This window comes from Ruegeria sp. CH11 (assembly GCF_056537105.1).
Genome location: NZ_JBQFQX010000005.1, coordinates 230,687 through 288,357, shown reverse-complemented (window position 1 = coordinate 288,357; position 57,671 = coordinate 230,687). Strand labels below are relative to the sequence as shown.

General features: G+C 58.3%; 47 protein-coding genes (2 of these 47 running past the window's edge). 20 read left to right on the top strand and 27 right to left on the bottom strand.

Annotated features, from left to right (window positions below; translation table 11 throughout):
• From ACR0LX_RS10975 to ACR0LX_RS10960, 4 genes are all read left to right on the top strand, one after another.
• Positions 1-664 carry the 3' portion of a M15 family metallopeptidase gene (locus ACR0LX_RS10975; RefSeq protein WP_480783761.1) on the top strand. The gene continues 179 nt to the left of window position 1, outside the view, so only the last 664 of its 843 coding nucleotides appear in the window; the start codon falls outside the window, past its left edge; its stop codon occupies positions 662-664.
• 213 nt (positions 665-877) lie between these two features.
• On the top strand, positions 878-2,590 hold the full coding sequence (locus ACR0LX_RS10970) for a ShlB/FhaC/HecB family hemolysin secretion/activation protein (protein WP_480783760.1): 1,713 nt from the start codon (positions 878-880) through the stop codon (positions 2,588-2,590).
• 10 nt (positions 2,591-2,600) lie between these two features.
• Positions 2,601-6,239 carry a two-partner secretion domain-containing protein gene (locus ACR0LX_RS10965; RefSeq protein ID WP_480783759.1) on the top strand — a complete coding sequence of 1,213 codons (3,639 nt, stop codon included), beginning with the start codon at positions 2,601-2,603 and terminating at the stop codon, positions 6,237-6,239.
• A gap of 28 nt (positions 6,240-6,267) precedes the next feature.
• Positions 6,268-8,193 (top strand): caspase family protein, encoded by a 1,926-nt coding sequence (locus tag ACR0LX_RS10960; RefSeq protein WP_480783776.1) that lies wholly within the window; start codon positions 6,268-6,270, stop codon positions 8,191-8,193.
• A 23-nt stretch (positions 8,194-8,216) separates the two neighbouring features.
• Here the strand turns inward: ACR0LX_RS10960 and ACR0LX_RS10955 are convergent, their stop codons facing one another.
• On the bottom strand, positions 8,217-9,272 hold the full coding sequence (locus ACR0LX_RS10955; RefSeq protein ID WP_480783758.1) for an OmpA family protein: 1,056 nt from the start codon (positions 9,270-9,272) through the stop codon (positions 8,217-8,219).
• A 149-nt stretch (positions 9,273-9,421) separates the two neighbouring features.
• Between ACR0LX_RS10955 and ACR0LX_RS10950 the strand changes: the two genes are divergently transcribed.
• A complete protein-coding gene (locus ACR0LX_RS10950) occupies positions 9,422-10,909 on the top strand; it encodes a caspase family protein (protein WP_480573611.1) in 1,488 nt (495 codons plus the stop codon).
• 7 nt (positions 10,910-10,916) lie between these two features.
• Here ACR0LX_RS10950 and ACR0LX_RS10945 read toward each other — a convergent pair whose 3' ends face one another.
• The 3 genes from ACR0LX_RS10945 to ACR0LX_RS10935 are packed head-to-tail and all read right to left on the bottom strand — an operon-like array spanning position 10,917 to position 13,575.
• On the bottom strand, positions 10,917-11,318 hold the full coding sequence (locus tag ACR0LX_RS10945; protein ID WP_480783757.1) for a hypothetical protein: 402 nt from the start codon (positions 11,316-11,318) through the stop codon (positions 10,917-10,919).
• A 14-nt stretch (positions 11,319-11,332) separates the two neighbouring features.
• Positions 11,333-12,034 carry a hypothetical protein gene (locus ACR0LX_RS10940; protein ID WP_480783756.1) on the bottom strand — a complete coding sequence of 234 codons (702 nt, stop codon included), beginning with the start codon at positions 12,032-12,034 and terminating at the stop codon, positions 11,333-11,335.
• Positions 12,004-13,575 (bottom strand): caspase family protein, encoded by a 1,572-nt coding sequence (locus ACR0LX_RS10935; RefSeq protein ID WP_480783755.1) that lies wholly within the window; start codon positions 13,573-13,575, stop codon positions 12,004-12,006. Before ACR0LX_RS10935 ends, ACR0LX_RS10940 begins: the two co-directional genes overlap by 31 nt.
• A gap of 145 nt (positions 13,576-13,720) precedes the next feature.
• On the opposite strand from ACR0LX_RS10935, the gene ACR0LX_RS10930 reads away from it, so the two are divergent.
• Genes ACR0LX_RS10930 through ACR0LX_RS10915 form a run of 4 tightly spaced genes read left to right on the top strand, consistent with a single transcriptional unit; the run spans position 13,721 to position 19,304 of the window.
• Positions 13,721-15,769 (top strand): S8 family serine peptidase, encoded by a 2,049-nt coding sequence (locus ACR0LX_RS10930; protein ID WP_480783754.1) that lies wholly within the window; start codon positions 13,721-13,723, stop codon positions 15,767-15,769.
• A gap of 14 nt (positions 15,770-15,783) precedes the next feature.
• Positions 15,784-17,052, top strand: a complete 1,269-nt coding sequence (locus tag ACR0LX_RS10925) for a ComEC/Rec2 family competence protein (RefSeq protein ID WP_480783753.1) — start codon at positions 15,784-15,786, stop codon at positions 17,050-17,052.
• A 10-nt stretch (positions 17,053-17,062) separates the two neighbouring features.
• Positions 17,063-18,193, top strand: coding sequence for an SIR2 family protein (locus ACR0LX_RS10920; RefSeq protein WP_480783752.1), 1,131 nt, complete (start codon positions 17,063-17,065; stop codon positions 18,191-18,193).
• Entirely contained in the window at positions 18,186-19,304 is a 1,119-nt protein-coding gene (locus tag ACR0LX_RS10915) for a patatin-like phospholipase family protein (RefSeq protein WP_480783751.1), read from the top strand. The genes ACR0LX_RS10920 and ACR0LX_RS10915 overlap by 8 nt, the downstream gene beginning before the upstream one ends.
• 10 nt (positions 19,305-19,314) lie before the next feature.
• On the opposite strand, the gene ACR0LX_RS10910 is transcribed toward ACR0LX_RS10915, so the two are convergent.
• The 14 genes from ACR0LX_RS10910 to ACR0LX_RS10845 form a co-directional block, all read right to left on the bottom strand.
• Positions 19,315-20,655, bottom strand: coding sequence for a serine hydrolase domain-containing protein (locus ACR0LX_RS10910; RefSeq protein ID WP_480783750.1), 1,341 nt, complete (start codon positions 20,653-20,655; stop codon positions 19,315-19,317).
• Positions 20,656-20,768: 113 nt separating this feature from the next.
• Positions 20,769-21,437, bottom strand: coding sequence for a D-lyxose/D-mannose family sugar isomerase (locus ACR0LX_RS10905; RefSeq protein ID WP_480783749.1), 669 nt, complete (start codon positions 21,435-21,437; stop codon positions 20,769-20,771).
• 15 nt (positions 21,438-21,452) lie between these two features.
• Entirely contained in the window at positions 21,453-22,379 is a 927-nt protein-coding gene (locus ACR0LX_RS10900) for a carbohydrate kinase family protein (protein WP_480783748.1), read from the bottom strand.
• Positions 22,380-22,404: 25 nt separating this feature from the next.
• Complete coding sequence (locus tag ACR0LX_RS10895; protein WP_480783747.1) at positions 22,405-24,318, bottom strand: family 1 glycosylhydrolase; 1,914 nt, start codon at positions 24,316-24,318, stop codon at positions 22,405-22,407.
• An 86-nt stretch (positions 24,319-24,404) separates the two neighbouring features.
• Positions 24,405-26,324: a beta-galactosidase gene (locus ACR0LX_RS10890; RefSeq protein WP_480783746.1), complete on the bottom strand. Its 1,920-nt coding sequence runs from the start codon at positions 26,322-26,324 to the stop codon at positions 24,405-24,407.
• Positions 26,321-27,181, bottom strand: a complete 861-nt coding sequence (locus ACR0LX_RS10885) for an SMP-30/gluconolactonase/LRE family protein (RefSeq protein WP_480783745.1) — start codon at positions 27,179-27,181, stop codon at positions 26,321-26,323. The genes ACR0LX_RS10890 and ACR0LX_RS10885 overlap by 4 nt, the downstream gene beginning before the upstream one ends.
• Positions 27,178-27,783, bottom strand: coding sequence for a 2-dehydro-3-deoxy-6-phosphogalactonate aldolase (locus tag ACR0LX_RS10880; protein WP_480783744.1), 606 nt, complete (start codon positions 27,781-27,783; stop codon positions 27,178-27,180). Before ACR0LX_RS10880 ends, ACR0LX_RS10885 begins: the two co-directional genes overlap by 4 nt.
• On the bottom strand, positions 27,780-28,673 hold the full coding sequence (locus ACR0LX_RS10875) for a 2-dehydro-3-deoxygalactonokinase (RefSeq protein WP_480783743.1): 894 nt from the start codon (positions 28,671-28,673) through the stop codon (positions 27,780-27,782). Before ACR0LX_RS10875 ends, ACR0LX_RS10880 begins: the two co-directional genes overlap by 4 nt.
• 4 nt (positions 28,674-28,677) lie before the next feature.
• A complete protein-coding gene (locus ACR0LX_RS10870) occupies positions 28,678-29,445 on the bottom strand; it encodes an SDR family NAD(P)-dependent oxidoreductase (RefSeq protein ID WP_480783742.1) in 768 nt (255 codons plus the stop codon).
• Positions 29,445-31,151: an IlvD/Edd family dehydratase gene (locus ACR0LX_RS10865; protein WP_480783741.1), complete on the bottom strand. Its 1,707-nt coding sequence runs from the start codon at positions 31,149-31,151 to the stop codon at positions 29,445-29,447. The genes ACR0LX_RS10870 and ACR0LX_RS10865 overlap by 1 nt, the downstream gene beginning before the upstream one ends.
• Before the next feature lie 59 nt (positions 31,152-31,210).
• On the bottom strand, positions 31,211-32,551 hold the full coding sequence (gene melA / locus ACR0LX_RS10860; protein ID WP_480783740.1) for an alpha-galactosidase: 1,341 nt from the start codon (positions 32,549-32,551) through the stop codon (positions 31,211-31,213).
• The gene (locus ACR0LX_RS10855; RefSeq protein ID WP_480783739.1) at positions 32,548-33,396 is read right to left on the bottom strand and encodes a carbohydrate ABC transporter permease; all 849 of its coding nucleotides are present in this window, start codon (positions 33,394-33,396) and stop codon (positions 32,548-32,550) included. Before ACR0LX_RS10855 ends, melA begins: the two co-directional genes overlap by 4 nt.
• A gap of 1 nt (position 33,397) precedes the next feature.
• Entirely contained in the window at positions 33,398-34,324 is a 927-nt protein-coding gene (locus ACR0LX_RS10850; RefSeq protein WP_480783738.1) for a carbohydrate ABC transporter permease, read from the bottom strand.
• Positions 34,325-34,418: 94 nt separating this feature from the next.
• Positions 34,419-35,678: an ABC transporter substrate-binding protein gene (locus ACR0LX_RS10845; protein WP_480573673.1), complete on the bottom strand. Its 1,260-nt coding sequence runs from the start codon at positions 35,676-35,678 to the stop codon at positions 34,419-34,421.
• Positions 35,679-35,825: 147 nt separating this feature from the next.
• On the opposite strand from ACR0LX_RS10845, the gene ACR0LX_RS10840 reads away from it, so the two are divergent.
• The 6 genes from ACR0LX_RS10840 (at position 35,826) to ACR0LX_RS10815 (ending at position 41,420) form a co-directional block, all read left to right on the top strand.
• On the top strand, positions 35,826-36,632 hold the full coding sequence (locus tag ACR0LX_RS10840; protein WP_480783737.1) for an IclR family transcriptional regulator: 807 nt from the start codon (positions 35,826-35,828) through the stop codon (positions 36,630-36,632).
• A complete protein-coding gene (locus tag ACR0LX_RS10835; protein ID WP_480783736.1) occupies positions 36,629-37,687 on the top strand; it encodes an ABC transporter ATP-binding protein in 1,059 nt (352 codons plus the stop codon). Before ACR0LX_RS10840 ends, ACR0LX_RS10835 begins: the two co-directional genes overlap by 4 nt.
• A 141-nt stretch (positions 37,688-37,828) precedes the next feature.
• Positions 37,829-38,788 carry a dihydrodipicolinate synthase family protein gene (locus ACR0LX_RS10830; protein ID WP_480783735.1) on the top strand — a complete coding sequence of 320 codons (960 nt, stop codon included), beginning with the start codon at positions 37,829-37,831 and terminating at the stop codon, positions 38,786-38,788.
• On the top strand, positions 38,779-39,711 hold the full coding sequence (locus ACR0LX_RS10825) for a 4-hydroxyproline epimerase (RefSeq protein ID WP_480783734.1): 933 nt from the start codon (positions 38,779-38,781) through the stop codon (positions 39,709-39,711). The genes ACR0LX_RS10830 and ACR0LX_RS10825 overlap by 10 nt, the downstream gene beginning before the upstream one ends.
• Before the next feature lie 9 nt (positions 39,712-39,720).
• A complete protein-coding gene (locus ACR0LX_RS10820; protein WP_480783733.1) occupies positions 39,721-40,746 on the top strand; it encodes a trans-3-hydroxy-L-proline dehydratase in 1,026 nt (341 codons plus the stop codon).
• Positions 40,743-41,420, top strand: coding sequence for a GntR family transcriptional regulator (locus ACR0LX_RS10815; RefSeq protein ID WP_480783732.1), 678 nt, complete (start codon positions 40,743-40,745; stop codon positions 41,418-41,420). The genes ACR0LX_RS10820 and ACR0LX_RS10815 overlap by 4 nt, the downstream gene beginning before the upstream one ends.
• Here ACR0LX_RS10815 and ACR0LX_RS10810 read toward each other — a convergent pair.
• A complete protein-coding gene (locus tag ACR0LX_RS10810) occupies positions 41,417-41,998 on the bottom strand; it encodes a YceI family protein (RefSeq protein WP_480783731.1) in 582 nt (193 codons plus the stop codon). The genes ACR0LX_RS10815 and ACR0LX_RS10810 overlap by 4 nt on opposite strands.
• 86 nt (positions 41,999-42,084) lie before the next feature.
• Between ACR0LX_RS10810 and ACR0LX_RS10805 the strand changes: the two genes are divergently transcribed.
• From ACR0LX_RS10805 to ACR0LX_RS10795, 3 genes are read left to right on the top strand one after another with little or no spacing between them, the layout of a single operon-like run.
• Entirely contained in the window at positions 42,085-42,621 is a 537-nt protein-coding gene (locus ACR0LX_RS10805) for an RNA polymerase sigma factor (protein WP_480783730.1), read from the top strand.
• On the top strand, positions 42,618-43,364 hold the full coding sequence (locus ACR0LX_RS10800) for an anti-sigma factor (RefSeq protein WP_480783729.1): 747 nt from the start codon (positions 42,618-42,620) through the stop codon (positions 43,362-43,364). The genes ACR0LX_RS10805 and ACR0LX_RS10800 overlap by 4 nt, the downstream gene beginning before the upstream one ends.
• A gap of 60 nt (positions 43,365-43,424) precedes the next feature.
• The gene (locus ACR0LX_RS10795; RefSeq protein ID WP_480783728.1) at positions 43,425-44,504 is read left to right on the top strand and encodes a helix-turn-helix domain-containing protein; all 1,080 of its coding nucleotides are present in this window, start codon (positions 43,425-43,427) and stop codon (positions 44,502-44,504) included.
• Between the two features lie 33 nt (positions 44,505-44,537).
• Here ACR0LX_RS10795 and ACR0LX_RS10790 read toward each other — a convergent pair whose 3' ends face one another.
• The 8 genes from ACR0LX_RS10790 to ACR0LX_RS10755 all read right to left on the bottom strand — a co-directional run bounded on the left by ACR0LX_RS10790 (position 44,538) and on the right by ACR0LX_RS10755 (position 55,310).
• The gene (locus ACR0LX_RS10790) at positions 44,538-45,614 is read right to left on the bottom strand and encodes a DUF2793 domain-containing protein (RefSeq protein ID WP_480783727.1); all 1,077 of its coding nucleotides are present in this window, start codon (positions 45,612-45,614) and stop codon (positions 44,538-44,540) included.
• A gap of 131 nt (positions 45,615-45,745) precedes the next feature.
• Positions 45,746-47,182, bottom strand: a complete 1,437-nt coding sequence (locus tag ACR0LX_RS10785; protein ID WP_480783726.1) for a mannose-1-phosphate guanylyltransferase/mannose-6-phosphate isomerase — start codon at positions 47,180-47,182, stop codon at positions 45,746-45,748.
• 73 nt (positions 47,183-47,255) lie between these two features.
• Positions 47,256-48,149, bottom strand: a complete 894-nt coding sequence (gene galU / locus ACR0LX_RS10780) for a UTP--glucose-1-phosphate uridylyltransferase GalU (RefSeq protein WP_480783725.1) — start codon at positions 48,147-48,149, stop codon at positions 47,256-47,258.
• Positions 48,150-48,343: 194 nt separating this feature from the next.
• On the bottom strand, positions 48,344-50,149 hold the full coding sequence (locus tag ACR0LX_RS10775; protein WP_480783724.1) for an ABC transporter ATP-binding protein: 1,806 nt from the start codon (positions 50,147-50,149) through the stop codon (positions 48,344-48,346).
• Position 50,150: 1 nt separating this feature from the next.
• Positions 50,151-51,080, bottom strand: coding sequence for an ABC transporter permease subunit (locus ACR0LX_RS10770; RefSeq protein ID WP_480573715.1), 930 nt, complete (start codon positions 51,078-51,080; stop codon positions 50,151-50,153).
• A 10-nt stretch (positions 51,081-51,090) separates the two neighbouring features.
• Positions 51,091-52,014, bottom strand: coding sequence for an oligopeptide ABC transporter permease OppB (oppB, locus tag ACR0LX_RS10765; RefSeq protein ID WP_480783723.1), 924 nt, complete (start codon positions 52,012-52,014; stop codon positions 51,091-51,093).
• 67 nt (positions 52,015-52,081) lie between these two features.
• Positions 52,082-53,710, bottom strand: coding sequence for a peptide ABC transporter substrate-binding protein (locus ACR0LX_RS10760; RefSeq protein WP_480783722.1), 1,629 nt, complete (start codon positions 53,708-53,710; stop codon positions 52,082-52,084).
• Positions 53,711-54,074: 364 nt separating this feature from the next.
• Complete coding sequence (locus ACR0LX_RS10755; protein ID WP_480783775.1) at positions 54,075-55,310, bottom strand: lytic murein transglycosylase; 1,236 nt, start codon at positions 55,308-55,310, stop codon at positions 54,075-54,077.
• Positions 55,311-55,436: 126 nt separating this feature from the next.
• Here ACR0LX_RS10755 and ACR0LX_RS10750 point away from each other — a divergent pair, with 126 nt between their 5' ends.
• Entirely contained in the window at positions 55,437-56,399 is a 963-nt protein-coding gene (locus ACR0LX_RS10750) for a cytochrome ubiquinol oxidase subunit II family protein (RefSeq protein WP_480783721.1), read from the top strand.
• Positions 56,396-57,671: the 5' portion of a cbb3-type cytochrome c oxidase subunit I gene (locus ACR0LX_RS10745; protein WP_480783720.1), read on the top strand. It continues 815 nt past the right edge of the window; only the first 1,276 of its 2,091 coding nucleotides appear in the window; the start codon lies at positions 56,396-56,398; its stop codon lies beyond the right edge, outside the window. Before ACR0LX_RS10750 ends, ACR0LX_RS10745 begins: the two co-directional genes overlap by 4 nt.

Sequence of the window (57,671 nt, the reverse complement as noted above, 5' to 3'; positions counted from 1 at the left end):
CGAACAGTTGTCGCTTGAGATTTCACGGTCGCAAAGCGGAGGAGGCTCGGTGCTGCCGCAATCCGGCGATGCTGCGGATGAATATGGTTTTGACGCGACGACGCCGAACGAGATTATCGATGCCTACGCGCAAGTTGTGCTGATTGCCAACCGGAAGAAGGTCAATCAGGGGCTCGAGCTGGCGAATTCTTCGTTCCTGCGAGACACCTTTGGTCTTCCGCGCGAAGACCTGACGGATGACTGCCAGTCGATGACCAACCCGCGTCTTGAGGAAAAGCTGGTTCTGGAAGAGGTTGGCCCCGTGCGCGTACGGATGCTGAAACCGGCGGTCGATTCTCTGCGCACGGTGTTCGAAAACATCCGTCGCACGGATCCGGACCTCTATGCTCGGATCAATACTGCCGGTTCGTTGTGCGTACGTCGGATACGTGGCGCGACCTCTTCGGCCTCAGCGCATGCCTACGGGTTGGCGGTCGACCTGAACATTGATGGCGTTCTTGACACCTTGGGCGATGGCAAAACCCAGCTTGGGTTAACGATCTTGGCAGATTTTTTCCGCGACGAAGGCTGGGTCTGGGGCGCGGCATGGGGGCGCGAGGACTCGATGCATTTCGAGGTCAGTCGCGACAAGATTCAGGAATGGCTGGACGGTGGTCTGCTGTGATCCGGTCCGACCGATAAAAGTTTCTGAAAAAACCAAGTTTTGTGAACTCCGACACAGACAACCCTGACCCGGGGCATGCACATCTGTTGGGCAATTCCAACAGGCGCGGACTAATGTTCAAATCAACCTTGCTTTGGCCCATCGTTTGGGATTTTCTTGAAACCGTTCCATTCAAACGCCCAAGTCGGTTAATGTGCTGAGGTTGCCACAAAAATGATGCATATCCGGCGTTTCGTTCAGCTTGCAGTCCTGATGCTTTGCAGCGGTTTCTTTGTCGGTGCTGTATTGGCGCAAAGCGCATCGAACCTGGCCCCATCCACGTTTCAGCCGCAAAATCAACGCAGTACGGGTCCTGTTACCGTCGCGCGTGATCCCGGCGCGCCTGTTCCGGAAGGGGCCAACCGGCTGATCGTGACCGTCGGCGCGGTTCAGATCGAAGGGGCATTGCCACAGATGGAGGCCGCGAATTCCGGCTTTGTCGAACGTCTAACGGGCAAACGGGTGGCAGTTTCCGAGATTTTTGCAGCCACCAGCCAACTGGAAAACGCCTATACCAACGCCGGATTTGTGCTGTCCCGCGTCGTGCTGCCACAACAGGTGCTGCGCGACGGCGGAACCCTGCGCATCGTCGTGATCGACGGGTTTGTCGAACGGATCGACGCCGGAAAAGTACCAGAACAGGCGCGAGAGCGGGTGGTTGCGATCACCCGACCTTTGATCGGCAAGCGCGGGGTTCGCCTGCAAGAGATCGAACGGGCGTTGCTGCTAGCGGGCGACATATTCGGCATCAGGCTGTCCTCGACGCTATCCGCTGGCGATTCTCGTGGCGGCACCATTCTGACGCTGGATGGGCAATTCAAACAATATACCGGTTCATACGGCTTCGATAATACACTGTCGGATGAGTTGGGACCGGTGAACCTAAGCCTCGGTCTCGAGGTGAATGGCGCGCTCGAGATGGGTGAGACATTCTATTTCCGCGCCGGAGGCTCGCCCACGCGGTTTTTCTCGGATGATGCGAAATACCGCATTCTGGCGGCGGGTACGGTATTTCCGATTGGCTATGATGGCCTGACATTCAACGTCGAGGCCACGTCCAGCAAGGCGCAGCCGGATGCGAACCCGATACCGAACAAAAGCGAATTCGAGCGCCTGTCTTTCCGGCTCTATTATCCTTGGGTTCGGACGAGGCAGTACAACCTGTCGTCGCAATTGATTCTGGACCGGGTCAGCGATTCTCAGGATCTGACAATCGGGTCGACAGACCTGCCGGTTTATGACGATGACCTCAGTGTGTTACGGGCCACTATTGATGCGATTTGGAACTACGATAACGGCACGTTCCTGCGCACCGGAGCGGTCTTGTCGCGCGGTCTGGACGCCTTTGGGGCCAGCACATCAATCGGTCCGGATGACACACCGCTGTCGCGGCAGGGCGCCAGCGCGGAGTTCACCAAACTGGTGCTGTCGGCACAATACCAGCGCCCGCTGAACGCGAACTGGTCGCTGAACGTCAACGCGCGCATTCAAGAGAACTTTGGCGATCCGCTGGTGACCTCGGAACAGTTCAGCATCGCCAGTTCCAGTGAACTGTCGGCATTTGACGCAGGAGAGCTGCGCGGTGACAATGGGTGGGTGCTGCGCACCGAAGTCGGGCGTGCACAACAAGTTGAACTGGCTGGAATGCCATTGATTTTCAAACCGTATTTGTTCGGCGCCTACGGCGTGTTAGGTATAGAACAACCTACTATTGTCGAACAACGCACAACCAAAGCATCTTCGTATGGTTTGGGTTTTGACCTGTTTACGATTGAGGATTCGGCCTATCGGTCCGGGTCGGTACGAGTGGAATATGGGAGAGGTGAACGTGATGACCTGGGGGCAGACGGAAACCGATTCAGTATCGTTGCAAGCCGAAGATTCTGAGCGACTTTCAATGATTTACACAACGTTCTTTGCGGTGGCTTCTGCCACGGCGATGCTTTGGGGCACAACCGCACTTGCGCAGTCTTTGCCAAGCGGTGGCTCGGTCGCGGCTGGTGACGTGTCGATCACACAGCCGAATGGCCAACAGATGACGATCAATCAGGGCTCGGACGCCGCGATCGTCAACTGGAACGATTTCTCGATCGGCAGCGGATCACGCGTCGACATCAACCAACCGGGACGGAACAGCACCATGCTGAACCGCGTGACCGGCAACACGACCAGCCAAATTCACGGGCAACTGAATGCCAACGGACAGGTTCATTTGGTCAACCCCAACGGTATTTTCATTGGACCGTCGGGTCATGTGAATACCGCCGGGTTTGTTGCGTCGACGCTGGATATCACCGATGACGATTTTCTGAACGGGCGGTATCGATATAACGGGAACGGCAATTCCGCAGCGGTTGAGAATGCCGGGACAATCTCGATCGTGCCTGGCGGTTATGCTGCTCTGATCGGGGGGCGTGTATCGAATTCCGGCCTGATACGGGTTCCATTGGGCAAGGTCGGGCTTGGTGCCGGTGAGCAGGTTACGCTGGACATATCCGGCGACGGGTTCTTGCAGGTCGCCGTGCCTTCGGACAGTGACGACGACGCGATGGAAGCGCTGGTCTCGAACTCTGGCCGGATCGAGGCAGATGGGGGCCTTGTGCATCTGGAGGTTGCCAGCGCGCGCGACGCCGCACGGCAGGTCGTCAACATGTCTGGCGTCATCGAAGCACGCTCGGTCGGCGGCGTTTCGGGTGCGGTGGTGCTGGGCGGATCGGGCGGGGCGGTGCAGGTCAGCGGCACGATCGACACATCTGCGCGCAGGACGCTTGTTGCAAGCTCTCCCCGGCCTGTTGTGCGCCCGCAAACCGGAGGCGATATTACAATCACGAGTGAAGCGATTGCACTGGCCGGAGCGACCCTGGATGCCAGCGGCGCGGGTGCCGCTGATGGCGGGTCGATCCGTGTCGGAGGCGATTTGCAGGGGCAGGGCGATTTGCAGCGTGCGCAGACGACAACGGTTGATGCAGACAGCCGCTTGATCGCCGATGGTGGTGCGCAGGGCAATGGCGGTACGATCATCGTCTGGTCTGACTATGCGACTGATTTCTTCGGGTTCAACTCGGCCCGCGGTGGAGATCAGAGCGGTGACGGCGGCTTTGTCGAAGTGTCGGGCAAGATCCAACTCACCTATCAGGGCCTGACGGATACGCGCGCGCCTTATGGGTCCAACGGTTTACTGCTGCTTGACCCGTCGGATATCGAGGTCAATTCAAGTGGAGCCCCCGGAACGGTTTCGCCAACCACAATCGTTACAAACCTGGACCTTGGGGACGTGACAATCACTACTATTGGAGCCGGAGAAATCATAGTGGGTAGCGGCTCCCCGGTTGGCCTCGGTGGTCCGGATGGCGAAGACGGTAATATCACAGTGGAAGAGGCGATTACCTGGTTCAGCGCGAACGAGCTGACTTTGCTTGCGGATAACGACATCGATATCAACGCGGCAATCACGGCGACGGTGGGGGGTTTGACGATTGATGCCGACGGAACAGTTGAGACCGGATCAGGCGGCGCTATCGACGTTGGTTCGTTTACCTTGGCGAGTGGGTCTTGGGAACAGAACGGTAGCTCGATCCCGTCCTTCTCCGCAGGTGATTTTTCGATTGCGGATGGTGCCAGCTTTTTGCGCGCCGTCGGTGGCAGCGGGTCGTCTGCCAGCCCCTACCGGATAACAGATGTCTATGGGCTTCAGGGAATTGGAAGCACCGGACTGGGTGCTTCCAATTTCGAACTGGTCAACGATATCGACGCTTCGGTTACCTCAGGCTGGAGCGGGGGTTTCGATCCGATTGCCGGTCTTACAGGGTCTCTGGACGGCAACAGGTTCTCGATCGACGGGCTGACCATCGATCAAGGCGGCAGCGCAGCGTTCATTGGAACGATCGGACCGACGGGGTCTGTCTCGAACTTGTCGATCACCAATGCGGATATCGACAGCGAAACCGCCGCGATCCTTGCCGTAATCAACAACGGCTTGATCAGCGGCGTTTCGGTCGGCGGCTCGGTTACGGCCGAGAATTCCGGTGGCGGATCTGTTGCGGCCGGGCTGGTTGTGTCAAACTTTGGCACGATCGAAGACAGTTTCAGCACCGCGCGGGTCGAGGCGATTTCGCCGGTAGACGCGTTTGATGATTTCCTCGCGGCTGCTGGCTTGGTTGGTGACAATACCGGAACCATCGAGCGGTCAAACAGTTCCGGTCCCGTCATACTGACTAGTCAGACGGGTATGGGTGATGCGTTTGGGGCCGGTCTGGTTACCTTTAACAGCGGCACAATTCAGGACTCATATTCCACGTCTGACATAACGGCCAACGGCATCGACGATACCGTAACGATCGGCGGGCTGGTGGTCGACAACGACATCAACCTTGATTTTGGTACAGTCGGTCGGATCGAGCGCACATACGCGAATGGCGATATCACCTCAAACGGCTCAGCCTCGACTACGTTCGGCGGTCTGGTTGTTTTCAACACCTCTCCGGCAACAGTCACGAATTCGTTCTGGAACCGGCAGACAACAGGTGTCAGCAGCAGCGCCGGAGGCACCTCACTGACGACATCGCAATTGCAGGACACCGAAAGCTTTTACAACCGCGCCCGGGCACGGGGCTGGGATTTCACCAGCGTCTGGGCCCCTGGCAACGGCAGCACGAACCCGGCGAACTACACAACCTCGCCAGTTCTATTTGCCATTCCGGATGATGTCGCTGTGCCCGCAAGCGAGGTGTCCAGCGCCTCGACAACAGGAACGGTCTATGGGGGGCCATCGGTCTACAGGTTCGGTCCGCCGTCAGATTCGCTCAGCACGTCGCAAATCTTTGGCAACCTGAATTTCGCTGACACGTCGCCCGGCGCGACCACGTTCACCCTTGGCACAAGCTCGGCGACCAGCAGCGGCGGACAGGTCTATTCGGTTAGCGCCTTGCCCGGTGCGGCGGTCATAACCGATGACACGACGATCATTCCAGTTCCGCCAACACCGACCGTTGAAGTCACGCCGACGGTGGATACCACGATCACCGGAGAAGGCGGTGGCGGTACAGCCATTACCACTGTGGCCGAAGCAGAAGCGGCCCTGGGCACCGTAGAGAACGCGTCGCAGGAGTTTGACGGCGAGGTTGCCGCCTGTGCCTCGGAAGGCAATGACGTCAGTCAGTATCTGGCCTGTCTGGCCGAGGCGATGGATGATTATGCATCTGATCTGGATGCAATCGTGAAAGGCTTGCCACCGGGTCTGGAATCTGTCGGCGACATCATTCGCGGCGCCAGCGCCGGTATTCGCGCGGCAGGTGAAGAGGCCAACCGCAAGCTGGCACTGGCCACTACCGCCGAAGAACGCGCTGCCATTCGGCGCGAAGCGGTGCAGGCCGCCCGACGCGAGATCCGTCAGGCCCAGCGTGAAATTCGCAAAGCCATCACATTGATAAGAGCGACGGATCCAGAGCTTGTCTCGATCCAGAACCAACAGGTAGAAACGATTGTGGCCGCGGTTGGTCAGGCCGAAATCGGTCTGACGCGCGCCATTGGCCTGTAAGTCTCCGGAGATCCAGCCTGTGTTCGTAATGCGTTGCTTTGCTGCCATTTTCCTTTCGCTGTTCAGCGCCTGCGCGGCACTGGCAGACAAGCGGGTCGCGCTGGTGATCGGCAATTCCGATTACGCGTCCGTCAGCCCGTTGGACAATCCGATCAACGATGCCTCGGACCTTGCCATCGCTCTGGAAGGGTTGGGCTTTGATGTGTTTCTGGGCACCGACCTGACGCGGGCCGAGATGCTGGCGTTGGCCGAAAGCTATGGCGCGACAGCGGCGGATTCGGATGTATCCCTGCTGTTTTACGCAGGCCATGGTTTTCAGGTTGAGGGGCGGAACTATCTGGTGCCGGTCGACGCGCAGATGTCGAGCGCCGAGGATATTCCGGAACAGACCATCGCCATGGAGGAATTCGTCGGGCGGATGGAGCGATCCGATGGAATTCGGTTGGTGTTTCTGGACGCCTGTCGCGACAACCCATTCGAGGGAACAGGCATAGAGGTCGGGGGTGAGGGTCTGGCTCGTGTCGGCAGCGCTGCGGATTTTCTGTTCGCCTATGCAACCCAGCCGGATAACGTCGCCTATGACGGGACCGGGCGGAACAGTTTCTTCACCGAAGCATTGCTAAGCCACATCTACACTCCCGGTCAGGATATTTCGGATCTGCTGATTTCGGTGCGCAAGGATGTTCTGACCTCGACCGGTGGGCGGCAGATCCCGTGGGACAATTCCTCGCTGACGCGCCAATTCCGGTTCGACAACAGCCCGGTCACGGCATCCGAGGAAACCCTGCTGTGGCAGGTTGCGGCAAATGCGCAGGAACCGTCGCTAATGCAGCTTTATATCGATCGCTATCCGCAAGGTGCGCACGCCGAAGAGGTGACGGCCTTTCTGGATCGGGCAGGGCAGGGTGAGACATTGACCCGTGCGCTGTCGGTCGAAGATGAGGACGAACAGGCCGAGCGTCTTTGGAAGCTTGCCCAGCGCAGCCGGATGCGGCCCTTGCTTGAATTTTACCTGGAACAATACCCCGATGGCAGTCACGCGGATCAGGCGGAATTGCTGATCGCATCGATCCCACGCCCCGAAGACAGCTCTCCCGGTGGCATATGCGAACGGCTTGCCACGCACCCGCGCGACCGGACGGCCAGCGTACCCGGCGTACCTTTCAGCCGCTTGCAGGAAAACGCTTTGACAGCCATACAGGCGTGCAGCGCGGCTGCAGCACAGTCACCCGATCTGCCGCATTACGTGGCCCTTCTGGCGCGGGCAACAATCGCGGCCGGCGATGTCGAGCGGGCGGTGACGCTGTATCAACAGGCTGCGGCCGAGGGTGACTTGCGGGCGATGGTGTCGCTTGCGCAATTGCACGAAAGCGGGACGGGTGTCGCGCAGGACGTGAACAAGGCGCTGGAATTGTATGAACGCGCTGCGCAGGGTGGCAGTGCCGATGCAATGATCAATCTGGCGGTAACCCTGTTCGAAGGTCAGATCGTGCCGAAGGATGACAACCGGGCCATCGCGCTGATGCGCCGTGCCGCATATGGCGGCTCGGCCAAGGCGACCTTCAACCTTGGGGTTCTAGTGCAGGATGGAATTGCCGGAGAGCCCGCGCAGGCGCTTGAATACTTCCAGAAGGCCGCCCGCGATGGTGAATATCAGGGCTATCTTGCTGCAGCGATCCTGCTGGATGAAGGTCGGGGTGTTCCACGAGACCCGGCAGCGGCGGCGCGTATGCTTTTGCGGGGTGCGGCCGAAGATAACGGTGCAATCCTTAACCAGTTGTCGCTGGCGTCCGACCAGTGGTCGCGTGAAACACTGATCGAAGTACAGACGCTGCTGCAAAAGGCTGGCTATTACGACAGCGCGATCGACGGTGTCCCGGGCCCTAACTTTATCGCGGCGCTTCAGCAATGGCGCAGCGGCGGGTTCAATCCAATCATTCTGGCACAGGACTAAAACCGGCGCTGTGCCTTTTTTGGTCAGTTCACCGGCACAAACTCGATTCGGCGGTTGCGGCGTTTGCCATCCGCAGTGTCGTTGGATACGACCGGTCGGCTTTCGCCATAACCCACAGTTATCAGCCGTTCCGGCGAGATCCCCTGTTCGACCAGATAGGTGTTCACCGCCCGCGCACGGCGTTCGCTGAGTGCTCTGTTCGCAGCCTCAGAACCGTCGCTGTCGGTGTGACCACCAATTTCGATCGTCAGTTCGGGGCATCGGTCAACAATGTCGTGCAGGTTGGTCAGCAATGGGATTGAATCGTTTGTAAGGCGCGCGCTGCCCGAGTTGAAATAGATGTTGCCCGTCCGCGACAGGATTTCCATCCGACCCTCGCAGGCGGCCCGATCCAGATTGCCTTTGGTTTCAAGCGCAGCGGCACCCGGCGTTGCGGCAACCAGTTCCAATTGCGGCGGCGTCCCCGCCTGGGCGCGATCAAACACGAAGCCAAAGCTGACAAACCCGAAAGGTAGGATATCGACGCCTGCGGCCTCTTCCAGTTTCGCGCGACCTTCTTCAAGGTTGAAATCCGTCAGGGCAATCGCAATCGGCGTCGTGTTGGCCACGGCAACCCGATCGTTGTCCACTAGCGTGATCGCCACCTGCGCGGTTCCGGTCTTCTCGATGCCGTGCAGCGCCAGTTTGTAGGGCAAATCGATGATCTTGTGGCGCGTCTGATGCAAATCGACAAGATCATCGGCGGGTAATTGGGCGGTTATAATCGCTTCGGGAAAGTTGAATGTTTCAAAAAACAAGAACCGCATACGGACATTTCGCAGGTCGATTTTGGTATCGACACTGTCCATCTGCACGCGGATTTCAGCCGTACCATCCGCCCCGATCACGCCGGATAAGGTTGCAAACCCACTGTTTTCGGCGACCGAGTTCTTTTTCACCGACAGGAATTGCAGTTCCGAGGCTTCGGCGTCCAGTTTCCAACCGTGTTCGAACGGGTCGGCGCTTTGTCCAATTGCGGCGCTTGCCGAAAATACCGCTGCCATGGCAATCAGATTTCGCATAAAGGTTGAACGCCGCATGTGTGAACCTCTTCCTATGCTTGATACTATTTTGGGAATATGACAGGGCGTGGCCACAAGAAAGCCAAAAAAGCGGAATATAGAGATTCAAAGCGGCTTGGTGCCCCCGAGGTCACGGGCAAGGGTCGCAAAAAAACAAGGGGCAAAACGTGCTTCGCATCTATGGGCTATTAATCGCGTTGATTTCGGCAGCCTGGGCCGTGGCCGGGGCGGCTGAGCCGCGCGTGGCGTTGGTGATCGGCAATTCGGAGTATGGCTCGGTTTCGCCCCTGGACAATCCGGTCAACGACGCAAAGCTGATTACCGAGAAATTACAAGGTCTTGGTTTTGAGGTTCGGCACCTGTCCGATAGCAACCAAATCGATATGAAACGCGCGATTGCACAATTTGGGCGCGATCTGCGTAAAGGCGGCGAAGACGCGATTGGCCTGTTCTACTATGCCGGGCACGGCGTTCAGTCATTTGGTTCCAACTATCTTTTGCCGGTCGATATCTCGCTTAGCGACCCGGCGGACCTGGATCTGATGGCGGTCGAGGCGCGCTCGGTGCTGCACCAGATGGCGTCGGCCCGAAACCGGACAAATATCGTGATTCTTGATGCCTGCCGCAACAACCCGTTCGAAGATCTGGCCGATATGGATGACAATGGGCTCGCTGAAATGAAAGCGCCGACAGGCACGTTTTTGGCCTACGCGACCGATCCGGGCGGAGTCGCTCTGGACGGGAACGCTGGCAACAGTCCTTTCACACTGAGCCTTGCCCAACATATCGAAACCCCGGGAATGGCGATCGAGCAATTGTTCAAGAAAGTCCGGGTCGATGTTCTGGGTGAGACCCGTGGCCTGCAAACACCGTGGGATACGTCATCTCTGACTCAGGATTTTGCCTTCGCACCTGAAACCGAAACCAAGATCATCGCGCACAGGACCGAAGAAGAGCAGTGGCAGGAAGTGGTCGAAGGTCGCGACCCGGTGCAGATTATGCTGTTCCTGCGCACCTATCCCGACAGTCTGCATTCGGACGAGGCCAATGAACTATTGCAGACGGTGTTGGCTGAATCATTTGGGACGATTCCATCAACCGATCCCGCGGCCCCTTCGGCAGAGGAAGAAATCGCCGAAGCGACCGAAACCGATCGCCTTATGTATGAGTTGGCACAGGCCGACGACACGATCCATTCCTACGAGGTATACCTGCACAGCTTTCCAAGCGGTGCGTTCTCGGACGCAGCTGTCGAACGCCTCGCTGCCCTGCGGCTAAAGGACGAGACCGTGACCCGCAAGGCCGAGCCCAGCGGCGCTGCGCCCGAAGGGACCAATACAGGTCAGATCAGCGCAACTGATGCGGTCACGCTGCAATCGGTGCTGACTTTCGGAAACAAGCGTGTGCGGGGACAGACAATCAAGGACCTGATCGCCGGTTCTCCGCAATTTCCGCCGATCGAGGGCTTGCCGGAGGAGCTTTGGAAGGAACAAACCTGCTCGAACTGCCATCAATGGACCGCTGAATCGCTCTGCGATCAGGCGCAGACCTATGTGCAGCGGCCTGCGGCGGGCAACGTCACTAAAGAACACCCGTTTGGTGGGGGTCTAAAGGTCAACCTCCGTCGCTGGGCATTGGGCGGGTGCCAGGGCTGACCCGCCGTTAACCCGACAGTTTCGCCAGATCCGCGCTGAGCGCGCGCGCCTCGGAAATGCTGCGCTGTAGCGCTTCGAGCCGCGCCTCGGGCGTCGCACCTTGGGGATTGCTGTTCAGGACACGGTCAATTCTGGCGGCGGTGGCAGCGTCCCCGCCACCGATTGAATCGCGCTGCTGAAGGATTTTCAGTTTCAGTTGGGCAAGCTCGGACTCCGAGGTGCGCAACTGCGCCGCCAAGGCGTCGTTTCGAGCCTGCGCCGCCGCAACATCCCCTTCGGCAGCTTCGACGCGCGCGTCATAAGCCCCGGTTGTAATGCCGGAGACACCGGCAAAAAAGCCGCCTTCTGCCGGGTCCGTTGTCGTTTGACAGGCCATAAGCGCAAAGCAGGGAAGAAGGGCAAAACGCATCACGGTCAACCCGGTCATAACGACGAGGCCAGATCGCTGGCGATACCGCGCATCTGCGTGATCTGGTTTGACAATGCAGCCAGATCACCATCGATGGGCGAGGCGCTCTGGCCCCGGGCAATGGTCAGATTTCGTGCCTCGGCAAATTCAGCCTGCCGCTTCGTCGCGCCGTCGATGGCAAGTTCCATCTGGCTCAGGTTGCCATTTGCCTCGGCCAATTCGCGCTGCAATTCCGCCTGATCGACGGAGCCAGCTGCAGCGCGGGCGTTCAGTGCATCCAACTCGGCCTTCTGCGCCGCCAGGACCTGATTCATGACGTTTAGTGTCGTCTGCATTTCGGCGGCGTTGCTGTCCAGATCGTTTTTGATCTGTCTCAGCCGCGCCTCGCGCCCGGCGTATTTCTTCTGAATAAAGCCGACATATGTTCCAGCCAACGCGCCTGCACCCAGACCGATGGCGATGCCGCTGCCGATGTCATCATCCCCGCCCAGGCCAAATCCGATCGCGCCTCCGGTAACACCTCCGGCAATCGCACCCTGAAGAATGGTCTTTTGCAAAGCGGCTGCCTGTTTGGCCAGATCCGCCTCGGCCTGTGTCGTTCCACCTGCGACGACTTCCGGAGCAGGGGCTTCTTTGGATCCTCCGCAAGCCGAAAGAACAAGTGACGCCGACATCGCGGCAGCGATCAGTCGGGTGGAATGAGATCGGCCAGCCATTGGTAACTCCCTTTTGTGCTGTCTTCGACCTGTGCCACATGGCGCAGGAACAGGGCAGCGTCGTCGGTCAATTGGGCATTTGCATACCCCAAATCGCGCGCATCTGCTGCCCCGCTGATGATTGTTCCGTCAATACCCGGCGGAAAGAACACTGCCGCACGGTTCATGATCTCATCATAATAGCTGCGGCTTTGGTCCAGTCGCCGCAGGATGACCCCACGCGAGCGGTAGATGTCATAGACGTCATTGCGTGCCTGTTGCAGAACGGGCAGGGCATCTGCGTTGGACCGGGCAATTTCTTCGATCTGTTCCAGAGCGCCTTCGGCAATGGCCAGTGTTCGTTCGACGCTCCGCAATGCGACAATATCTGTGCGTAGCCTTTGTAACGTGGTTGCCGCCAGAAACACCGAGACTTGCGCAGCGTCTTCGTACAGGCGCTCGGCCGATGCGGTCTCTTGCGCAGGCAGTCGGCGGCGATAATTGTTCAACGCGGGACCCAGTTCGCGGGTCTGGCTATCGCTCAGATGACCCAAGGCAAGCAACGCTGCTGCGACCTGGTCGGGATTGGCCTGCGACAGCGAAGCGCTGACGGGGGCCAAAGGCGTATCAGCTCCAGCCTGTAGCGTCTCAATTCTTTCGCGCGCGAAGGACGCAAACAGACCGTCTGGATGACTTTTGAGATATGCTTCAAAGTCCTGAGTATCAGAGCTGGATGAAACATTGCGCCAATGCGCCAGATCGGCGGCGGTTTCATCCTCCACCGCTTGAGATGGCAGTCCCGGCGCAAAGCTGTGATCGTCCAGAACCGATTCCTCGACCCACGGGATTTGGCGCCCATCAGTTTCCAATACAACCTGTTGACGTACCCTGCCCAGCATCAGCCTGATGTCGAGATCAGGAGTGGCTATATGATCCAGCAGGCTGGACGTGAACACGCTGTTCTGACCCAAGCCGTCATAGGCAACATTTTCGGGATCGGTAGCGTAGGCAATCAGCAATCCGGCACCGCCTCGTATTCTGACAAGCCCGCGCTGCACCAGCCCGCTGTCGGAAAACGGGTTGTTCCGGCAAGCGTCAAGCAACAAAATGCCGACCTTCGGACCTGCTTTGGCGATGACGTCCCGCACCGTGTCGATCGAGATCGAGCTTCGGCGCAGCGCGTTCAAATCGCTGCCTTGAAAATCGGTGCCGATCAGATGGTTCTCGCCACCAATCTGCACGCCGTGACCCGCGTAGAAGAACACCGCCATATCCGCCCCTTTGGCGGCTGTGCCAAATTCGGTCAGGGCTTGCTGCATCATGCTGGCGTCCTGATCCAGGGCTTCGAGGACATCGAACCCCAGCTCTCGCAACGCGTCGCCCAGCGCCGAGACATCGTTCACCGGATTGCGCAAGGCCATATCTGGCGTGGAATAGTTCGAGTTGCCGATCAACAAGGCGACCCGGTTCGCGGCGAGTGCCGAAACTGCAGTCGATACCACGACAGACATCGCATAGATCAAAATGACCAAGCGTGCGACGAAAGGGTGGATCAGCTTCATGACAACACCCTAGCGTAACTGAACGCGCAAGAACAGCCAGCCGCTATCTCAAAGGCGTCTGGCTGAATCCCGGCAAAGTGCTTCAATCATTTGTTGAAATACCGATCGGGTGTTAGCCTGACAGCAGTTTATGACAGGTGGTTTCATGCAGAACGTCGCAATTGACGCGAAATTGGTTAAGTCCGTTTTGTACAGCGCATCCGGTGGGCAGCGTTTTACCCAGGACTCGCCGGTATTGCCCGAGATCTGGATGCATTTGGCGGCAAATCCTTCGGCGACGCCAGATTGTCTGCTGGTACCGCGTCATGGCCACCAAGCCCATCACGTCGCAGATGAACTGCAGGCGAGGTTCCAATCGTGGGAGCGTCCGCCAAACCAGACCCACCGGAACGCTGTATCTGACATACCTGGTCTGACAACGGCCCGGCTCGATCTGGGCGAGGTGGTAAACGTCGTTATGCCGCTGACTCGCTGGTGGGAAACAGATGGATTGGGGGCTTGGGTAGAGGAACTTCAGGTCGAGCGGATCGCCGTATTGGTGGGTGCAGCCTTTGTCTTTCTGGGCTCTGACGACATTTCCCGCACTGATCGGCTAAGCGAACTTCAGGCAAGTCTAAACAACGATGCCACCCAACCCATTCAGCCCATACCGGATAGCACCCTGCGGATTCTGGTGCTGATCGCCATGCTTGAGGCCGCGCGCAGCCCAAGCGAAGAGTTGATCGCAAAGCTAAGCAACTCGACCGAACCGCAGGATCATGGACGTTTGATCATACGGCGGCTGGACCAGATCAGCGTGGGTGAGATTATGTCATCCATCGGCTCAATCCTTGATCTGCAGCATCTGCGCCGCCGGTCCGAACCCAAAACGCGTTTCTACGCGGATCAGGGTGCAAGTTTCGATCCCAGGATGATTTTCACGCTCAGCCTGAACCGTAAGGCGGATGTCAGCAGCATGGAGTCGGTGACAACGACCAAAGCGGATGCAGCCTATCGGGTGTTCAATATCTCGACCGCCAAAATCACCTGGGCGGTCATCGATTCAGGTATCGACGCCACGCATCCTGCTTTCTACCGCTTTGAAGACGACACTGAGCGAAACGATTTGTTGAAAGGTGATTTCTTTGGCAAAGCCGTTGCGCCCGAACGCTCGCGGGTCAAGGCGAAATACGATCTGACCATCCTCAAGAGGTTTCGTGACAGGGATCTGATCCGGAACGCGAAGGGTCGGAAAGACCTGGTGGAAACGGTTCTGCGCAACCGAACCGGTTCGCAATCGACATCGAGCCCGTTACGCATCCGTGTGAGCGAGCTGGTGGAAACCGCTTTTGACGACCTTTCAAAAGGCAGACCCTTCGATTGGGAACTGGTCGAGGAATTGCTGCGTGTCGATCACTCGGTCGTACCCAGCAATGATCACGGAACGCATGTGGCAGGGACGCTGGGCGGTGCATGGATCGAACATGGCCGCGAAGGACCACGTTGGGTCTATGGCATGTGCCGAGATATCGAGCTGATCGACCTGATGGTCGTCGGCGATCAGCCCGAAACCACCGAATTCGCTGTTATCGCGGCCCAACGATTGGTGCGCTATCTCAACCAGCGGCAGGATTTTCTGTATGTTCACGGCGTCAACATCTCGATGTCGATCCCGCATGACGTGACCAACTATGCCTGCGGACGTACGCCGGTTTGTTCCGAGGCAGAAAATCTGGTGGGAAACCGGGTTGTTGTCGTCGCAGCAGCCGGAAATCGCGGGTATAATCAGTTTCACACTGCCGCGGGTGTGGTTGATCTGCACACGGACACCTCGATCACCGATCCCGGCAACGCGCAGGCCGTTATCACGGTCGGTTCGACGCACAGGCGCGAGCCGCACAACTACGGTGTCAGCTATTTTTCCAGCCGTGGCCCAACCGGGGATGGTCGGATGAAACCTGATCTGGTCGCACCCGGAGAAAAGATCAACGCGCCGGTCTGTAACGGGCAGTTGGGTGTACTCGAAGGGACGTCGATGGCTGCGCCCCATGTCAGCGGTGCGGCGGCGATCCTGATGGCCCGGTTCAAGGAATTGCGAGGCGAGCCGCAGCGGATCAAAGCCATTTTATGCAGCTCGGCCACCGATCTGGGCCGAGAGCGCGCCTTCCAAGGCGCGGGACTGGTCGATGTTCTGCGCGCTCTGCAATCGGTCTGACGGAGGATGAACACGTGCCGGAAGTTCTTTCACTCGAAGCGTTGCCCGCCCGCAAGGGTGATTGCCTGATCCTGTATTTCGGCTCTGCCGCCAACCCCGGGATCTGTGTTGTCGATGGGGGACCTTCGCAAGTCTATGGCCCCTTTTTGCGTCCCAGGCTGGACGACATTCGAAAGCACAAGGGCCTCACCGCCACACAGCCGCTTACCGTCGATATGCTTGTCGTCAGTCATCTGGATGACGATCACATCAACGGCGTGCTTGAACTGGTGCGCAACGAGGCCGAGATCGTCACGGGCGGTGTCGATCCCAGATTTCTGGATATCCATCGGCTTTGGCACAACGTCTTTGACGACATTCTAGGAAACGCCTCAGATGACCTGCCAGTGGTTGTGAACGGCCTGGCGTCGCTGAATTCCAACGAAAGCAGATCCGATTTGATGCGGATACTGGGTGAGGAAAAAGACGAAAGCGACGCTGTTCTGGCAAGCATCCGACAGGGCCGCGACCTGCGCAATGCTCTGGCACCTCTGGTGGCGCAGGGGCTTGCAGTGAACGCGCCGTTCCGACCAGAAGACCTGATACAGATGAGCGAAACCGGCACCGATGTGGTCAACAGTTTCGGGGAAGACCTAAAGATCACCATAATCGGTCCGATGCGGGCCGAGATCGATCGTTTGCAGCGGGACTATGACAAATATCTTGAAAAGAAAGGGCTGGGCATCCCGGCGGCTGACGCGTTTTTGGCGGCGTTCTCGAAAGATACCAGTGTGACCAACCTGTCTTCGATCGTCATGCTGTGCGAAGCAGGCGGTAGATCCGTGCTTTTGACCGGCGATGCCCGCGGCGACAAGGTTCTGACCGGGCTTGAGAAACGCGCGCTGTTGCAACCTGGCGGCAGCTTTCATGTCGACGTTCTAAAAGTGCAGCACCATGGCAGTCCGCGCAGTTCCGAGGCAGAGTTCTTTGAGCGTGTGACAGCGGACCACTACGTGTTCAGCGGGAATGGCGATCATGGCAACCCGCATCCCAAGACGTTGGACATGATCCGACAGGCACGCAACGGCGCGGCCATGACTTTTCATTTTACCTATTCGATTGCCGAGATCGATGCAAAAAGCCTCGATTATGCGACGAGCCGGGGCAAGCCGTGGACGCCACAGAATGACGGGTTGGCCTTCTGGATCAACGCCCACGCGGGCGCAGCGAGCAATCTGGACATTAAGGTGCCAGCAGATCGGCGCGGGGTCAGGATCGACCTGTTGGGGCCCATAGGGTTTTAGGGGGTGCAGCGTGCGTAGCAAAATTCCCAAGGAACACCGTAAGAAGCTGCAAGCGGCCTTTGCTGACCAACGCCTGACACTGTATCTGGGGGCGGGGGTATCAGCCGGAAGCGGTTTGCCAACCTGGGAGAAACTGGTTCTGGCGCTTTATTTCGCAACCGTTTCCGAACAACATCTGCAAGGATGGAGGCCTTACCCAAATTATCTCTTCGCCATCGCGGATTGGTACCTAAACACGCGCCAGGAACCGCTGGAAATCACCGCCCGGAAACTCAAGGCGATGCTGTCGGAAAGTGACACCGGAGAAGACGAGTTCAAGACGGCTCTGCGCAACGCATTGTATGGTTTGCAGACCGAAGAACTGACCCAGCAGGAACCGCCCCCGACGGATCGCAACGCGACGCTGAACGCGGTTCGCGATTTGTGTCTGGCCAAAGCATCGGAGAAATTCGGCGTCCGCTCGGTCATTACCTACAACTATGATGATCTGCTTGAGCGCTCCCTGATGGACATTGGCCAGCGGGGCGTTTCACCTGTGTTCGACAAAACCCCGCCCGAGGCACAGCATCTGCCGGTTTTTCACGTTCACGGCTACCTGCCTTTTGCGCCCGACCCGAACAATCGGGATGGTGGGCTGGTGTTCTCGGAAGAGGAATATAACCAGACCGCAACCGATCCCTATCACTGGTCCAACATCGTCCAACTGCGTGAGATGTCCAACAGTATCGGCGTCATGGTCGGGTTGTCTTTGTCCGACAGGAACATTCGCAGGCTGCTGGATGCGCTGAAACAAGCGCCTGTGCGTCCGGACCTGTATGCGCTGATGCGCAAACCCGGAAAGATCAAAGTCAAGAAAAAGGCCGTTGACGAAATCAACAAGAAGGCGATTGGGCTCTACTATGAATTCGAGAACTCCGGGGTCAAGAATTGGGGGGCGTCCGAGACCGTCGGGTTCTCTCGCGGTCCTGCACAGAAAGGGGCGGCCACGTACGAGCGTGACATTCGCGGGATCACGTCTGCGGTCGACGATGTCGACAAAGCCATGGACGAGGCCGTACTGAAGGAGTTGGGAATTACCCCGATCTGGTACAGCAACCACGATGAAATACCCGAAATTTTGAACGAGGTGTCCGATGTCTGAACCTGCTTCACAACCCAACACGTACAAGTCGCTCAAGGGTCTTGCGTTGTCTGGCGGTGGCTTCCGGGCGGTTCTGTTTCATACCGGTGCGTTGATCCGGATGAACGAGTTAGGGCTGCTGCCACAACTCGACCGCATCACCAGTGTCTCGGGCGGATCAATTGTATCGGGGCGTCTGGCGGTCAAATGGGACGAGCTCAAGTTTGACGCGAATGGTGTTTCCCCCAAGTTTCAGGATCAGATCGTTGCGCCGCTGCGCAAACTTTGCAGTCGGACACTGGATCTGAGAGTCATCATTCTGGGCTTGCTGCCCTTTGGCAAAGGCGTCACTGACCGGTTGATGGATGCCTATGACGAAGCGCTTTATGATGGTTGCACGTTGGATAAACTACCCGCAGCGCCGCATTTCATCTACAAGGCAGCCAACTTGTCGACCGGGCGCCTGGTTCGGTTTTCCGATCGCCGCATTGCTGACTATATGATTGGCGAGGTCAAAGACGTGACGGGCTTCCGTCTGGCAAAGGCTGTGGCGGCCTCCAGCGCCTTTCCACCGGTCCTGTCGCCGGTGGTTTTGCAGTTCAACCCGGACGATTGGAGTTGGATGAACGGTGCCGAACTGTTCGATGACGTTGATCAGAAGCGCGAATTGCAACTGACCGATGGCGGATCCTATGACAACCTGGGTGTCGAGCGTATCGATCACTATGGTACCGTTTTGGTTAGCGACGCAGGTGCGGCGTTCCGCTTGAAACGCGGGTTCGCGCTGTTGTCGCCGAAACAGGTTCTGCGCACGCTGAACATGACGATGGATCAGGTGCGGGGCGTTCGCCTGCGATATCTGTACGACTTGCTGAAATGGCGCGGGAACAAACTTGCCTATTGGGGAATTGGACAAAAGCCAGACAAGATCAAATTGGCGCCCAACCTGACCGTTAGCCCCGAAACCGCTCTGGACCTTTCAAGAACCCGCACAAGGCTGAACCGCTTTTCCGACAAAGAGCAGGAACAGTTGATAAACTGGGGCTATGCCGTCTGTGATGCCGCGACGCGGAGTTTCCAATCCAATACATCGCCACCCCCCGAGTTCCCGTTTCCGGACCGCGAGATGTAGACCGATACCGTCAGTCCCCCACGGCTGCGATCACCGCCTTTGCCAGCGGCACTGGGGAATACCCCAGCCGCGAAGGCGTTAAGCCCAGCCGGACGATCACCAGATCGCGCGACGGAAACACACCAACCGATTGGCCGTCATGGCCTTGCAGCCAGACAGCATCCTCAAAGGGCGGCATGCCACCCGGGGCGTCAATCCACAAATGACCTTTGGCATATTGCCCGTCAGACGCAGCGACCGGTTCGAACATCCAGTCGGTGAACCCTTCGGGCAGTATCTGCTGCCCGTCCCAAAACCCGCCTTGCAACAGAAGCTGCCCGAAACGCGCCCAATCGCGGGCCGTCGCATACATGTAGCTTGAACCGACGTAAGTGTCGTTTGCGTCGGTCTCCAGCACAACAGAGGTCATGCCCAATGGGTCGAACAAGGCGTCACGCGGATAGGACAGGCTGCCATCGCCCACGACATCCTGCCAGAACCGCGACAGCACGGTGGATGTGCCCGAAGAGTAATTGAACGTTTCACCCGGCGCGGTCGACAGCGCGCGATCTGCGGCGAACCCGGCCATGTCGTCATTGAGATAGAGCATTCGGGTTACGTCTGAAACGTCACCATAGTCCTCGTTCCAGATCAGGCCGCTGGACATGGCCAACATATCCTCGACCGTGATCTCAGCCCTGTCGTCCTGCGCCCAGTCCGGATAGCTATTTGTGAGCGTGTCAGCAATGTTGATCTTGCCAGCCTCCACCAACGATCCAATCAGCCCGGCGGTGACCGTTTTGGTCATGGACCAGCCCAACAATGGGGTGTTGGCGTCAAAACCCGGCGCGTAACTTTCGCCAACAATTCGCCCATTCTTGACAACCACAACGGCGCGGTAGCCCGGACCCAGAAGTGCTTCATCGGACATAACGTCCAAAAGGGCAGGGGTCTGTGACAGGGCGACATTGTTGCCCGTGGGCCAAAGCCCGTCAGGGCGCGGGGCCGGGGCTGCCAAGGTCTGCGCGCTCAGGTCCGCGTCATGCAGATTGGCACATCCCAGCCCGGCGCGGTGCTGCGATGTGGCGGGGGCAAAAACGCCGAACAGTCGCGCTGTCACGCTCTGCTGGTCGGGGTCTACCTCGACCGAAACATGACGCAACAGCGGATGGCCCGGTGCCTGAACGTCTTCCGCCAAAACCTGACCGGCGTCGCGCCCCGCGATGAACACGTTGGAACAAACAATCTTGGCAGAATAGTTCGTTCCGACTTTCAGCAAATCCGGCGGAGCGATCAGCAGATACCCAACAGCTGCGACTACACTCAGACCCAAGGCCCCGAGTGTGAATTTGATGATTTTTCCCGCTCTCAACCGCTCGTCCGGTTTACACCGGTCCTCTCGTTTCAATCCTGTTTCGACAGACTGTGTCTCCGAGCACCGCATTTGGCCAGAGTGCCGTCGCGTCGCGCGCGCTTCACTTCGGTTCAGGAATAGTCGGAAACCAGCAGGAAATCGGGCTCAACGTCTTCTTCAATGGTTGCAAACCGCGGGATCGGGTCCTCGAAAACATTGTCCGTGCGATCGTCATTCACGGTCGAGACCTCGCCAATCAGGCAGTCACCCTGTTCGGCCCAGAATGCATGCCAGATGCCGGGCATCAAAGTAACGCTCTGCCCCGGCTTCAGCCGCATCAATTCGCCAGGCTGGATGGTGACCGGACAGCCGTCGCTGGGCACAACAACCGGAGTGTCGCGGTCAATCCCGCCCTGCGCGTCCGAGGCGTAAATCTCCATCACCAGATCGCCGCCGCCGCGGTTGATGATATCTTCGGCCTTGAGGATATGCCGGTGCATCGGTGACAGCTGTTTGTCCCGCGAAATCAGCAGTTTCTCGGCATAAAGCATGCCGCGGCCCTTGCTCAGATCATCGAAGTCCCCGTTGCGCAGGGTGAACAGAAATAGACCAAGTTCGTCAAACCGGCCTTGGCCATAGTCGGTGATGTCCCACCCCAGACCGCGCGAGCGAATGCCCTCTGCCTGTGTACCGCGCATTTGATCGGGGGACCAGTCTGCGAAGGGCGGCAACACCGCGCCGAAGGATTTGATAAAGTCCTGCGCATCGCGCTTGATACGGTTGATATCAGATCGTTTCATGAGGGTCTCTCTGCGTCAAAGCTCGTGCGCCCAGGGCGGGTTGGCCCCGGCGCGGGAAACGGTGATGGCGGCCACTTTTGCGCCCTGTACAAGGGCTGCGCGCAATGTATCGGCGGACAGCGATCGCAAGCCCGGTTTGCTCAGGCATTCGGCAGCATCCAGAGACGCTAGAACACCCGCATTGAACGTATCACCAGCACCGACGGTATCCACAACATTTGCTTTGCCAGAGGGTACAGAGACCTCGGTCCCGTCGGCCAGGTAGCCGGTCGCGCCTGCGCGGCCACGGGTCAGGATCACCAGCACCGGCCCCGCCTGCAACAAAAGCGGGATCTTTTCCGCAAGCGGTTCGGGGCCGGGTATGATCCAGTCAAGATCCTCGTCCGAGACCTTCACGATATCCGCTTGTGCGATCATTCGGTTCAGACGCGTGCGGTACCGGGTCTGATCAGCTATGAAATCGGGCCGGATATTGGGATCCAGCATAGCCGCCTTGTCCGCACCGTGGCGCGCCAGAAGCGCTGCATAGGCATCCGCACAGGGTTCGCAGGCCAAGCTGATACCACCAAGATACAGCGCTGATACACCAGGCAGTTGATCCGGGATGTCAGCGGGTGTCAGCATCCGACCGGCCGTGTTTTCATCCACAAAGCTGTAGGTGGCGTGCCCGTCTTGTAGCTGCACAAAGGCCAATGTGGTGGGTCGGTCGGAAACGATAACATGGCTGGTGTCGACATGACTGATCTGCAAGGCGGCGGTCAGTTGCTGGCCGAACATATCGGTCGAAATGCCAGTCAGCATCCCGACCCGACCGCCCAACCGACCAATGCCGATGGCCGTGTTGAAAACTGCGCCTCCGGAATGGGGTACAAAGCCATGCCCGCCCGAGACCGTGGGTTCGGCGATCATGTCGATCAGGGCTTCGCCGCAGCACAGGATCATGATGGGGTTCCTTTACAGGCAAAGATCATCGTGCAAGCGCATTCTTGCAGAAATTGTTAGCGCCAACAATGCCGAATTCATCCATCTCGGACACGTACAGGTTCATGCTTTGCCGCAAATCGTCGAACCGGCCACCTGCGTTGAATGCAGTCAGGAAATCCTGCCCGAACAGCCATCGATTTTTCTCGGCAACGCCCCCCAGCAGAAAGACGCCGCCGGACGGGATAAGGGCAACGGCAAGGTCCCCCATAATTGCGCCGAGATGTTCGGTAAACATGCGGGCCGCCTTGACGGCGACAGCGTCGTTTCCATCGCGAGCATCTTGCAGGATGTCCTTGGCTGTCCGCGCAGGCGTATCCGGTTGACCTCCGGCCATGCCGATCGCCTGGTAGAGGATCGGCAGTCCAGTTCCACTCAGGAACATTTCGGCCTCGATCGCGAGGCTGTCGGCAAAAAAACATTCGGGGGCAATACGGCGCGCAGCGTCGAACACGTCAACTTCGTCCCGATGGCGCGGAGACAGACCCATATGCCCGCCCTCGCCCGAGGCGGTGTGGTAATGCCCCTCGGAATAAAGCAGCGCTCCGACACCCAGACCGGTGCCGGGGCCTACGACCAACCTGGTTCCCGGCGGCGGGGTTTCCGCGCCCTGCAGAACCGTGACGTCCTTGGCGGTAACGTCAGCCACCGACCATGCCGCAGCGGTGAAGTCGTTGATTACGAATGAACGTTTCGCCCCGGTCGCGCTGGCGAGCGTATCTTCCGACAGCGCCAACGGCGCGTTGGTCAACTGAATGACGCCATCGCGCAGCGGACCTGCCCCTGCTGCCACAACCGCCTGCGGGTCGGTGCCGACCGCCTCGCGTACGCTGTGCAACGCCGCGCGAAAGTCGTCCAGCTTGCCTGTCGGGAATTTGTGCAGCTCGTCCAAGGTTCCGTTTGTCACAACGCCCAGACGCGTATTGGTGCCGCCCACATCCGCAACCATGTTCCAATGCGCATGCAGCGCATTCGATGATGCAACCCATGGGGTGGGCTGTTTTTCTGCCGAAAGCAGTCTTTGAAACGGCGCAGGGGCCGCGCCGGACGCGCACGCAAACAGCCCATTTACCGGAACACCTGTTTTGAGGGCCGATTGGAGGCCATCTATCACGGTGCCGACGCCTTCCTCTGTTTCCACGTCACCAAGAACATACAAAGGAGTTTCCTTGGTGTGGTCTCGCTGCAGGCAAGACAATAGCTCTGAAAATTCGACAATTCCTTGTTGCGAAACATCCAAAAGACACCAGTCGACAGGTTCGCAGATCGTTTCGAAGTCGCTTTGCCATTGGTCCGGTAGGTGCGGCTTGAACGTCGTCAGCAGGTCGTCTTGGTAGCGACCGCAAAAATGAGCGTTGAAAAGGGTGATAGCCGCGGGTCCGTCAAACTGAATATCCAGGCCGAGATCGGCCATGCCGTAACTGCGCATAGCACCAATCGCCGTGCCGGTCGCCAGAAGGTGGTGGTGCAGGCTGCGTACCACGACACGCATGTCCGGGTTATCAGCGGTCGGTTCGCCGGCAGGCCAGAAGCGCGTTCTTGGCGCTGCGCTGAAAAGCCGGTCGCCGATATGTGCGATGACCGTCTCGGCAAAATCCGCGTACCAATGTGCGATATCGCGATTGCGCCAACCGCCCAGGTCCGCCAGTTCGGCAGGCAGGGTCGACGAATCCAGTGCAGCACAGGGTCGCAATCCGTGATCCAGCAGCGTATCGGTCATACGCTTGTAATGATCCAACCCAGCAGAATCCGGCTCGCCGCGACCGTGCGGCAAGACCATTTGCCAGTGAACCGGGAACCGAAACGCATCAAGCCCACCGGTCAGAGACATAGGGCCGGGGTCATCCGCCGAGATGCCAAATATGAACGAATCCGGAAAGTCGGAACGGGTATAAGTCATGTGCGCAACCTGTTGTGGCCAAGACCGGCTGCCCGCCCTCTAGCAGCTTATGTTAGCGGTATCAATTTCTTTGTCAGCTGTCCGATTCAGGCGGGACGAGACGAATCTTGCGCAAGGATCGCGACATCGCAACCGTTTATGACATGCCCGTTCCATTCCACCGCATCGGCGTTGTAGTTGATCAGGAACACGTGGTCCGCAGTTTCGCGCTGCCGCAGACCTTTGGGCATCACATGTAGTGTGACACCCGTTTCACGGGCGGCCATCGCAACGATCCGGTCCCACAAATCGTCATCCGGGAAGCCGGCAAGGTACCAAAGGCCATCACCAGCACGCAGTACTGAGGTGCCGTCCTCAAACGACAGCACATCCGGCGCGCTACCTGATACACGTTCCACCCAATGCTGCGCTGCACCGCCGCCAATCACAGGTCTTTTGATCTGCGGCGGCAGCGTTTCGATCAGATCCACTTCGCAATCCAGACCGGGCAGGCCGGGGCGGCCCTGTTCAGGTATCTGAAAATCCGGCGTGATCGCTCCGGCACGCGGGCCAAATACTGCAAGTCGCGCGCCATTTTTGATCTTGGCAGCGACGTCGTCCCCAAGCGTGGCCAGCCCCGGCGCGAGGATCAGATCGTAGCCGTCTTTCGGAACATCGGTTGCGGACACAAAGTCCACGGATAGCCCGGCACGGCGCAACGCCCGGTAGGCCGAGAACACCAGTCGGAAATAGTCGAAACCTGCCCCCTGCGGCTGGGTGGTCCACGCCCAGTCCGAGGCGTAGTCGAATACAATCGCCACCCGAGCCCGCGTCTGTACCACGTTCCCCAATCCTGCCAGATCATCCGCCGTTTGACGTGCTTCGGTCAGCCCGGGGGCAGCGCGGTTGTCTGGTGTCAGCAACCCTGCATGCATCTGCTCTTGTGCCATTGGCGCTTGCCGCCAGCGGAAATAGCTGACCACCTCGGCGCCGTGGGCTACAGCCTCAAGCGACCAGAGCCTGACCATTCCGGGCAGGGGGGCAGGGTTGTAAGGGGCCCAGTTCACCGGTCCCGGCTGTTGTTCCATCACCCACCAGCGCCCACGACCAACGGCGCGGTACAGGTCATGGTGGAACGCCTGCATGTCTGGGTCGCCCTGTTGCAGATAGGTGGTTTTGTGCGTCTGCTCGGCCTCGATACGGTCCGACAGGAAGCCGATGGGATAGCTGTCCCACGTGGCGATATCCAGATCGGCACCCATCGCGAAATGATCGAACTCCAACACCCGGCCCATGTAATTGTGCAGCAAAGGCGCGTCCGTCAGTCCGCGCAATTCGTCAACCTGCGCCTTGTTGAACGCCACGACCTGATCCGAGCTGAACCGGCGAAACGCAAGCGCGTGCGCGGGGTTGGCTTCGGTCACAGTCTGGTTCGGCAGCTCGATTTGCTCGAAACTGTTGTAGTCCATCGACCAGAACACATTGCCCCAGGCATTGTTCAAGGCCTCGACGGACCCGTATAGTCGCGCGAGCCAAAGCCGGAAGGCATTTAGCGCCGCGGCGCTGTAGCTGATCGTCGTGTCGTGGCAGCCATATTCGTTATCGATCTGCCACGCCGCGACATGCGGGTTCCCGCCATAGCGTTCACCCATGATGCGCGTGATGCGTTGGCATTCCCGGATATATCCGGCATGGCTAAAGCAATAGTGACGCCGCGACCCAAATTTGCGCGGATGTCCTTGCGCATCACGGGCCAGCATGTCCGGATGCTTGTCCAGCATCCAGCGCGGAGGCGTCGCGGTAGGCGTTCCCATGACAATCTTGAGGCCTGCCGCACCCAGAGTTTCGACGGCCCGGTCCAGCCAGTCGAATTGCAAATGACCCGGTTCCGGCTCCATCCGGCTCCAGGCGAATTCAGCGATGCGAACCCAAGTCAGGCCAGTCTCAACCATGCGTGCGGCGTCGTCCGCCCACATCGCCTCGGGCCAATGCTCCGGGTAGTAACAGCAGCCAAGTTCCGGCTTCATAGGATTACTCTGTGTTCCGCCTGACCCTGCCCCGCGTTTGGCGCGGCAAAGGTCATACCGTTGGAAGGGTTTATATTGATCTCGTCGGCACTCAGCCCCTCACGGGCCGTTGTGCAGAACAGAGTGGTCAGGTCTTCGCCGCCAAATCCCGGGCATGATGTATGCTGCGCCGGTATCGAAATCGCGCGCTGAAACTGCCCGGTCGCATTATAGACAGCGACCCGCGCCGCGCCCCATTGAGCGATCCAGATATTGCCATCGGCGTCAACAACTGCTCCATCCGGGTTCAGACCATCGGCCCGAAGATCCAGAAAGACCCGGGCGTCCCCTTCGGGCCAACCGGTCTGAGCATTCAAATCCCAGCGCATGACTTGTTTCGTGGTGGTATCACAGAAATAGGCGCAGGATTTGTCAGGTGCGAAGCAGATCGCGTTCGATATCGTCACGTCCGGCACCAATTGGCGCAATTCGCCACGCCAATAGCGGTAAATCGCACCGGCACCTGGCTCGGCCTGCTTGCCCATCGTGCCGATCCAGAACCCGCCCCAAGGGTCCGCGCGCCCATCGTTTGAGCGGGTGGTGGGATTATCCGCTTCTAGTCCGACAACCCAATCTTTCTGACCAGAGTCCAGCGCAAACCGCCACAACCCGGTCTCAGACGCGATCAGCAGGGTCTCACGATCAACCCATCCGGCGGCCGAGACATGTTCGTCGAAATCCCAGCTTTTGGCTGCCGCGTTTTCACGGGTCATCAACCGTTTGCCGTTGATGTCGAACCAAAAAAGCTGCCGCCGCTCCGGGTGCCACAGCGGCCCCTCTCCCAGAAGGCAGGGGCGGTCATCATAGATCTCGGTCATCCGGTAGCCTGATCATAGGAAGCTACGATTTTCTGCGCGCGGTCAGAGATTTCAGTGATCGTCATGCCCGGTTTGAACAGCGCGGACCCGATGCCGAACCCATCCGCTCCGGCGCTGATCCATTGTCCGAAATTGTCGGGTCCTGCACCGCCCACCGCGTAGACGCGGGTCCCGACGGGCAAAACAGGGCGCAACGCGGCCACTCCGGCCGGGCCGGCCATGACACCTGGGAACAGCTTCAACCCTGTCGCACCAGCGCCTAGGGCTGCAAAGGCCTCGGTTGGGGTGTAGACACCCGGCCAGCTTTCCAGGCCCAAGGCAACCGTGCGCGCGATGACAGCGGTATCGCAGTTTGGTGAAACGATCAGTTTCCCCCCCACGCCCGCGACCGCGTCAACTTGATCCGTGCTCAGCACCGTGCCGGCACCGATCAGGGCTTGTTCACCGAAGGCATTGGTCAGAATTCCGATGCTTTCCAAAGGGTCGGGAGAGTTCAGCGGGACTTCGATTTTTTCGATGCCTGCGTCGATCAGAATACGACCAACGGCCTCGGCTTCTGATGGATGCAGACCGCGCAGAATTGCAATGATGGGACGGCTCATGCGGTTTCTCTTGTCAGGTTCCGGGCTTGCAACAGACCAGATAGGGTCGATTGGGCGGCGTCTGCGGTTTCGACAAACGCCCCCTGCTGTTCCAGCGCCGTTGCATAAATTTGGGCCAGCGTGTCGGCCCCGATGATCGCTATTTGCTGGCCCAGCCAATAGGCACGCGTGGCGGCCAGTTCGGCCCCGATCAGCATGCCGGATAGACGAGCCCTGGCAATCCCTGAATCCTGTGCATTCAGCAAATCGGCCGCCCGCAATCCAAACAGACGCGCCGCGAGCTGTTCCGGCTTGGACAACGTGTCATTCGCCGCCTCGGCAAAGGCAGTCTGATCCCAGCCGTCGCCGACCGAATGTTTCAGCACCGATTGCCCGCGCAGCAACTCGAACAGTTCACCCGTCATGAAGGTCCGGAAACTGACGACCTCTCCGGCGCTGACTTGTACCCATTTGGTATGGGTACCGGGCAGGCAGAGCACGCCGTCCCAGTTCGGTCGCGTACGCAGAAATCCGGCGATCTGCGTTTCCTCGCCGCGCATGACGTCGGGCGGGTCCAGTTGCTTCAGACCGGGAACGACGAAAGCCCGTATGCGGGGGTGGGTGCTTGGCACGCGAACGGGCGCCGCAGGAACCGGGGCCGAGGGAACGGCTGCGTAAGGTGCTTCGACCCAGCCTTGTCGCGCGCCGACCATGCCGCAGGCGACGACATCCACCGGCGCGGTGTCCAGCCAACCCTCGATAAGGTCCAGCAACGCAGATTGGAATTCGCCTTTGGCGATCCGCGCCATGCCGTTATCTGACTGCGCCTGGTCCAGCACGGTGTCCGACCGCATGGCCCAGGCCCGCAGATGGGATGTTCCCCAGTCGACAGCGATCCATTCTGCTTTCATCGTTTCACCCCGTCGTCACAACGCCGCCATCGACCACCATGCACTGACCGGTCATTGCGCGACTGGCCACGGATGCCAGAAATAGGGTCGGTGCGATCATGTCTTCGGGCGTCAGGTGTTCCTTTAGGCATTGACGGTCCATATGCGCTGCCAGATCTTCGGGCGTCGCCCATTTGTCCAGCTGTTTCTGCGTCAGCACCCAGCCCGGGGCCAGGGCGTTCACTCGGATATTCCGTGGCCCCAGTTCGCGGGCCAAAGACCGCGTCATCCCGGTGATTCCGGCGTTCGACGTGGTGTATATCGGATATCCTGCATTGCCCATCATATAGCTGATTGAGCTGAAGTTGATGATCGAACCGCCTGCGTCCTGCATCTGGCGCGCGGCTTCCTGACAGGCGAAATAGTAGGCTTTGAGATTAACCTCGATCATCCAGTCCCAGAACTCGGGTGTGGTGTCGGAAAGCTCATGCCGCTTGTCATTGGCTGCGTTGTTCACAAGCACCTTGATGGGGCCATTGGCTTCGGCTGCTTTGGCCATGGTGGCGTGTAACAGCTCGGTATCGGTGATGTCGCCCTGCAAAAACAGCGGTTCGCGGCCATGCTTGTCCCGCATTTCGGCAACAAAAGCACTGGCATCCGACCGGCCAATGAAGGCGACATTGGCACCCTGGGACAAAAAACCGTCGGTCAGCGACGCGCCAACCCCGGATCCACCGCCGGTAATGAAGACGGACGCGCCGTTCAGGTCGTTGAATGTGGCGGGTTGGTCCATCAGTGGCTCTCTCTGGTGACGAGGCGGGTGTCTTTGCCCACAAGAAAATCCAGGTCCGCGCCCTGATCGGCCTGAAGAACGTGATCGATATAGAGCTTTGCGTACCCACGAGTGTAATGCGGGGCATCCGGTTGCCACGTAGCGCGGCGGGCGTCCAGTTCTTTTTTGTCGACCAGCAGTTCCATCTCGCCTTTGCTGGCTGAAATGCGAATGCGGTCCCCGGTCTTGACCAGCGCGAGTGGCCCACCGGCCTGCGCTTCGGGGCTGACATGCAGGATGACAGTGCCAAAGGCGGTGCCTGACATACGTGCATCAGAAACACGGATCATGTCGCGTACTCCGTCTTTGACCAGCTTGGCTGGGATCGGCATATTGCCGACCTCGGGCATGCCCGGGTAACCTTTGGGGCCGCAGCCTTTGAGAACAAGGATGGTCTCGGGCGTCACCGGCAGATCTTCGCGGTCGATATTGGCCTTCAGGTCTTCGATGTTTTCAAAAACATAAGCCTCGGCTTCGGTTTCCAGCAATTCATCCGTCGCTGCCGAGGGTTTCACGATAGCCCCGTTCGGGGCCAGGTTGCCGCGCAGAACGCGCAGACCAGCAGCGGGTTTAACGGGCGCGTCAAAGCTGTGGATGACCTCGCGGTTATAACATTCAGCCCCTTCGAAGTGGGCCGCGATATCCTTGTTCAGCACCGTTTTTGCAGGGCGCAGGAAAGGTTTGAGCTCCTTCAGCACCGCAGGCACGCCGCCTGCGTAGCAGAAATCTTCCATCAGATATTTTCCCGAAGGCATACAGTTGACCAGCAGCGGGATTTCCGAACCGATCTCGAAATCCTTGAGTGTCAGATCCACGCCCACCCGGCCAGCCAGTGCCAGCAAATGTACCACAGCGTTGGTCGATCCTCCCACGGCGGCGTTGGCCAGAATGGCATTTTCGAATGCTTCTTTGGTCAGAATATCCGAAGGTTTGAGGTCTTCGTCCACCATCTCGACAATCCGCTTGCCGGTCAGATGCGCCAGGGCCATGCGGCGAGCGTCGACCGCAGGCAGCGCCGCGTTAGTGGGCAGGCTCATGCCCATCGCCTCGACCAGTGAGGCCATCGTGGACGCGGTGCCCATGGTCATGCAGACGCCTGCGCTGCGTGACATGCCGGATTCCGCGTTCATGAAATCCTGAAGGGTCATCTCTCCGGCGCGGACCTCTTCCGAGAACTTCCAGACATCCGTGCCCGAGCCGATATCCTTGCCTTTGAATTTGCCGTTCAGCATCGGGCCGGAACTGACCACGATCGAGGGCAAATCGACCGAGGCCGCGCCCATCAATTGCCCCGGAGTGGTCTTGTCACAGCCACCCAGCAACACGACCCCGTCAATGCCATAGGCGCGGATGGATTCCTCGACATCCATGGCAAGCAGGTTGCGGAACAGCATCGCGGTGGGCTTCATCTGCGTTTCGCCCAGCGACATGACGGGGAATTCGACCGGGAACCCTCCGGCCTCCCACACGCCGCGCTTCACGCCCTCGGCCAGATCGCGCAGGCCCGAGTTGCAGGGGGTCAGTTCCGACCAGGTGTTGCATATGCCGATGATGGGGCGTCCATCGAATGCGTGATCAGGAAAGCCCTGGTTTTTCATCCACGACCGGTGGATGAACCCGTCCTTGTCGAGTTTTCCGTACCAATGCTGAGAGCGGCGTTTCGTCATGTTCTGGTGTGGCTTTTTGTGGCTGAAGTTGGAATTGAGTATTTTCGAAAAGATGAAGATCAGGCGGCGCGGGCCGGGCGGCACCAGTCAGGCAGCCAGTCGGAATGGGCGGTCAGCAAGTCGCTGACAAGGCTGCGGATCTGACGCAGGTCCAACTCGGCAGCCGTATGCGGGTCCATCATTGCGGCGTGGTAGATATGCTCGGGGTTCTGATCGACCAGAGCGCGCACCGTCAACTCCTGCACGTTGATCTGTGTGCGCATCAGTGCAACCAGTTGCGGCGGAATGTCTGTGACGACCGACGGTTGCACACCATTGGAATCCACCAGACAAGGGGTTTCGACCGCAGCGCCTAAGGGCAGCTGCGGAATCTGACCGGTGTTTGGCAGATTGCCATAGGCCGTATAGGCTGTGTCGGTGACAATGGCGTTCATCAGATCTGCTGCGAATTCGTGGCTGCGAATGACCTCGATATCGCGGCCGTCGGTCAGTGTTTTTGCCTGCTCTTTCCAGTTGGCAACCTGCTCGATGCAGCGTTGCGGATACTCATCGAGTGGGATCGAAAACTGCTCAATCAGGTCTTGCCGCCCGTCCTTGATGAACCAGGGAACGTATTCCGCAAAATGTTCGGAGCTTTCGGTGCAGAAATAGCCCAGATGGTCCATGACCTCATAACGCACCTTGTTGGGGCAGCGCGGCATCAGCAGTGGAGCCTTTGGCAGCCTGCCGCTGGCATAGCCCTGACGCAGAGCAGGGTAGAGGTCGCGCCCCTGATGTTCCAGGCGCAGGAAGAATGCCACGTGGTTTACGCCCGCAACCCGATAGCGAATGTCCGCTTTGGGCAAATCCAGATCATGCGCCAGTTCCTCGACCGTGTTCTGCACCGAATGGCAAAGGCCCACGTGCTTCAGGGTCGGGAAACGTTCAGCCAATGCCCAGGTGTTAATGGCCATCGGATTGACGTATTGCAGCAGAGTGGCATTCGGGCATAGCTGCATCATGTCATTCGCGACATCCCACAGAACTGGGACGGTACGCAGACCGCGCATGATGCCGCCAATGCCCAACGTGTCGGCAATGGTTTGACGCAGACCGTATTGTTTGGGGATTTCGAAATCCGCGACCGTGCAAGGTTCGTACCCGCCGACCTGGAATGCGGTGATGACGAAATCTGCGCCGTCCAACGCAGCGCGGCGGTCTGTATGCGTGGACACCGTTGCGCCGGTCCCGACCGAACGGATCATTGCCTTTGCGACCGCCTCGCTTTCACCGAGGCGCTGCGGGTCGATATCCATCAGGGCGAAATGGCTGTTGGCCAGGGCAGGGGTCAGCAGGGCGTCGCCCACGATGTTCTGCATGAAGATCGTGGAACCAGCCCCAACGAATGCAATTTTTGTCATTTTACCGCTCCGAGGGTCAGACCCGCGATGAAGTGTTTCTGCATCAGAAAGAACATGGCCACCGGCGGCAGCGCCGCAACGATGGAACCGGCACTCATCAACTGATAGGCGGCGCGGAACTGCGCATTAAAGCTGGTGATCCCCGCGGTGACGGGCTGGCTTTCAGCGCCTTGTGTCAGGACCACGGCCCAGAAATAGTCGTTCCAGATGAAGGTGAAGATCAGCACGCTGAGCGCAGCGATGGCAGGCTTCATCAGCGGTAGAACCACGTACCAGAATATGCGCCATTCGCTGATACCCTCGACCCGCGCAGCCTCGATCAGCTCGAATGGAAGCGCTCGGATGAAGTTGCGCATGAACAGCGTGCAGAATCCGGTCTGAAAGGCGATGTGGAACAGCACGAGGCCGGTCTTGGTGTTGTAGAGACCCAGTTCCAGCGTCAGGTCGCGCACCGGGACCATCAGGATCTGGAAAGGTACAAAATTCCCCGCGACGAACATGAAGAAGATCCAGAGGTTCGATTTGAACTTGTAGATGCCGAGCGCGAAGCCGGTCATGCAGCTCAGCGCGACACATCCGATCACTGTCGGGACAGTGATCAGGAACGAATTCAGCAGATAACGCGGCATATCCGAGTTGAAGAAGACCTGTCCATAGTTGAACGCGCCTTCAAAGCTCGAGGGCATGCCCCAGTAGTTGGCGTTGGTGAAATCCGCTGCAGGTTTGACCGAGAACAGCGCCACCGCAAGCAGCGGCCCGAGCCACAGCAGCAGCGCAAGAGGCAGCATGGCCTGATAGGTGATCTGTGCTGCGCGGGGTTGTTTTTCGATGGGTCTGGGAAACATCTTAGTGCCCCTTCTCTTCGCGGTACATCGACCACAGGAAATAGGCGATGAAACAGAGCATGATCAGGAACAGGATCACGGCGATGGCAGCACCGTATCCCATGCGGAAGCCATATTCGGACAGCGCCACCTCGAACATGTAGTAGGCCAGGACGCGGGACGATCCAAATGGGCCACCTTGGGTCATGATCGAGATCAGGTCAAAGCTGCGCAAGGCACCAATGATGGTGACGACAAAGGCGATGAACGTGGCGGGGCGCAGTTGCGGAAGGATGATGAACCACAGCATCTTTGCGCCTTTTGCGCCATCCAGACGTCCGGCCTCAATCTGTTCGGGGTCCACTGCGTTCAGGCCGGTCAGATACAGGATCATGCAATAAGCCGTCTGCGGCCATAAGCCTGCGAAAATGATGCCATAGGTCACGAACCTCTCGTCACCCAGCACGTTCAGAGGGCCCATGCCGAACAGGCCGAGGAATTCATTCAATAGGCCGAAGGTTGGGTCGTAGAACCAGGTGAAGACAAGCCCGACGACAACCTGAGAGATGACAAAGGGAAAGAAAAACAGTGACTTGTAGAGTCGGATTCCCCAAACCGTCTGGTTCAGGAACAAGGCGATGAACAGTCCCCCTGGAATTGCGAGGAGGTAAAGGATCAGCCAGATCAGATTGTTTTTGAGCGAGATATAGAACGCATCCCGATCGACCCATTCCCAATAGAGGTCTTCGTAGTTGCGAAAGCCCACATATTCGGCAGCTCCAAGCCCATCCCATTCATAGAGGGACAGGTTGAAAGACTGAAATAGGGGCAAAATGACATATACGAAAAAGAACAGCAGACCGGGGGCCAGAAACAACCACGGCGCGATACGCTGTTGGTTTCTGTGGAACCAGCTTTCCTGTTCGGGGGCGTCTGCGGCTACGGTCATCGGAGTTCTCGGCTCTGGTTGAAGCAAGGCGGACAGTCGTCCGCCTTACGATTTGCAAAGGTGTAGGCCGGGCTTCAGCCCGGCCATACCCTGATCAGTTGTCGTAGATACGCTCACGAGCGCGGTCTAGTTTGGCCAGAATCCGGTCCAGATTGTCCGGCTTGACCATGAATTCCTGGAAACCTTCCATCGAAACTTTGGCCATTTCCGCTGGTGCGTCGCGGTCCCAGAACTGGGCAACACCGCCAGGGCTGTTTGAAGACAGCATCTCAAACCCTTGGACTAGGAACTTGTCATCATCGACTGAGGATTGTGCATTCACTGGCAGTTGCCCGAGGTTCGCGCCGTTATTGATTTCGGTCTGCTCCTCTGCGGAAACCACATGGCGCAAAAATTCGCGCGCGGCTTCTTTGTTCGATGCGTTCGCAGGGATGTGGAACGTATCGGTCGGTGCATCTTCGGCCAGCTCAACGTCCGGGTTAATCGCGACGAACTGGTAGAAGTCCAGTTGGTCGTCAGTCAGTCCCGCCTCGCGCAGCGGCGCAACAGCGAAGTTGCCCAACAATATCGCAGCGGCATCTCCCCGTACGATAAGGGGCAGCGATTCCTGCCAACTGCGCGCCGTATGGTCATCAGGGAAGGCACCCATATCGACCAATTGTCTCCAGTTGGCAAAGGTCTGCTTTACACGATCATCTTCCCAGCTAACCTCACCGTTGGCCAGCTGGTTGTGAAAGTCGTACCCGTTGGTGCGCATGTTGAGATAGTCGAACCAGCCTCCGGCGGTCCAATAGTTCCGCGTCCCAATTGTATAACATGTACGCCCGGAATCGACGATCTTCTGGCAGTTCGCCAGTTCTTCTTCCCAGGTTGTTGGCTCGGATAGACCCAGTTCGTCAAAGATGTCTTTGCGGTAGTACACACCCCACTGATAGTAGGTATAGGGCACACCCCACTGCTTACCGTCGAGGGTCATCGCACCCTTGGTGGAGGCCAAGTTTTCGGCGATCTCCGGCTCGGTCCAAAGATCGGAAACGTCCTCGAACAAACCGGCTTCAACATAGGGCTTCATGCGGTTGGCTGCGTACCAGTTCGCAACATCCGGCGTGTCCGCCGTCAGAAAATTGCGGATTTGGGTCTTGTAGGCCTCGCGGTCGATCACGGTGGTTTCGATCTCCAGACCCGGGTGCTTTTGCTGGAACCGTTCGATCATCGCTTCCATCGTCGCGCGCGGCGCCGGGTTGGATGTATCGAGGAATATTCGCAGCTCGCCGGTCAATTCAGCGGCCACGGGCGCAGCAAGTGCGACGCTGGCCGCCAGAGCGGCGGCAGTACGTTTGAACATGGAATGCATGGTTTCCTCCCTTAGCTTCCATTTTCTTTTTAAGGTTCCAAATAATGAAACCAAGTTTTATATATTGAAAACTACACATCGACTCGGTTAGTCTTGTCAAGACCCTCGTGCCTTTGGCCCGGGGAAATGGGAGGAGATCGCGGAGCCGTGGCAGGTGACGGAACGATAGGCAAAGCATGTGATGTGCTGGATCAGGTGGCGGCCTTTGGTCGCCCTGTGCGATTCGCAGAGCTGCTGGACCACAGCGCCTTTCCAAAGGCGACCCTGTATCGGTTTCTGCAATCCCTGACCAATCAGGGCATGTTGTCCTATGACCCCGAAAGACAGACCTATACGCCGGGAATGCGGCTTGTCCGTCTGGCGCATGCCGCGTGGACGCAAAGCTCGCTGGCACCTATCGCGCGGCCTTATCTGGATGCACTCAGCCGGGAAACCGGCGAAACGGTGCATCTTGCGCAGCTTGATTCCAATCAGGTGCTGTATGTTGACAAGCGCAATGCGGCGCAACCGGTCGAAATGTACTCGCAAGCCGGCAAGGTCGGTCCGGCATATTGCACCGGCGTCGGCAAGGCGATGATGGCCTATCTGGATGACGAGGCGCTGACCAAAGCGGTTTCGCAGCAAAGCTATCACCGCTTTACGGACAAGACTTTGACCGATGAGGCCGCGCTGCGCGCTGACCTCGCGCTGATTCGGAAACGTGGATACGCGGTCGACGATGAAGAGCACGAGCCCGGCATCATCTGCGTGGCCTGTCCGGTCCTGACCCCGGGCAACCGGATGCTGGGCGCAATCTCGGTCACCGGATCGACAGAAAGAATGGATTTCAATCAGTTGGAGGCTTGGGTCCCGCGTGTCCGCTATGTGGCGGAACAGATCGGTACCGAGGCTCAGGCATGGCGGTTCCCCGAGACCCGCGCAAATGTAGTCAATGACAGGATGCAAGCGACATGACAGGCGTGACACTGAATCAGGCAATCAAAAGATACGGCCAAACGCAGGTTATCCACGGAATTGACCTGCAGATCGAAGATGGTGAATTCTGTGTGTTCGTCGGCCCCTCGGGCTGCGGGAAATCCACATTGTTGCGCATGATCGCTGGGCTCGAAGAGACCTCGGAAGGGCAGATCCAGATTGGCGCGCGGGATGTAACCCACATAGACCCGGCCAAACGCGGGGTTGCGATGGTGTTCCAGACCTACGCGCTTTATCCGCATATGACCGTGGCCGAAAACATGGGGTTCGGCCTGCGGATGAACGGTGTTGCAAAATCCGAGATCGATCAGAAGGTTCAGGACGCTTCGAACATCCTGAAGCTGGATCAGTATCTCAAACGCAAGCCCAAGGCGCTATCGGGGGGGCAGCGTCAGCGTGTCGCGATCGGTCGCGCCATCGTGCGCGGTCCCGAGGTATTCCTCTTCGACGAACCCCTGTCGAACCTTGACGCAGAATTGCGGGTCGAGATGCGGGTCGAGATTGCCCGTCTGCATAACGAGATCGGCGCGACCATGATCTACGTGACGCATGACCAGGTCGAGGCGATGACGATGGCCGACAAGATCGTCGTGTTGCGGGACGGGCGTATTGAACAGGTTGGCGCTCCGATGGATTTGTATCGCAACCCGGATAACAAGTTCGTCGCGGGTTTCATCGGATCCCCGGCGATGAACTTTCTGGACTGTGACGTTGTGGACGGCACCGTACGTCATCCGGCGCTGACCGAGGCCATCCCGGTCACTGACGGAGTGCCCGCAGACGCCAAAAAGGTGACTTTGGGCATCCGGCCCGAACACATTCAGGTCGATCGCAACAGCGATACCTGCACAGTTGATCTGACCGAGGCATTGGGCGGCGTATCCTACTCCTATCTAATCACGCCAAATGGCGACAAGCTGATCGTGGAAGAACGCGAAGATCAACGCAGCACCCAAGGTGAGCGGATTGGCATTTCCGTGCGTCCCGAACGCGCCATGCTGTTTGACCCGGAAAGTGGTTTGCGGCTGCGGTAAGGCCTATTGCAAAAAAGACGACTCGGGCGCGCCGATCATCAGCTTCGGCGCGTTTTTTCTTGTCCAATTTCTTGTTCTGGATTTTGTATCCAAAATCCGATAACCAGTGAAACGAACAATTAGCCAGGCGGAGACAAGCCGATGTCCACGACCGTTTTTTCCGGCACGATGCCGGCCCTGATGACCCCTTGCACCTCAAGCCGCGAACCGGATTTCGACGCGCTTGTGCGCAAGGGAAAGGAAATGATCTCGGTAGGTATGTCTGCCGTGGTCTATTGCGGGTCGATGGGCGATTGGCCGTTGCTGAGCGACGCGCAAAGAATGGATGGCGTCGCGCGGTTGGTCGATGCGGGCCTGCCGGTCGTTGTCGGAACCGGTGCAATCAATACGAAATCTGCCGTTGCGCATGCGGCCCACGCTCAGAACGTTGGCGCAGCGGGTCTGATGGTCATCCCGCGCGTGCTGTCGCGCGGAAGCTCTCCGACCGCGCAACACAACCATTTCAAGGCAATACTCTCGGCTGCGCCAGACGTGCCAGCCATCATCTACAACAGCCCCTATTACGGATTTGCCACCCGAGCAGACCTGTTCTTTGCCTTGCGGGCTGAACATCCGAACCTTGTCGGTTTCAAAGAGTTCGGCGGTCGGGAAGATTTGCGCTATGCGGCCGAAACGATCACAAGTCAGGATGATCAGGTCACCTTGATGGTCGGCGTGGATACCGAGGTGTATCACGGTATCGTCAATTGCGGCGCGACCGGCTCGATCACCGGAATTGGAACCGCTTTGCCGCGCGAAGCCCTGTTGTTGTCGGCGCTCTCGCATAAAGCCGCAAACGGACATGCCGAAGCCCGCATGCGCGCGCAGGAACTGACCGAAGCCTTCCATGTCCTGTCCAGCTTCGATGAAGGCCCCGATCTGGTGCTGTATTACAAACATTTGTTGGTGTTGAACGGCGAAGACGAATACCGCCTGCACTTCAATGAAACGGACGCTTTGACCGATGCCCAACGGAACTATTGCGAGCAACAATATAGCCTGTTCCAGAACTGGTTTGCGGATTGGTCCAAGCAGGGTGGGGTGATCGCCGAATGCATGTGATCGACAGCCATACCGGAGGCGAGCCCACGCGCGTCATCCTGGATGGCGCACCTGATCTGGGGTCCGGTCCGCTTGCTGATCGTGCGCGTAAGCTGGCGACCGAACATGAGGGGTTCTATCGGTCCGTCATGCTCGAGCCGCGGGGCCAGCCTGCAATGGTCGGCGCGCTGCTGGTTGAACCTGTTGACCGATCCTGTGTGACCGGAGTGATCTATTTCGACGTCGATGCTGTGTTGGGCATGTGTGGCCATGGCACCATCGGATTGACAGTCACGCTTGCGCATCTGGGACGCATCAACATTGGTACGCACCGGATCGAAACGCCTGCCGGGGTTGTGACCGTCGAATTGCATGATGCAAACACGGTAACCGTAACAAATGTTGAAAGCCGCCGCGTGCGCCGCTCCATCTCGCTGGACGTACCGGAAAATGGTTTAATCACCGGCGATGTGGCCTATGGCGGCAACTGGTTCTTCATCGTTGATCCCAGCCCCATACCTGTTGAAGCCAGCAATATTCATCAACTGACGCATCTGGCCGTGGCCATCCGGGAAACCGCGATCGCGCAGCGTGCAGGGGGCGAAAACGCAGAACCGGTCGATCACGTCATTCTGCAAGGGACGGCTGCGTGTGACGGATCGCACGCGCGGAATTTTGTTTTGTGTCCGGACGACAACTATGATCGCTCACCCTGCGGAACCGGATGTTCGGCGCTGCTGGCTTGTCTGGCTGCCAACGGTACGCTGGCCGCTGGGCAAGAGATCGTTCAGGAAAGTGTCATCGGCAGCACATATCGTCTGTCATTTCAGCCCGGCACGTCCGGAGGTGTCATCCCTAAGATCACCGGTCAGGCTTACGTCATATCGGACTCAACATTGATGTTTGACCCGCGCGATCCCTTTCGCGCCGGGATTGAGCTGTAAGGACAAGCCATGCGGAGCAGCAAAACCATCCATGTTATCTCGGCCCATGCCGAAGGCGAGGTGGGCGATGTCATCGTCGGCGGCGTTGCCCCACCTCCGGGCGAAACAATCTGGGATCAGCGCAGTTTTATCGCAAGCGACCAGACCCTTCGGAGCTTTGTCCTGAACGAACCACGCGGCGGTGTATTCCGCCATGTCAATCTGCTGGTGCCGCCCAAACACCCCGACGCTGATGCGGCATTCATCATCATGGAGCCTGAAGATACGCCGCCGATGTCCGGTTCGAATTCAATCTGCGTGGCAACCGTGCTGCTGGACAGTGGCATCCTGCACATGCGCGAACCTGAAACGCAACTGACGCTCGAAGCGCCCGGAGGGTTGGTGCGCGTACGGGCCGAGTGCCTAAACGGCAAGGCCGAGCGTGTTTTCGTGCAGAATGTGCCCAGCTTTGCCGACAAGCTGGATGCGCAAATCGAAGTCGCGGGGATCGGAACGCTGCGTGTCGACACGGCATTTGGCGGCGACAGTTTTGTGATCGTCGAGGCGGCGGACCTGGGGTTTGATCTGACGCCGGAGGAAGGGGCTGATCTGGCGCGGACCGGAGCGCGGATCACGGATGCGGCCAACGAACAGCTGGGCTTCAGCCATCCGGGCAAGGACTGGAACCATATTTCGTTCTGCCAGTTTGCTGGACCGATAAAGCGGCAAGGGGATATTTTGACTGGCCGAAACACGGTGGCGATCAAGCCGGGTAAGCTGGATCGTTCGCCTTGCGGCACCGGGGCATCGGCGCGGATGGCGGTCATGCTGGCCAAGGGGCAGATGCAGGCAACAGATCGCTATCACGCACGCTCGGTCATCGACAGCGAATTCCGCTGCCGGATTGTTGATCGGATTGACCTGAACGGACGTCCGGCGATCATTCCCGAAATCTCGGGCCGGGCGTGGATCACCGGCACGCATCAGCACATGCTGGACCCGGACGATCCATGGCCCGGGGGTTACCGTCTGGGCGACACCTGGGGGGCCAGGTGATGTCGAACCGCGCAATCACCCGGCAAAGCCTTCCCGAAGTGATCGCAAGCGATCTGCGCGAACGTATCCTCAGCGGCGAGCTGGCCGAAGGTGAAACGATCCGGCAAGAGGCTCTGGCCGATGACTATGCGGTGTCCCGCATGCCTGTTCGTGAGGCGTTGAAACGACTGGACGCAGAAGGCCTGGTGCAATTGGCCAACAACCGCGGCGCAACAGTCACCACGCACTCACCTGAAGAGATCGCCGAAATTTTCGACCTGCGCAGCTTGCTTGAGGTCGATCTGTTCCGCCGGGCGATTCCCGAATTGACCACGGCTCAACTGGGACGGTGTCAGGATATCCTGACAAAGATGGAAGCATCTTACGACGCGGATGACATCGCCCAATGGGGGGCACTGAACCAACGATTTCACGCGGCGCTTTATGCCCCGGCCGGTCGCGGTCTGACCAACGACTTGCTGCACCGAATCTCTCTGCAATCCGACCGATACATCCGCATGCATCTGAGCGTCATGCAGCAACGGGAAGCGGCCCGGCGGGAACATCGCGAAATGCTTGAACTGGCGCAGGCTGGTCAGGTCGACGCAGCCTGCGACCTGCTGGTTTCGCATATCGCGCGGGCCAAAGAACAATTGCTGGCTCTGATGGCCGCCCGACATGCGGACAAAGCCTAGCCTTTCTGATTGAATATCAAACGGGCGGTCACCGGAACGGTGCGGGTGATACCCGGCAATTCCGCCAGTTCCATCAGTTTGTCGACACCGGCAGATACACCCGCATCTTCGGTGCTGATGAAAACCATATCGTTGGTCGAAACCATGACCGCGTCCTTTGCCACGCGCAGAATGAACATATCCGTGTAGAACTCGACATCCGTACCAGCTAGCTCCAGCGCCGCGTCGACCTCGACCGTCGTGCTTGCACCGACGTCCAGTTCCGAGACTGCTGCCATGTCGATCTGAGCGGTCAGTTTTGCCGTGGCAACCTTACGAAAGACATGTTCGATCATCCGTTCATTGCGAATGTCGATATTGGTTTCCACCGAGGACAGATCGATGTCGATCTCAACTTCACCCTCCTCGCTGACATGGCCGCTCAGGTTGGTGAAGGAATTGACCTCACCAATATCGTCGATCTTGATGGTTCCGTACGCCAGGTGAGAGGCTTCGGAATTCAACGTCCAGTCCGCCGCCCATGTCGGCCCTGCAATAATTGTCGACGCAATCGTGATTGTTTTCAGCAGAAGTTTCATTTCTTTCCTCCAAAGTTTATGCCAGTTCAGAACAAGCGGGCCAGATCCCATGCAAAGACAAACACGCGCAGGTTTCGGTTTATTCGATGAATGGCGAAGTAAGTTCCGAACAGGCCGTTCGCGGCGCCATCCAGACACATTCCAAACGGGTGTGGCGTTTCGGCTTGGCGCTGTCCGGTGCATCCGACATTGCAGATGATCTGCTGCAGGCCACGTGCCTGCGGGCGTTGGAACGTCACCATCAGGTTACTTCGCATGCCCGGCTGGACAGCTGGCTGATGACGATTTGCCGATCAATCTGGCTGAATGAGCTGCGCGCGCGCTCGGTTCGCAAGGCGCAGGCCCTGTCTGTTACGCCCGAGGCGGATTTGGTTGCAATCGGTCCTGACGCAGAAACGAATATTTTTGCTGCTGAAGTGTTTGAACAAGTGATGGCACTGCCAGAGGCGCAGCGCGAAACCGTAGTCCTTGTGTTCGTCGAGGGATACAGCTATCGCGAAACCGCTGCCATGCTGGACGTACCCATCGGTACAATCATGAGCCGGCTTTCCAACGCCCGGCAGAAACTGAAAACCGTGTTGCAGCACGATGCGGCCGACATCGTGCAACGGAGTGGCAAATGAAGGTCTCCGACGAAACGCTTTTGGCTTACCTCGATGGCAGCCTGGACGAAGCGCAGGCGGCCGCGATCGAGGATGCGGTTGCCGAGGATTCCGCGCTTGAGGCTCGTCTGATGGCGCTGGATCCAATTGCACCGGTGGTTCGGCAGGTCTTTGATGCCGTGCCGTCGAAGCCCTTGCAGGTCGATTTGCCCGACCCGCAGCCTGTCGCCCATGCGACAGCGGGGGCAGGCCCGCTGCGATTGCTGGCTGTTGCGGCCTCGGTCGCGGTAATTGCGGCGTCGGCGACTTATTGGGCGACACGCCCGGCCGAGTTGGGTTGGGCGCAGCAAGCGGCGATCTATCAGTCGCTCTATTCGCCGGACACGATCCTTGAACTCGACAATTCACCGCAGGCACTGGACGCCCAGTTCGCTCAGGCCGAAGCGCAGCTGGGTCGGTCTCTGAATCGGGGCGCGCTTGAAAACTTGCCCGGGCTGGATTTGAAGCGGGCGCAGGTTCTGTCGTTCAAAGGCAAACTTTTGGTTCAGGTTGTTTTTGCCGATGCCGAGGGGCAACCATTTGCATTCTGCGTCATCCGGCAAGGCCAGGCGGCCCCGAACAAAAACGTCAATGAGGCGATCCTCAGCGGCCTCGCCACCGCGACTTGGGCCAGGGACGGCTATGGCTATATGTTGCTGGGAAGCGACGATCAGGTGGATCTGACAGACAGGCTGAACAGCCTGCAAAACATCTTTAGTGGCTGACCTGTCAAAATTGGTGAAAATCGCTTGTGAACGGCGCTAAATGCTCAAAGAATACCGGGTATGAAGCCAAAAACGGTGCAATCAGTTTCTGACGACGACGATGCGGAACTAGGACCGCAAAGCATCTATGATGCAGATCCTCCGGACGAGGAGGATCTTTGGTTCCTTCCCCCCAAGGATGGCAGCGAAACAGACGACTTTTTGCCGCCCTTGCCGCGCGCAGAGCGAAATTCGCTATTTGATGTGCGGGATTGGCGTGCCGCGCAGGCCGAGTTGGCGTTTGAATTGGCTGAATTGTCGGCGACCTTCGGCGCGTTGGACGAACGGTTGCGGGCGGGTCCAAAAGGGTGGGGGCACCGGCTTGCATTGATGGAAGTATCGGATCTGGGTTGGTGGACCGGCGATCGGGTTAGCGTGGATCGTCTGGCCCTGTGGACCGGGCTGCGGATCGGTGCCACCGGCGATGACGTGCAGGCGCTGTCGCGCGCCGGTTGGGCGGTGCGACGACTGACAATGCGCGCGGGCCCGTCCGAGGGCGGCTGGCAGAGCGGGTTGACCGCATTTCTGGACCGTCAGGCACAGGGTATCGAGGATGTGCCTGAGGCAATCGCCGATCTTGCCGACGTCCTGCATGAGACCCAGAGTTTGCATCCGGTCACGCATGCCGCAGTTGCCTTTCATGCTTGGCGCGCGATCTCACCGGGGATCGGACAGGATACCGAGGCCGCAATCATCGCGGCCCGCCACGCCGCCAGCATGGGAAGGGGCGGCGCGTTGTTCATGCCTCTGGCACTGTCGGGACCGGGCGCACTGCGCGGTGCAGGCGAACCGGTTGAGAAACTTGCAGCTTGGCTCAATGGTGCCGGTCAGGCGGCGTTGGCCGCATTGCTGCACCTTGATCGCATCTCGACATGGGAAGAGCGGGCTCGAGACCTCATCAGTGATCTGAGCGGCCGTACCCCCCCGGTATTGGTTGACGTGCTGACCGCATGGCCGATGGTGTCCGCTCCGCTGGCCGAAGAACTGACTGGCGCATCACGTGCTGCGGCCCAAAGAAACCTGGATATCTTTTCGCGCCGCGGATTGATCCGCGAGGTTACCGGGCAGGGCCGCTACCGAGTCTGGACCGCAGACCTTTAGACCGTCCGCAAGGCTGCGGACGGCCCACATCGATCAGAACCAGCGACCAATTGCCACGACGGTGGGCGCGATTGCCGTTTCGTCCGAGGCGGTCGCAAGCACTTTGACCACCACTTGAGCGTCGGTTGCGGTATCGCAACCCAGGAACCTGACACCCGCCCCACCGCTGCCGCTGGTTACCGGGACCGTGCCTGGCGCAAAGCCCACGGGAAATGTCCAGGTCGCGTCGGGGCTGGCAAACAAAGCGCCTTCACCACTGGTGCAAGCAACCGGATCCAGCGTGGCCGAACAGATTTGCGTGCCATCGGCAAAGCGCACGTAGTCGCCATTGGTCGTTGAGCCACGCTCGATTACCGCGCCGGACGGAAGACCGCCACTTTCTGAGACCACCCCCAGCAGGTTGCCCGGTCCATACCCATAGTCGGCGCGCATCAGGCGGCCTGACGTCGTGTCGCTGGCACTGGCCTGAACGGCGGCGCCGCTGGCTGCTCCGGTCGCCGGGTCGAACCGCATGGCTTCGATCCAGGTGCCGCCATCAGAGGAGACTTTGATCGAGAAGCCGGTGTCGCCGGACAAGCCCATCTCGGCATGGCCGGTCCAATTCGATTGGAACAGCAGCGATGCAGTATCACCTGTGCTGGCCTTGTTGATTTTTAACTGATGCCCACCGCCTTCATGGGTCAACAACGTTGCAGGGCCGCGGACCGACAATTTGTTTGTGCCGTCATACCCCGTCGCAATCCCGACACCGGGCAGGTTATCTGTCGCCACCGGCGGGCCCACCCAATCCGAACCGTCCCAGATCTTGAGCTGGTCCGAAGACAGATCCCAGGCCTGCCAACCGGCGATTGGTGCCAGAAAATGCCAGGCGGAATCGATCCAGGCGGCCAATTCATGGGCATGACCACTCCAATCCGCCGTCGGTGCAGGGCCCAACGCATGTATCTCGCCTTGATCTGGCACCGCTGGCGGCGTTGTCGCATCAGTGGAGGTCAACGTGAGCTGAACCGTCAGGTCCAACAGACGCAGTGCTTCGTTATGCGTCACATGTTTCTGCGCCTGAGACGGTTGCAGAAAGGGCAGGTTCAGTCTGGGTGTGTTTTGCGGCACGGGGCATCCTCCTATAGCTGTCGGCCCGACAATGATTGCGCGCCAAACTGCCTTGGATGTCGTGAATCCGGCCTGACTTGGCCGAACGCCCTCTCAAGCGCCTGTTAACGGATTTGCACTGCATTTGCCCGTCAGCTGCGGGCGTAAACGTCTTCGTAGCGAATGATGTCGTCTTCGCCCAGATAGGTGCCCGTCTGCACTTCGATCAGAACCATCGGTACTTTTCCGGGGTTCTTCATGCGATGCTTAGCCCCCAACGGGATATAGACAGACTGGTTTTCGGATACCAATTTCACCTCGTCGCCAATTGTGACCTCGGCGGTGCCTTCGACGACAATCCAGTGCTCGGATCGGTGGTGATGAGATTGCAGGCTCAGCGCCGCACCCGGATGGACATGAATGCGTTTGACCTGAAACCGGTCGCCAATCACCAGGCTTTCGAACCAGCCCCACGGTCGATGGTCTACCGGCAGCGATTCCGCCTGTTTCGCTCCCTTCGCTTTCAGCGCTTCGACGGCTTTCTTTACATCCTGAGAGCGGCTCATGTCAGCGACCAGAACCGCATCGGGCATGGCGACGGTGACGACGTTCTCGAGCCCCAGCGCAACGACCTCCTGCGCAGGGGATTCGGATCGTATCAGCACATTCCGACAGTCAATCGCAGTCACCTCGCCCATGGTCGCAACCCCGTCTGCATCGGGTGCGCCAAGTTCCTGAACAGCAGACCAACTGCCCACGTCCGACCATCCAGCCCCATAGGGCACCACGCTGAGGTTGCTGGCCTTTTCCATGACTGCATAGTCAAGCGAGATGTCCTGAACGCCGCTCCAGGATTCCGGGTCAAGCCGCAGGAACCCCAGATCGGTCTTGGCCTTGTCTACCGCCTCGCGCACGGGGGCCATCATGTCAGGCGCGTGTTTTTCGAAGGCCTGCAGAATGTCGCCAACGGCAAAAAGGAAAATACCGGAATTCCAAAGAAAACTGCCGTCCGAAACCATCGATTTGGCGGTGTCGAGATCGGGCTTCTCAACGAAACGATCCAATGGCACCGCCTCACCAGAAGGGTCGGGGGCTTGGCTAAGTTTCAGATAGCCATAACCGGTTTCTGGCCGATCCGGGGTAATCCCGAATGTCACAAGATCCTTGCGAGAGGTGATGGCTTTGACGCCCTGATTTACGGCCTCGTGAAAGGCATCCGGGTTTGGCACGACGTGATCCGAGGCAGCAACCAACATCACCGCATCTGGATGTTCCTTCGCCAGATACATGGCCGCAGCCAGCACAGCAGATGCAGTGTTGCGCCCTTCGGGTTCGATAAGAATTGGACCAGGATCAAGCCCAATCGCGGCCAATTGTTCGGGCACAATGAAGCGAAAGGCCTCGTTGGTCAGAATCAGCGGTTTGGCATAGGGCGCAGCATCCGGTCCACGCAAACGGGACGCACATTGCTGCAACAGAGTTGTATCGCCGATCAGGGGCACGAATTGCTTTGGATAGCTTTTTCGTGACAGGGGCCAAAGCCTCGTGCCTGACCCGCCGCACAGAATTACCGGGTAGACAATGCTCATGATGCCTCTTCCCTCCGATCAACTCGTTACATTAACTATCGCAACCAAAGCCGCTTAAGAAAAGCATATTTTTCTATTGGGCGGCCCGTTCTGCAGCAACGATATCCGTCAGATACTGATGCAGGTCGTCGCGCAGATCGTCTCGGGCCAGCGCAAAGGCGACGGTCGCTTGAAGAAACCCTGCCTTCGATCCGCAATCAAATCGCTGACCAGCGAATTTGTAACCAAATACGGGAACGCCATTGCCGATATCCTCGGCAATCGCGTCGGTCAGCTGGATTTCACCGCCGCTGCCTTTTTTCTTTTGGTTGAGGTTATAAAGAACCGAAGGGCCAAGGACGTAACGACCGATCACCGCCAAATTCGACGGCGCCTCGGCGGGATTGGGTTTTTCCACCATACCTTTGGTACGAACAACCGTGCCGCTGTTGTCAGCCACATCCAGAATTCCGTACGAGCTTGTCATTTCGTGCGAAACTTCCATCGCGGCGACCATGTTGCCGCCGGTTTCCTCGTAGGCCTCAATCATCTGCTGAAGGCAGGGCTTTTCGCCAGCGATCACGTCATCAGGCAGCATGACGGCAAATGGTTCGTCACCGATCAGGCGACGCGCGCACCAGACTGCGTGACCCAGCCCAAGCGCCTTATGCTGGCGGATATAGGCGATGGCGCCGCTTTCCATGTTGGTCGCGTTGAGCGTTTCAAGCAGGTCATCCTTACCTTTCGACTTTAGTTCCTGTTCAAGAACCAGATTGTGATCGAAATAGTCTTCCAACGCTGATTTCCCGCGCGAGGTCACAAAGATGAACTCCTTGATCCCGGCTGCCCGCGCTTCGTCGATTGCATATTGTACCAAAGGCCGGTCGACCAGGGTCATGATCTCTTTCGGGACTGACTTTGTGGCGGGCAAAAATCTGGTGCCCAGGCCCGCTACGGGGAAAATCGCCTTGGTGACCTTGCGTGTCATGTGACCTCTCGAATTCATAAAATTTCCGGCGCTTTGCTTGTCTGGCCGGAGCACTCTCATAGGGCGGGTCGCCCGATCAATCAACTTTGCCTCTCATAAAAGGCGATAACCGGTCCAAACCTGCCATTGGCCCGGCCCGGAGTCAAAGAAGTTAACGCGCCCCAGGCACCGCAAAGGGTGGTGGGGTGCGCTGATCACGTCTTTGTCATGATTGCTTCAAGCGGGTCATGCTCGGCGACAAAATGGTCCGGTGCGATCTCGTTGAGGCGCGGAACATAGTCCCCTTGCCCGGTCTCCAACCGGCTGGGCAGAAAGCGCAAAGCCGCCTTGGGGTCCATGGGCGAGGGCAATTCGCCGGGCAATTTGAGACGCTTGCGTGCGCGTTCCACATCCGGGTCCGGTATCGGGACCGCCGAGATCAATGACTTGGTGTATGGATGAACCGGATCCGAGCACACGATCTCGCCATCCCCCAGTTCGACTATGCGACCCAGGTACAAGACCATAATCCGGTTGGAAATCGCGCGGACCACCGACAAATCGTGGCTGATGAAGATCATCGATAGCCCGAACTCCTGTTGCAATTCACGCAACAATTCGACGATTTGCGCCTGAATGGACACATCCAGGGCCGAAACAGCCTCGTCGCAGATGATCAGTTTTGGTTTGTTGATCATGGCGCGGGCGATTCCGACACGCTGGTTCTGACCGCCGGACAATTCATGCGGATACCGGTTGATCATATTGGCCTTCAGTCCGACGCGCTCCATCATTTCGGCGACCATATCCTTGCGCTCACGCTCGGTCAGGTCTGGTCGATATGTTTTCAGCGGTTCAGCGATCGAGGCCGAGATGGTCATTCGGGGATCGAGACTGGCCAGAGGGTCCTGGAATACGATCTGCAAATCCTTGCGGTATTTGTTCAGCTCTGCCCGTTTCAGCCCGACAATCGGGTGGCCCAGCCAACTGACATTTCCGGCACTGGGTTCGATCAGTTGCAATACGGCTCGAGCCAATGTGGACTTGCCGCAACCGGATTCGCCCACAACGCCCAGCGTCTCACCCTTGCGAATGTCAAAGCTGACCCCGTCGACCGCTTTCAGCGGCACCTTGCGCCCGAACAGCCCGCCGGGAACATGTATCGGGAAATGCACCTTGACGTCATCGACTCGAAGCAATGGCTCCTCGGTCTTACCCAATGCCTTGGGCGCGTCGCCTGCATCGATGCGCGGCATCGCCTCGAGCAACGTTCGGGTGTATTCGTGCTGCGGCGCACGAAAGATCTCGCGCGTGTCGCCAGCCTCGACGAACTGGCCCAGACGCATCACTTGAATGCGATCACACATGCGCGCGACTACACCCATGTCATGGGTGATCAGGGCAATCGCGGTACCCTCGTCCTTTTGCAAACGCACCATCAGGTCAAGGATGTCGGCCTGTACGGTCACATCCAGCGCTGTTGTCGGCTCATCCGCGATCAGAAGCTTGGGATTGCACAGCATCGACATGGCAATCATCACTCGCTGGCGCATGCCTCCTGACAATTCATGTGGATATTGGTCCAGTCGCCGTTTGGCTTCAGGAATGCGCACGCGGTCCAGCCACTCCAGGCAGCGGGCACGCGCTGCAGAGCCTTGCAATCCCTTGTGCACCTGCAGAACTTCGCGCATCTGCTGGCCGACCCTCAGATGAGGGGTCAGGGCGGTCAGCGGGTCCTGGAAGATCATGCCCACGTCATCGCCACGGATCTGGTTCAACCCGTTCACCGGAAGGTTTAGTATCTCCTGACCGTTCAGCATCGCCGAGCCCGCGGCATGCCCCGCAGGCGGCAGCAATCCCATCGCAGCCATGAAGGTCTGGCTTTTGCCGGACCCACTTTCACCGACGATACCAAGGCATTCGCCTGGGTTGATGTCAAAGCTGATACCTTTGACGGCTTCGACAACACCATCGGGGGTGTCAAACCGGACGCTCAGGTCCTTAACAGAGAATAGGCTCATCTCAACGATCCTTCGGGTCCAGCGCGTCGCGCAATCCATCACCAATGAAGAACATGGTGATGATGATCGCGACATAGAATGTCAGCGGGTACAGCAGTTGCCACAGGGTTCCATAGCCCATCGTTCCGGCCCCTTCGGCGATCAGGCGCCCCAACGAGGTATAAGGTTCCGAAATCCCAAGGCCGAGGAATGAAATGAAACTCTCCGTCAGGATCATCTCGGGCACCAGAAGCGAGGCATAGACGATCACCACGCCCAAAAGATTGGGCAGGATATGGCGATACATGATGGTGAATTCACTGACACCGGCGGCGCGGGCGGCCTCGATGAACTCACGGTTCTTCAGGGTCAATGTCTGCCCCCGCACAATCCGGGCCATGGTCAGCCAACCTACGGCGCCAAGGGCGATGAACAACATGAAGAACGATCGCCCCGCGACAACCAGTAACAGGATAATGACCAGTGTTGCAGGAATCGCCAGAAGGATATCGACAAACCGCATCATGACACTGTCGGTGCGTCCGCCGATATATCCTGCGGCGATGCCATAACAGGTTCCAACGATCAAAGCGGTTGCGGCCCCGATCAGACCCACCAGCAGCGATGTCGTCGTTGCCTGAATGACCCGGCTGTACAAGTCGCGCCCCAGATCATCGACACCGAAATAGTGCCCGGTTTCAACCGAAGGCATGCCCATCCCGCGCACATCTCCCATGACGTTCCAGTCGATTTCTTCGTTGCTCCAGACGGCAAAATACGGCCCGATGATGGTGAACAGCACGATCAGTGCCAGAATGATAACGCTGGCCATCGCGGCCTTGTTGCGGACGAACCGCATCCGCGCATCTTGCCAGAGCGAGCGCCCCTGAATGACCGTGTAATCGGTGATTTCTTCCGCCAGATGGGCAGCTTTTTGTGATTTTCCAAGCATTGCCAGCCCCTCAATAACGGATTTTCGGATCGAACCAGGCGTAGGCCAGGTCGGTCAGCAGGTTCACGATCACGGTTAGCGCTCCGTACAGGATGGTGACTCCCAATAGCACCGCATAGTCCCTAGACAGGGCCGACCCGACATAGGCCTGACCCAGACCACCGGTCGAAAAGTAGATGTCGACAAAGACCGAACCGGTCAGCACATAGACAAAAACCGGGCCTAGGTAGGACACGACCGGCAATAGCGTCGGCTTCAACGCGTGACGCCAGATCACTGTGCGTGTGGGCAGCCCTTTGGCGCGTGCCGTGCGGATAAAGTTCGAGTTCAGGACTTCAAGCATCGACGACCGAGTGATCCGCGCAATCGACCCCATGTACGAGGTCGCCAGGGCAATCACCGGCATGATCAGATACTCCCACTGTCCGCCATTCCAGCCACCGCCCGGCAACCAACCCAGCCAAAGCGTGAAGGTCAGGATCAGGATGGGGCCCATGATAAAGTTCGGCAGGGCTTGCGCTGCAATACCCAGACCAACCGCGAAGTAGTCGATCCAGCTGTTATGCTTGATTGCAGCCGCGATCCCCAGGCCAACGCCGACAACGGTTGCCAGCAGGAAAGAGAGCGAACCGTAGGTCAAGGAGATCGGGAAACCCTGCGCAATAATGTCGTTCACGTCCCGGTCCTTGAACTTGAAGGACGGGCCGAAATCGAAATGCACGACGATGTTGTAGAGGTAGTCCCAAAGCTGCTTCCAAAGCGGCTGGTCCAGCCCATAGCGCGCCTCGATATTGGCGAGAACCTGCGGCGGCAGGGGCCGCTCCGAGGTAAAGGGCCCTCCGGGCGCGACATGCATCAGGAAAAAACAGGCGACGATCAGCAACAGGATCGTCGGAATGGCAACCAGTAGTCGCCGAACGCTGTAGGCAAGCATTTCATGCCCCCATGTTTATTGGCCCTGCCCCGAAGTGTTTCCGGGACAGGGCGTGGGTCAAAGACGATTACTCGGCGATCTTGTAGAGGTTCTTCGAGTACCAGTTCTGCTCGACATTATTCACCGGCCAGTTCCCGACATCACTGTCCATCATGTAGACACCGGCATAGTGGTAGATCGGGATCACAGGGGTTTCCTGCGCGATGATACGCTCAACCTCGGTATAGAGCGGTGCTGGGTCGTCAGAAGTTTTGGCATTGGCCAGCAACTCGTCAACTCGGGAATTGTTGTATTTTCCGTCATTGTAACCTGAATCAGACTGAAGCAGGTCAAGGAAGGTGGACGCTTCGTTGTAGTCGCCACACCATGCGCCGCGGGCCAAATCGAAATTCTGGTTACCGCGCTCTTCCAGGAACACTTTCCATTCCATGTTGGCCAGTTCGGCCTGAACGCCCAATTTCTGCTTCCACATCTGGCTCAGCGCCACGGCAACCTTCTTGTGGTTTTCCGACGTGTTGTAAACCATCTCAAAACTGAGCGGATTGTCGGGGCCATAGCCAGCCGCCGCGAGGAGTTCTTTGGCCAGTTCATCCCTTTCGGCCTGGCTCATAGACGCCATTTCAACTTCGGGAACGGTGAAACCTGCCGTTGCCTCTGGTGCAAAAGTGTATGCCTGCGGCTGTCCTCCAGCCATCACTTTTTCAGTGATGATGGCGCGGTCCACGGCAAGCGAGAGCGCCTGGCGAACATTGGGATCCTTGAACGCCTCGGGGCCGCCGTCTGACAGGTTGAAAGTGTAGTAGTAATTACATAGACGCGGAAAGCTGATCGCCTCGTCAGGGTGTTCATCTTTCAGGCGCGGATACTGACCGGCGGGGATTTCAGTGCGGTCCAGTTCACCGGCCAGATAACGGGTCAGAGCAACGTTTTCGTCATTGATCACCAGCGCCACAACTTTGTCGACAATAGTATTGCCGTTGTCCCAGTACATCTCGTTGCGCTCGCGTACAGAGCGTTCCTGCGGTAGATGTTCGGTCAGGATATAGGCGCCGTTCGAGACAATGTTTTCCGGCTTGGTCCACGCGTCGCCAAATTGTTCGATGACCTTTTGTGGGGCAGGGAAAGTGGTCGAGTGCGTGGTCATCTGCGGGAAATAGGGCAGCGGGGCGCTTAGCTTGATCTCAAGCGTTTTGTCATCAATGGCCTTGACGCCCAATTCGTCAACTGGTTTTTCACCTGCGATGATTGCGGCGGCGTTCTCGATCGACATCAACTCCATGAACCATGCGTAGGGTGAAGACAACTCCGGATCGACGGCGCGCTTCCAAGCATAAACGAAGTCTCCAGCAGTGACCGGGTCGCCATTCGACCACTTGGCATCGTCTCGCAAAGTAAAGGTGTATACGTCCTTAGTGTCATTGACAGAATATTCCGTGGCAACGCCCGGTACTAGATTGCCGTCCTCGTCCTGGTTCATCAGGCCTTCAAAAAGGTCACGGACGATTTCAGCACCTGAGACGTCTTCGACAACCTGCGGATCAACCGAACTGTGTTCGTCCAGAATGCGGTACACAAATGTCTGATCGTCGGCGAGCGTTTCCCCGGTTTCAGGATGTGTGCCCGCAGCCAATGCCGCGCCGGTGATGATTGTCGAGGACAGCAATCCTGCCAATGATGTACGAATTATTTTGTTCATAGATATTCTCCCATTTTTTGGTTGGAGCCGCCGCTGCTAATTCAGAGCTGCGGTCCACATTGTTTGTGTGTCCCGTTTTGCCGGGTTTGGCTTTGATCTGGATCGGTATGAAACGCAAAATTCCGGGCGGTGCGCCCAGCACTCGGACTACGAAAAACAGAAGTACGGAACTTTCACTGGCGCGGAGGGTGTCACCTTTTCGCTGAAGGTAAAAGGTTCAGCGCGTCAATTTGTCCAATAGGACGGAATCGAACCCATGCGGCGCGGCGCGTCGAAAGATTGTTTTGATACCAACTAGCGTGGCGATATTTTTGAGAAGCTGGCCTTCGCACAACTGCAATCCGCAGCGTCAAAAGCGTGCGAATCAACGCACGAGCCGAGCCTTCATCGACGCAGTGGGGAAACAAGTCGGCGTCTGACCCGATACTTCTTGCCAGCGACCGATCGAGCGGCGCGTCTTGTATCCGGGCAAACCATCCGCACCGCCCACATCATGCCCCTGCTTCTCCAGCGCCCTTTGCATCGCAGCAATGTCTGACCGGTACAGGCCACCGACTTCACCCCAACGGCCCTTGAAATCGGGAACACCATATTGAATCCGGTCGCCAACATGGCCGACAAACAGAGCATAGAGATCGCTGGTGTTGTAGTCCTTCAGGACATAGAAATTCGGCGTGACAACAAAGGCGGGCCCGCTGCGGCCGGCGGGCATCATCAAATAGCCCTCGGCCTGCAATTCATGGTTTGGAAACGGTTTGCCGGAAACCCGAGCGATCCCCATTGCCACCCAATCTTTGATCAGACGACCCTGATCGGGACCTTCCAATGCGCAAGAGACCTCGGCAGGGACCGTTACCTCAAAGCCCCAATCCCGGCCCGACACCCAGCCATGTTCTGCAAGATAGTTCGCGATCGAGGCGATGGTGTCGTCTTCTGATCGCCAGATATCAGCTTTGCCGTCGCCATTGCCATCGTCAGCGTATTTCAGAAAATTTGAGGGCATGAATTGCGGCTGTCCAAGCGCACCCGCCCAGCTGCTCTTCAATCCACGAGCAGGAGCGTGACCGGCCTCGGCTATTTGCAATGCGGCGATAAGTTCTTGCGTGAAATAAGGTGCGCGGGTACTCATGAACCCTTTGGTCGCGAGAACCTGAAACGCGTCATGGCGGATCGGAACCTGCCCATAGCCGCTTTCGCGCCCCCAGATCGCCAGGATGATTCGCGCTGGCACTCCTGATTGCGCCTCGACCCGCGCCAGTGTCGCGGCATGGCGCCGGGCCATCTTTTTGCCCACCGCTGTTGCACCCTGAACCGAGTTGGCATTGAAGTACCGACCCGGTGAGCCGAACTCGGCCTGTTTCTGGGACTTGGGGGTTTTGGCCTGACTTCCGGGGGGCACAAGATCAGGCAATTTCCAGTTCAGGGTGACGCCGTCAAACGCCTGCTGCATCGTCCGTCTGGAAACCCCCGCACTGCGCGCTTGTGGCCAGATGGTTTCCTGAAGCCAAGCCTGAAATTGCCGTTCAACCGCAGCGCGATCCTGCGCGGTGGCAGAATTTGCAACGAAAACCAGGCCAAGGATGAACAGAAACAATCGCATCACTTCGGGTTTCGCCCGACCGAGACCTTAAGTCAACTGCGCTGGAACTTTTGGAAAAATCCTTGAGAAATCTTGAGACTCTGTCGATAGTTGTCCTCAATCGACAGTGAATGAGGACAGGCAGGCGTGCGCATTTCTGGAATGTCCCACGCGTCAGGACCGATACTGGTTGCTGCCGCGGTTTTTCTGGCATCGGTTCAAGCCGCCGGCGCGAGCGATAGTTTCATGGACCCTCAGGGCCCTATTGCCGCCGTGCAGAAACTTCATTTGCTGCGGGCGACCGCGCTTATCCTGATTGCCGTTGTACCTGTGCTGGTGCTGGTCCCCTGGATCGCGCTCAGATACCACCGCCGTAAGGGCGGAACAGCGGCCTATCGACCCAATTGGGACTTTTCGGCCAAGCTCGAATTCATGATGTGGGGCGTGCCTGTTGTGATCGTAGCGATGCTGTCCTTCTATCTGTGGAAGGCCACACATCGGCTTGATCCTTACTCTGCCTCTTTCGGCGAAGGGCCTGCAGTACGAGTGCAGGTTGTTGGGTTGGATTGGAAATGGTTGTTCATCTACCCGGACCATGGAATCGCAACAGTCGGTGAGTTGGGTATTCCTGTCAAACAACAGGTGGCGATGGTGCTGACCACCGATACGGTGATGCAGTCCTTCATGATCCCGGCGCTGGCGGGTCAGATCTACGCGATGCCCGGCATGACCACGCAACTGCATCTGGTCGCTGACGCGCCCGAGACAATGCAAGGCAAAAACACGCAGTACAATGGGCGCGGCTTTACCAAGCAGAAATTCCAAGCTGTCGCGATGCAGCCTGACGAATTCAATACTTGGGTCGAAACCGTGAAGACACGCGGTATCCCGCTTGATCAGACCACTTATCAGACACTGGCCATGCGCACGGATCGTGATGAGGTTCAAGCCGCATTGGGAACGCCTGAAATGCCTGAAAGAGCGCTTTATTTCACACTGGACGACGCGGATTTGTTCCACAGCATCCTTGGCCGCTACCACAGCGACAAGCCACTGCCGCTGGACCAGCAGCCCGGAACGACGGCGTATGGGCAGGAGGTGGGCCAATGATTTCCTCTGATTCAGGGTTCTTTGGCCGCCTGACATCGGATGCCTTTCCGATTGTCGGTCTCATCCAAAATCCGAGCACGAACGAGATCGTGGCGAACGTTGCAGCCGCCATCGTGATTGTGGGCGCTGTGGTCGTGGTCAGCCTTTTGAGCTGGTTTCGTCTATGGGGACGGTTATGGCGCGACTGGCTGACAAGCGTCGATCACAAGAAGATTGGCATCATGTACATCGTGTTTGCCATCGTCATGCTGGCGCGTGGCGTGCTGGAAGGTGTCGTTATGCGCGCCCAGCAGGCCGCAGGGCCGGGCGAGGGCTTTCTTGAGGCGGAACATTTCGCGGAATTGTTCAGCACTCATGGCACCATCATGATTTTCTTTGTCGCGGTGCCCTTTGTCTTTGGCATCGCAAATTTCGTTGTGCCGCTGATGATCGGCGCGCGTGATGTGGCGTTCCCGCGACTTAATCAAATCAGCCTGGGTCTGACGGTGTCGGCGGGCATGATGTTGATGGTCTCCTTGGTGGTGGGCAAGTTCTCGACCGGTGGTTGGACAGCCTATCCGCCTTATACCGGTGCGGCCTTCAACCCCGGTGTTGGGCCGGACTACTGGATTTGGGCCATCGTCGTCTCGGGGATCGGAACCACGCTGACCGGTATCAACTTTGCCGTAACCATCTACAAGCTGCGCGCGCCTGGCATGAAGTTCATGCGGCTGCCGATGTATTGCTGGACAATCATTTGCAGTTCGATCCTGATCGTCTTTGCCATGCCCCCGTTGGGTGTTGCGGCCCTTTTGCTGGCCGCCGACCGCTATCTGGACTTCCACTTCTTTACCAACGACCTTGGCGGCAACATGATGAACTATGCCAACCTGTTCTGGTTGTTCGGTCATCCCGAGGTCTACCTGCTGGTTTTGCCCGCCTATGGCATCTATTCCGAGGTGTTTGCGACATTCTCGGCCAAGCGCCTTTATGGTTACAATTCGCTGGTTATTGCCACCATGTCGATTGCAGTACTGTCCTTCACGGTCTGGTTGCACCACTTCTTCACAATGGGCCAAAGCGCATTGATAAACGCGGTGTTCGGGATCGCGACGATGCTGATCGCGATCCCGACAGGGGTAAAGGTCTATGACTGGATGGCGACCCTTTGGCGGGGACGCATTCGGTTTTCGGTCCCGATGCTGTATGGCCTGGCGTTTCTGATGTTGTTTGTGATTGGCGGTCTCAGTGGCGTGATCCTGGCTAACCCGACCGTGGACTATCAGGTACACA

Bases quoted from the DNA above. Each gene is read 5' to 3' on its own strand.
- ACR0LX_RS10970 (WP_480783760.1), top strand. From the start codon at position 878: ATGATGCATATCCGGCGTTTCGTTCAGCTTGCAGTCCTGATGCTTTGC.
- ACR0LX_RS10965 (WP_480783759.1), top strand. From the start codon at position 2,601: ATGATTTACACAACGTTCTTTGCGGTGGCTTCTGCCACGGCGATGCTT.
- ACR0LX_RS10960 (WP_480783776.1), top strand. From the start codon at position 6,268: ATGCGTTGCTTTGCTGCCATTTTCCTTTCGCTGTTCAGCGCCTGCGCG.
- ACR0LX_RS10955 (WP_480783758.1), bottom strand. From the start codon at position 9,272: ATGCGGCGTTCAACCTTTATGCGAAATCTGATTGCCATGGCAGCGGTA.
- ACR0LX_RS10945 (WP_480783757.1), bottom strand. From the start codon at position 11,318: ATGCGTTTTGCCCTTCTTCCCTGCTTTGCGCTTATGGCCTGTCAAACG.
- ACR0LX_RS10940 (WP_480783756.1), bottom strand. From the start codon at position 12,034: ATGGCTGGCCGATCTCATTCCACCCGACTGATCGCTGCCGCGATGTCG.
- ACR0LX_RS10935 (WP_480783755.1), bottom strand. From the start codon at position 13,575: ATGAAGCTGATCCACCCTTTCGTCGCACGCTTGGTCATTTTGATCTAT.
- ACR0LX_RS10930 (WP_480783754.1), top strand. From the start codon at position 13,721: ATGCAGAACGTCGCAATTGACGCGAAATTGGTTAAGTCCGTTTTGTAC.
- ACR0LX_RS10915 (WP_480783751.1), top strand. From the start codon at position 18,186: ATGTCTGAACCTGCTTCACAACCCAACACGTACAAGTCGCTCAAGGGT.
- ACR0LX_RS10905 (WP_480783749.1), bottom strand. From the start codon at position 21,437: ATGAAACGATCTGATATCAACCGTATCAAGCGCGATGCGCAGGACTTT.
- ACR0LX_RS10900 (WP_480783748.1), bottom strand. From the start codon at position 22,379: ATGATCCTGTGCTGCGGCGAAGCCCTGATCGACATGATCGCCGAACCC.
- ACR0LX_RS10895 (WP_480783747.1), bottom strand. From the start codon at position 24,318: ATGACTTATACCCGTTCCGACTTTCCGGATTCGTTCATATTTGGCATC.
- ACR0LX_RS10890 (WP_480783746.1), bottom strand. From the start codon at position 26,324: ATGAAGCCGGAACTTGGCTGCTGTTACTACCCGGAGCATTGGCCCGAG.
- ACR0LX_RS10885 (WP_480783745.1), bottom strand. From the start codon at position 27,181: ATGACCGAGATCTATGATGACCGCCCCTGCCTTCTGGGAGAGGGGCCG.
- ACR0LX_RS10880 (WP_480783744.1), bottom strand. From the start codon at position 27,783: ATGAGCCGTCCCATCATTGCAATTCTGCGCGGTCTGCATCCATCAGAA.
- ACR0LX_RS10875 (WP_480783743.1), bottom strand. From the start codon at position 28,673: ATGAAAGCAGAATGGATCGCTGTCGACTGGGGAACATCCCATCTGCGG.
- ACR0LX_RS10870 (WP_480783742.1), bottom strand. From the start codon at position 29,445: ATGGACCAACCCGCCACATTCAACGACCTGAACGGCGCGTCCGTCTTC.
- ACR0LX_RS10865 (WP_480783741.1), bottom strand. From the start codon at position 31,151: ATGACGAAACGCCGCTCTCAGCATTGGTACGGAAAACTCGACAAGGAC.
- melA (WP_480783740.1), bottom strand. From the start codon at position 32,551: ATGACAAAAATTGCATTCGTTGGGGCTGGTTCCACGATCTTCATGCAG.
- ACR0LX_RS10855 (WP_480783739.1), bottom strand. From the start codon at position 33,396: ATGTTTCCCAGACCCATCGAAAAACAACCCCGCGCAGCACAGATCACC.
- ACR0LX_RS10850 (WP_480783738.1), bottom strand. From the start codon at position 34,324: ATGACCGTAGCCGCAGACGCCCCCGAACAGGAAAGCTGGTTCCACAGA.
- ACR0LX_RS10845 (WP_480573673.1), bottom strand. From the start codon at position 35,678: ATGCATTCCATGTTCAAACGTACTGCCGCCGCTCTGGCGGCCAGCGTC.
- ACR0LX_RS10835 (WP_480783736.1), top strand. From the start codon at position 36,629: ATGACAGGCGTGACACTGAATCAGGCAATCAAAAGATACGGCCAAACG.
- ACR0LX_RS10830 (WP_480783735.1), top strand. From the start codon at position 37,829: ATGTCCACGACCGTTTTTTCCGGCACGATGCCGGCCCTGATGACCCCT.
- ACR0LX_RS10825 (WP_480783734.1), top strand. From the start codon at position 38,779: ATGCATGTGATCGACAGCCATACCGGAGGCGAGCCCACGCGCGTCATC.
- ACR0LX_RS10820 (WP_480783733.1), top strand. From the start codon at position 39,721: ATGCGGAGCAGCAAAACCATCCATGTTATCTCGGCCCATGCCGAAGGC.
- ACR0LX_RS10810 (WP_480783731.1), bottom strand. From the start codon at position 41,998: ATGAAACTTCTGCTGAAAACAATCACGATTGCGTCGACAATTATTGCA.
- ACR0LX_RS10805 (WP_480783730.1), top strand. From the start codon at position 42,085: ATGAATGGCGAAGTAAGTTCCGAACAGGCCGTTCGCGGCGCCATCCAG.
- ACR0LX_RS10800 (WP_480783729.1), top strand. From the start codon at position 42,618: ATGAAGGTCTCCGACGAAACGCTTTTGGCTTACCTCGATGGCAGCCTG.
- ACR0LX_RS10795 (WP_480783728.1), top strand. From the start codon at position 43,425: ATGAAGCCAAAAACGGTGCAATCAGTTTCTGACGACGACGATGCGGAA.
- ACR0LX_RS10785 (WP_480783726.1), bottom strand. From the start codon at position 47,182: ATGAGCATTGTCTACCCGGTAATTCTGTGCGGCGGGTCAGGCACGAGG.
- galU (WP_480783725.1), bottom strand. From the start codon at position 48,149: ATGACACGCAAGGTCACCAAGGCGATTTTCCCCGTAGCGGGCCTGGGC.
- ACR0LX_RS10775 (WP_480783724.1), bottom strand. From the start codon at position 50,149: ATGAGCCTATTCTCTGTTAAGGACCTGAGCGTCCGGTTTGACACCCCC.
- ACR0LX_RS10770 (WP_480573715.1), bottom strand. From the start codon at position 51,080: ATGCTTGGAAAATCACAAAAAGCTGCCCATCTGGCGGAAGAAATCACC.
- oppB (WP_480783723.1), bottom strand. From the start codon at position 52,014: ATGCTTGCCTACAGCGTTCGGCGACTACTGGTTGCCATTCCGACGATC.
- ACR0LX_RS10760 (WP_480783722.1), bottom strand. From the start codon at position 53,710: ATGAACAAAATAATTCGTACATCATTGGCAGGATTGCTGTCCTCGACA.
- ACR0LX_RS10755 (WP_480783775.1), bottom strand. From the start codon at position 55,310: ATGCGATTGTTTCTGTTCATCCTTGGCCTGGTTTTCGTTGCAAATTCT.